This window comes from Nostoc sp. 'Peltigera membranacea cyanobiont' 232, from assembly GCF_002245985.1.
In the GTDB taxonomy this organism is placed as follows: domain Bacteria; phylum Cyanobacteriota; class Cyanobacteriia; order Cyanobacteriales; family Nostocaceae; genus Nostoc.
Window position 1 is genome coordinate 1 of sequence record NZ_NOLK01000051.1, and the last position, 52,280, is coordinate 52,280.

The window sequence follows — 52,280 nt, forward strand, 5'->3', positions numbered from 1 at the left end:
CATAAGTAGGCAGGCACAAATAAATATAACTATGTAACGAAAAGTAAAAGCGGTGAAAACCTTGTGATTGCTTCACTCCACTTCGTTGCGTTCGCAATGACATAGTTATAAATTTTCTCACCCACCTACTTAGTTTAACTATTAAATTTAGAAGAGTGGATTGATGAAGACACTGAACCAGAAGAACCAGCAGATTGAGAAACCGTCCTTAGAATATTATTTAAATCTTCAGTACCCTGTAACACTTTACCCCGAATCAGAGGGGGGATATGTAGCTCAAATTAAAGATTTACCTGGATGTCTTACCCAAGCTGAAACCCTTGAAGAGACAGTGGCAAATCTCAATGAAGCGCGAGAATTGTGGATTGAAACAGCTTATGAAGCTGGCGATGATATTCCTTTACCAAGTAGTAATGATAACTATAGTGGTAAACTACTACTACGGATGCCAAAATCTTTACATCGACGTTTAGCTGAGACTTCTGAACGGGAAGGCGTTAGTCTCAATCAGTATATTGTGTCTTTGTTGAGTGCGATTTCCCGATGATTTATAAATATTCAAAAAATACTTCAGGTACTAATTTGAATTCTCCTGATTTCAAGCGAGAGATATCTATCCATAGCGCTTTATGTTTATGAGTTTGTGATTCTGAAAAAACTAAACTTTCCAGTTGATAAAATTTTGAATCAACAAAGTCACATTGATAAAGCTGAATGATTTCATGACCTTGCCTACCATTAAATGTAAACAGGTTTTCTATACAACCGAGATATTTAATATTCGTTAAGTCTGCCTGAATTTCCTCTTGAAATTCCCGTTCTAGGGCGGCGTGGCTGGTTTCGCCAAAATCAACACCACCGCCTAAAGCCCGATAAAATGTTTCTTGCTTTACGGGATCGTAGCCTTCAGAAAGAAATATGCGTTCGCCATCCCGAATTAGCCCCAAGGCTATTACCCGAATTTCCCCTACTTTATTCATTTTTATAACTAATTATCGTAAATAGACTGAGGACGGCTTTCGCTATCCTCAACAGGCCAATCTGGATTTTCGCCACCCATATATAATTCTTCAATGGTCACATATTCCTGACTTAGCTGGGTGAGAGCGTTAATTAAAATATCTAATGCGATCGCATCACTGGTTCCTAAGTCAAACCAACAACGCCCCCACTGTCCCTCATATTCAAACTCACCGATGTTGTGCATCAGTGCTAACAAGCTTTTGTCATACCCTTGTTCATCATAATTCATGTAGCTGATATCGAGTCCAGTGTCCTGCACCTGGAGGTTCTCTGCATTAAATGCACCTAATTTACCCAGATAAAACCAGGAATTGAAAACTTCTTCTACATACTGCTTTTCACGCGCAGAAGGATTTGTGCTGAATTTCAGCCAAATCCACATATCAAAAGGATTAATTTCGCGGAACTGAATCTCCATTTTGGTCTAATATCTCTAGTATTCTTCTGGAAATAAGCATATCAAAGCTGAAAATAGGAGAAAAAATTCTTCTCCTCTTACCCTAATGCCCAATTACCCAGCATTACTTAGGCTAACAGCATTTTTGCGTTCACTCTCAATTTGTTTGACTAAATCACCTGGGAGTTGAGATTTTTTAGTCAATGCTTTGTCAAAATTAGCGATCGCTTCCTGAATCATCTGCTGGCTTTTTTCTTTTTGTCCCAGATTTTTCAGGATTTGGGCTTTGAGATAATAAATTTCTGGATTATCTGATGTGCTTTTAATCGCTCGGTTAACATACTCCAGTGCCTGCGGATACCGTTTTAAATCTCGGTAAGCAAGAGCAATACCCCGATCTACAAGATACCCAGGAGCAGCATTTTTTTCTAAGCGTCCAATTGCCTGATCTGGACTAGCAAAAGGCAAATTAACCGCCAAAAGTAAATCCATATAACCCTTAATTAAATTCAGTTCTGGATCGTTGGCAGAAATTGCTTCGGCTTTGTCTAAATATTCATAAACTTGTCGCAACCGACCAAAAGCTTGCGGCACACCATTAACTGTACCCTCGCGGGTGAGAATTAATGCTCCCTCTAAAAAATGACCAACAGCAGTGTATAAATTACCACGCAATGGATCGTTGGGAATCAGTTTTTGTCCGCTTTCTAGAGTTTTCTGACTGTAGGTATCTAGTTTAGCCCAATCTTTATTTCCGTATGCCAAAGATGCTTTCATCGCGTAAGCTAGAGGTTCATTTGGCTCTTTAGATATTGCCTGTTGTAGATAACGCTCTGCTGCTGGATAGTTGCCCTGTTGGAAAATCGCCTTAAAACCTGCTTCTGTTTGGTCGCCAATTTGATGAGGTTCGCTGTTGCGAAAGGGATCGCCAGCTAGTGAGGGATTCACCCACAGATTAAGTGCGATTGCCCAAGGGGCAACGCCAAAGGCGAACGCAGCACCAAAAGCAGTCTGAGCAAGGGTAGTGAGTCTCGTAGGCACTACTAGTTGAGGCGGATAAAACCTTTTAGTCATTTTAACCCTCAGAATAATTGCGGTTGAAATAGTTGTATGTGTTACTTAGAATGCAAAAAATGATTAATTCTAATTTGCCTCTGCCTCAACCCAAATTTTCTTATATAAAGGTTGACTTTGGTAATTTTTCCATGTTTCCAGGCTCGTGATAGCCAAGGTTTTTCGGGTGAGTCTGCCACAATGGAGGAAAATTGGATGATTCTTGCTGCTAGATTAAGGTGTTAATTCAGGTAATACGCTATAAATTTTTCTAGAATTTTCTAGATCCTCTCAGTGTAGCTAATCAGTAATTTGCTGACTTTTTGGTAATCTTAACAAATGCTCTATCTCCGAAATGTAAATTATCACCCCACGGCGTGTCCAACAGCGATTCTTAAATCGATCAACTTGGAATTAGCACCCCAGCAACTAGGTCTGATTATTGGCCCCAGTGGTTCGGGAAAAAGTACCTTACTAGAAATTTTGTCGGGACTAGCCGAACCCACTACTGGCGCACTCTTCTGGCGAGAACAGGAACTTATAGCCGAACAGCTACAACAATTAGCTGGGTTGGTATTTCAATTTCCAGAACGCCACTTTTGTGGTAGTTCAATTTTAGAAGAATTGCGTTTAGGACATCCTGAGTTAGGGTCAGAACGAGTTAGACAGGCCCTAACTGAGGTGGGATTAGAGCATTTATCGCTTTCTGCTGCTCCCCATGCTTTGAGTGGCGGTCAACAGAGGCGTTTAGCTTTGGCGGTGCAATTGATTCGCCAGCCAAATTTACTATTATTGGATGAACCGACTGCTGGGTTAGATTGGTCAATGCGTCGGCAACTGGTAAATTTATTAGCAAAGCTGAAACAAGATTGGACACTATTGATAGTTACACACGATGCTGGGGATCTGTTAGCGATCGCAGATCGTTGCTGGACACTCAACCACGGCGAACTACAATCAGTAGACCCAAAGACACTGGAATCCAAAGTTAAAGAACCTCTGCCATCGGCATAAAAGGGGACTGGGGACTGGGGACTGGAGAAAAAAGAAGAAATAATATCCAACACCCCATACCGAATGACAAATGACAAATGACAAATGACCAATGACAAACTTATTGCCTGAGATGGCAGAAATCTGGCAGCAAACTCTGAATTGGCAACCGACTGTCCAACAGCAAGCACAATTCCAAAGGCTTTATGAGTTAATCCTAGAAGGTAATCTTCAACTAAATTTAACTCGCATTACTGACCCCCAAGAGTTTTGGGAAAAACATCTCTGGGATTCTCTACGAGGAATTGTACCCCTGTTATCAGCAAATTTATCCTCTGCTCCCCCTACTCTTATCGATATTGGTACAGGTGCAGGTTTTCCGGGTGTTCCAGTGACAATTACAGTCCCTAATTGCACAATTACTCTTCTCGATTCAACTCGGAAAAAAATTACTTTTATCGACAATATATTAACTGAACTTGCCCTTACTAATGCCAAAACTCTTGTTGGTAGGGCTGAAGAAATCGGTCAGAACCCTCAGCATCGACTAGCTTACGATATTGCATTGATCCGTGCTGTAGGTGCAGCCTCTGTTTGTGCAGAATATACCCTACCATTGCTGAAACAGGGAGGTTTAGCTATAATTTATCGCGGTAATTGGGCAAAGGATGAAACCACAGTTTTGCAGAATGCGATGAAGCAGTTGGGTGGCGTTATTGAATCAATTGAACAATTTACAACACCCTTGAGTCACAGCATCCGGCACTGTGTGTATTTGCGTAAGGTAGCTACCACACCAATTCAGTTTCCCCGTGCTATTGGTGTACCTACTCAAAAGCCCCTTTGAATAATTCGTAATTCGTAATTCGTAATTCGTAATTCTTAACTAGAAAGAGTACAAGCTTCCACTGGTTGTAATTACGAATTATTTTGATAGGGGCGGAAGATCGACTTTTTATTTTTTCTATCTCTTCCTTTGTTCCAATGTCTAAGCTAATTTACTTGCAGTTGCAAACCGCTTGTTAATCTCATCCCAATTAACCACGTTCCACCAAGCATCTAAATAATCGGCGCGGCGATTCTGGTAATTCAGATAATATGCATGTTCCCATACGTCATTACCCAGAATGGGATATTTACCTACACTTAAGGGACTATCTTGGTTAGCTGTAGTTGTCACTTCCAACTTGCCACCTTTGTTACGGACTAGCCAAACCCAACCACTACCAAAACGACCGGCACCAGCTTCATTAAACTTTTGTTTGAAAGCTGCAAAACTACCAAAACTTTGATTAATCGCGGAGGCTATATTTCCTGTTGGTTCTCCCCCACCTTTTGGCTTCATAATTTCCCAGAACATTGAGTGATTTACATGACCACCGCCATTATTGCGTACTGTTTTGCGAATATCTTCTGGTACATTGTCAAGTTTCTGCAACAGTTCTTCAATAGTTTTGCCTTTCAGTTCTGGGTGTTTATCTAACGCTGCATTCAAGTTTTTTACATAAGTTGCATGGTGTTTATCATGGTGAAACTGCATCGTTTTAGCATCGATGTGTGGTTCCAGCGCTTCGTAGGCGTAAGCTAAAGGCGGTAGTTGGATAGCACCTGTTTTTTCTGATGTTTTGTTTGGTGTTGTTTCAGGTGTTGTTTCAGGAATTGCAGTGTTTCCTTTAGGAGATTTCTCTGCCAATGCACAAGCATCGAATACAAAAGCACCCGCACCTGCTGTGAGTAAAAACAAGAAATTGCGTCGATTAATAGTCATATAAGTTTTTGCAGCAAATCCATTAAGTCTCTATTGCAGTTTTTATTTTCTTAGATTTTGGCTACAAAAAATTGTAAATTTGCGATTATTTATGGCAGTTTAAGAAACTATTTATAAAATTCTGTCCCCAGTTTTGGGATCAAATACAAACAATTGATTTAAATCGAGTTGTAGAGAAAGGCGATCGCCTGGGCGCAGACGCACATCCCCGCCTACCTGAATATTCAACACCACCGCCGAACCAGGTAAGCCAGCACGAATCAAAGTTTCCCTTCCCAAAGGTTCTACCACCTTAACTTCCACAATCAGATGACTGTCATTTCCTTCTTGGCGACTTGGTGAACCAGCGCTGTAGGCGGGTTTCCCGCCGTAGGCGACTGTGAACCCGGAGGGCAGTTCGTTAATCAAAATATGCTCTGGGCGAATCCCCAAATCAAAACTGTGCCCCTGGCGCAACTTTAATTTTTCATTCACATCTGCTGGAATCGTTAATAACTGCCCACTCACATCAAAACCGTTATTTTGATAGATTGCACGGAAAATATTCATCGGTGGACTGCCTAAAAAACTTGCCACCATCTGATTAGCGGGACTTGCATAAATAGTTTGGGGATCGCCGATTTGTTGAATTCGCCCACGATTTAGCACGACAATTTTATCAGCTAAAGTCATGGCTTCAACTTGATCGTGGGTGACGTAAATTGTCGTAATGCCTAATTCTTGATGTAACTGTTTCAATTCTGCCCTTGTATCATCGCGCAATTGGGCATCTAAATTAGATAAAGGTTCATCAAGTAAAAAAACTTGGGGTTCACGAGCGATCGCTCTCCCTAATGCTACCCGTTGTTGTTGTCCCCCAGAAAGCTGTTTGGGTTTACGATCCAGCAAATGATCCAGAGAAAGCGATCGCGCCACATTCAGCACTCGTTCTTGAATGATTTTTCGGTCAACTTTCCGCATCTGTAAGCCAAAGCCGATGTTTTCTGCCACACTCATGTGAGGATAGAGGGCGTAGTTCTGGAACACCATCGCCACATCTCTTTGTCTGGCTGGGATATTATTCACCAAGCGATCGCCAATAAAGAGTTTGCCATATGTGGCAGTTTCTAAACCTGCGATCGTTCGCAAAATTGTAGACTTCCCACAACCCGATGGCCCAACTAAAACCCAAAACTCGCCATCAGGAATTTCAAAGGTAATGTCCTCGATAGCGGTGACGTTATTGAATCTACGCTTAATATCTTCTAGACGAACATTTGCCATTAATTTGATTAAAGTTAATAGTTAGGAGTTAGGAGTTAGGAATTTTAAGTTTTGAGTTTTGAGTTTTAAATTAAAAACCTCTTCAACTCATAACTAATAACTTCTAACTCATAACTGTGTCCAAGCTGGGTGAGAAAGTAAAGAAGCAAAAACTCGTACTCCCCGAAGTTGATTAGAAAGGGGTAAGTGACCTTTAGGCGCACTCAAATCCCAGGTAAACTCGTTAGGGTATCGCGTCCAGGTATTACCTTCTTTCCAGCCAATTTTCGGCCAGAAATTCTCCCAATTTTTACCCAAACTCAACCAGATTTCTCGTTGCACTGAAAAGCCAAATTTACCTTCAGAGTGGACTAACCAGAGGTTGTTAATGGTTTGTAAGTCAACAGCCGAGGTATTTTCTACCTCAGTAAAGTACAACCATTTGCGTTGTACAGCCGTTGGCCCTGATAGTTCACACATTTTTTCGATGGTGACGCGATCGGCTGCTTGGAAGTCTTGAGCAGCAAGTAGCTGTTGCAAAGAATTGTAGTTAATCCCGCACTCTGATTTTAGAGGTACAATTCCCTCAGGAAAACAAGAGCGCAAAAATTCTTTGGCTTGGGGTGCATCAGAGTTGTAAAGGACTTGGTAAGCTTTGCCATCAATCCAAGTTGCTGGGTTCTCACGTCGTTTCAGTAAAAATTCCATCAACACGTCTAATCCCTCGTTACCCAACTCAGCTAACTGTGGGATTATCTGTTGTTGGACTTTTTCAGACCCAGCAATTAACGGTCGTCGGAGGGAGTCGATGTCATTAGCAGGGCCTGATAAAATCATTGGGTCTGTCATGCCATTCTCGTTTTAGCGGTCAGTGAAAGAGCGGTAAGCTATCGAGGATTCTCCAAGGTGAAGTACTGATAGCGAAAAGTAGTTTACTATTTTTGATCGTACAAAATTGCGATCGCTTCACTGAAATCCCACACTTAATCCCCAAATAATGTACAAGGGGAATAGGGGGAAAATCTTTGCCTTCTGGCTTGGTGAACAAAAGACATAGCAAAATATACAAGCCTGCCACATAAGGATTTTTTGACTAGCAGCGTATCGATTAGGAGTGTGTGAACGATGTACGACAAGATTACCCCCCCAGCAGCCGGAGCAAAAATCACCTTCAAAGATGGTGAACCAATCGTACCAGACAATCCAATTATCCCTTTTATTCGCGGCGACGGCACAGGGATCGACATCTGGCCTGCTACCCAAAAAGTTCTCGATGCTGCTGTAGCTAAAGCATATAAGGGTCAGCGTCAAATTAGCTGGTTTAAGGTTTACGCTGGTGACGAAGCTTGTGATTTATACGGCACTTACCAGTATTTACCTCAAGATACTCTTACGGCAATTGAAGAATATGGTGTCGCTATTAAAGGGCCTTTGACTACTCCCATTGGGGGAGGAATTCGTTCTTTAAATGTGGCATTACGACAAATTTTTGACTTGTATGCTTGCGTGCGTCCTTGCCGTTACTATGCAGGTACGCCCTCACCGCACAAAAATCCCGAAAAGCTGGATGTAATTGTTTATCGAGAGAATACGGAAGATATTTATTTAGGCATTGAATGGCGACAAGGTAGCGAAATCGGCGATCGCTTAATTAAGATTCTTAACGAAGAACTAATCCCCGCCACCCCAGAACATGGGAAAAAACGCATTCCTCTTGATTCTGGTATTGGCATCAAACCCATCAGCAAAACTGGTTCCCAGCGCCTAGTTAGACGTGCGATCAAACATGCCTTGCTATTGCCTAAAAATAAGCAACAGGTGACTTTGGTGCATAAGGGAAACATCATGAAGTACACCGAAGGCGCTTTCCGCGATTGGGGGTATGAACTAGCAACCAGTGAATTTCGCCAAGAAACTGTTACAGAACAAGAATCTTGGATTTTGAGTAACAAGGAAAAAAATCCGAATATTTCCTTGGAAGAAAATGCCCGCCAGATTGAACCTGGGTTTGATAATCTCACTCCAGACAAGAAAGCGCAAGTTGTCAAGGAAGTTGAAACTGTTCTTAACACAATTTGGGCAACCCACGGCGATGGCAAATGGAAAGAGAAAGTTTTGGTGAATGACCGAATTGCTGACAGTATTTTTCAACAAATCCAAACCAGACCGGATGAGTATTCGATTTTGGCGACGATGAACTTGAACGGCGATTACTTGTCTGATGCTGCTGCTGCTATTGTTGGGGGATTGGGAATTGGCCCAGGGGCAAATATTGGCGATTCTAGTGCCATATTTGAAGCTACCCACGGCACTGCACCCAAACACGCCGGATTGGATCGGATTAATCCTGGTTCAGTGATTTTGTCTGGCGTGATGATGCTGGAATTTATGGGTTGGCAAGAAGCCGCAGACCTAATTAAGAAAGGTTTAAGCGATGCGATCGCAAATAGTCAAGTCACCTACGATTTAGCCCGGTTGCTAGAACCGCCTGTTGAACCCTTAAAATGTTCTGAATTTGCCGACGCAATTATTCAGCATTTTGGTTAATTCTATTAGGGTTAATTAGTCACAAGTCGAATTACCCCACCCTAACCCTCCCCTTTACAAGGCTACGGTGTACACACATCTCTGTAATGAACCCAAAATCGTTGGAGATCCCCCTAAATCCCCCTTAAAAAGGGGGACTTTAAGAGACTTTTGCCCCCCTTGTAAAGGCAGGGCTGATTAATTCCACAAGAGTAAGGAGTTTGTCAATGTCATGAGAGAGAAATCTTTGGGCAATTGTGATGGAAGCATAACCATTTCGACGGAGTATATTAAGAGCGATCGCTCGCATAATTGAGAGATTTGCAGNAGCCTTACCCATACGTATAGTTGAATTATCTTCATTCAAAACTACATCCTTAACCCAATGGAGGCGATTTTCGATACCCCAATGTCCGCGAATACCATGAGCAAATTCTTTCGCTGTGCCAACTATACTACTGATATAACAGACAACCTGACGATATGCTTTACCCGTGCGGGTTCCGACTCTTTCAACCCGGATTAAAGACTTAATACCCGTCCACTGGGAATTGATCGAGGTCAAATCATCAAAAACTTCGACGGTACGTGTTGTAAACCGATTTCTAGTTTTTTCAGTTTCGATATGACGAAACACTAATACCAACCACAGTGGATGTCTTCAACCATCGAGAGTTCTAAAATCTTCCACTTGCCGCAATTGCTCAATCAAATTCGCACCCATGATTTTTATCCCCTCAACACTTGCAATTTTACCTGTTTTAGGGAATGAAACAGCCCTGCTTTTTAAGGGGGGCTTAATATAAAGGCTTGCTCTAATTCCCTCCTTTTTAAGGAGGGTTAGGGAGGATCAAATCTTAAGCAAAGCAAGCGTATTATATTGATTTTGATTGTATATCTGGGCACTTTACATGAAAGGAGCTTACTGAAGAGTGATTTCTATGTCTACGACCCCAATTAGTGCAACATTGGGACAAACAGACAGAGATGCTGTGTTGCAAGCGATCGCTACCATTAAAGAAAAGCTACCATTTTTGGTTGATTTGAGTTCTGGCGATCGCAAGACTTTACCCAAGATGGGAGATAAGAGTCGGGCGTTTGTGAGTAAAGCATTAGAGGTGGCGGCGCAGAATCCAGAGTTTTTACCGCGATCGTTTGACTTAGAAGATATGCGGAAGGATGTGCAATTATTTGAAGCGTTGTATCCGGTGTTATTGTCGTTGACGCAGTTACAAGAGTTGGTAGATGATACATCTCTTGCAGTCGGTAGTGAAGCTTATGCAGCCGCGTTACAGGTGTATAACTACGCAAAAGCCAGTGGACAGGGAGCGGGTTTAGATGCAGTAGTTGTGGAAATGGGACAACGATTTGCTCGTAAACCTGGAAAATCCAAGTCTCAAAAAGCAGCATTGTAGAAAATAGCTCAGTACTTACACTTAAAAGATGCCACGTGTGAGCTTCAGAATTTGGATATTGGAGTTAAAAGCACGACATTCCGAGTTCTGAAGCTCTATTTTTTGAGTTCAAAGGCTCAACATTCGAGCAAAAAGGTGCAACTTCCGAGTTCAGAAGCTCAACATTCGAGCAAAAAGGTGCAACTTCCGAGTTCAGAGGCTCAACGTTCGAGTAAAAAGGTGCAACTTCCGAGTTCAAAGGCTCAACGTTCGAGCAAAAAGGTGCAACTTCCGAGTTCAGAGGCTCAACGTTCGAGCAAAAAGGTCGAAGTTCCGAGTTCAAAGGCTCAATGTTTGAGTAAAAAGGCACAACTTCCGAGTTCAGAGGTTCAATTTTGATGTTCTAATCATTAAAATTTGGGAATGTGTGGAGTCAATTGAATAGAATCATCCCAACACAGGATAATTTAGATGAAGTTGCAAGTGCATTTGTTGACTTTGCCGAGAAACAAAAGTTTTCTTTTTGGCGGGAGGGTTAGACAATGAGTGATTTACAAACCCAGTTACCCACAAATACATGGATTTACACTTCTTGGGAGGAATATGAGCAGATAGTCGCTAACTTGCTCAACGAGAAGGGAAAAAGCTACTACTACAAAGGACACATGAGGCTGGAGATGCCACCAGTTAGTTTTGATCGTGGCAAAGACCATGTGGTAATTATTTTTGCTGTAACTCTATTTGCGACCATTAAAGGGATTCTAGCCACAGGTTTAGACACCACTACCTTTCGTAAAACTGGTGTTCAGGATTGTCAGCCTGATGTAGCATATTACCTCAGAGAACGCGCCCAAGCTATCCCAGCAGGTACAGGAATCGTCAACCTCGATCGCTATCCTGCACCGGATTTAGTGATTGAGATTGCGAAAACATCTCTGTTGGATGACTTGGGTACAAAGCGATGTCTGACGACAAGCCGCTTCGCGTCTACGCTCTATGAAGAGTTAGGCGTTGCTGAATATTGGGTAGTAGATGTCCAAAACGCCCAAATTATTGCTTATGCGATCGCAGAGCAGGGTAGTAAACGTATTCAAGAATCACAGGTATTGCCTGGATTGGCAATGTCTATTTTAGAAGAAGCTTTACGCCAAAGCCGTGAAATGAGTCAATCTGAAGTTGGAGCTTGGTTATTGAGCCAGTTTCAGTAAAAAGTTTGGAGCATTAGCACAACTAAGCAATCTCAAAACGAATTCGCAAGCAACATCTACAAAAAGTTGTCAGTAGCAGATAAACGCAAATGCAACTAGCTCCCCTGTTCCCAATTGTCTATCGTATTCTCCAACCGAGTTTTCCCAATTGCCTTTGGCGTGGAAATTCCCATACTAAAGCGATCGCACTAACCTTTGATGATGGGCCACATCCTCAATTCACACCCCAAGTTTTGGCAGTGTTAGATCATTACCAGATTACAGCTAGTTTTTTTTGGTTGGGTGTTTGCGTCAATCGTTCACCAGCGATCGCCAAAGCTGTTAGCGATCGCGTCCACTGGATCGGATTGCATGGCTACGATCATCGCTCTTTTCCCCTACTTTCCCCAAATGACTTGAAGGACAGTTTAGAAAAAACCCAAGCTGCCATCTACAATGCTTGCAATCTGAAACCTGAACTAGTGAGAGATGTCCGTCCTCCAAATGGTTTTTTTACACCTGCTACTTTAAAATTATTTTTTCAATGGAATTATCGCCCAGTTATGTGGAGCGTTGTACCAGAAGACTGGGTGCAACCAGGTGTCAACACTGTAGTAGAGCGAGTTATGCAGCAGGTAAAAAATGGTTCGCTGATTGTCTTGCATGATGGTGTTTGCGGTGGAGAAGATGTTGCTGCCATAATTCAAATTCTCATTCCGCAATTGCTACAACAAGGCTATGAGTTTGTGACTGTTGATACTCTCTGGCATCAAGCTAAGACCAATTAAAGTGTTGAGATTTGTAGGTTATTAGTCTTAGCTAACAGCCGTTTCTACAAGACGCGATAAATCGCCGTTTCTACAAGACGCGATAAATCGCCGTCTCTACAAGTGTTTTTGTCTTATCTGAACTGTATTATGTTATGTTGGCGTATTGGGTTTAACTGCATTTGTCCAATATTGAAATGTTTCACCTCCAATGCGATCGCTATCTTCACGGTAGATTTGCCGTAAACATTCATAAAATGCTTGGGCTTCATTCTCTAATCCAAATATCATTAAGCACTTTAAGATTCGGGTGATGCGAAGATAATTGTGGTTAAATATACAGACCCATTCGCGTTTCCGATTTTGATAGTCTTCTGACTGGCTGACAACTATTTTTCCGTCATTACTTTCGTGGAGTTGCAACCCATAAAACTGAAGCATAACTGTCAAGGAGTGCAGCAAATTTTGACCGAGGTGGGGGTTATTTTGAAATACTTGAATTACTTCCTCATCAACGATGGGTGCATCAGGATTGAATGCACTTCGCTCAGGCAAAGGAAACAACCACTGAATATAATCATGGGTACACTCTAATTCTTCAAAATCCCAAGCCCACATCTCTTGAATCGTGCGACCTTGTGAATCTTTTTGTTCCCCTAAGTAGAAAGGAACAAGCATTGCACTAAGTTGTTTTTCATCCTTCATAAAGCAACATTAGTAGTTAATTTTGTAGTTTTTTACGCAATAAGTTAAAGGCTTAAAACCTCGCCCCTCATAGACTAAAAAATTTTGTATTACAGGGTAGCTTGAAACCTCGCTCCTTGTGGGCGACCTAGTTTTCCCTGTTCCTTTTAATATGAATTTTCTTAAATAATTTACACTTTTGACTTAACTGCTGGCTGTGATGTTTGTAAAGGCTGAGGTAAACTCCAGTCGGGACGCAAGCTAGCGGCGTTGCGTAAATAGATATGATGAATTGAGGCGGAGGCTGGCAGATAAGCGTGAATTAAAAACCGAATACAGCGCTGTAAGCTACCTTCAACGTGCATTTGTTGCACATCCAACATAGCCACATTATCCCAACCTGGTCGCGCTCTGGCGATCGCCGCCGGAAAAATCACATCCAAGTCGCGTGTCACTGAGAAAGTCACACTAATCATGTCAGCCGGCTGAAATTCATTGCGATTTTCTAGTTCATCCAGTAGTTCTGTCACTACGTCTCTGATTGCCTCAACAGTATTTTCTGAAGCAGTTGTTGCTCCACGAATAGCCCGCATTTGCCACTCCACGCCAAAATCCTCCTAAAAACATAAAAGTTAGGAGTTAGAAGTTAGGAGTTAGGAGTTAGGAGTTAAAACTCTCAACTTCTCACTCCTAACTCCTAACTCAAGCTAGGGACGATATAACCACAACGGTAAACCACTAGTAGACATTTCAAATTCAAGCCAATCAATACCAGATCGAATTCCTGATGAAAACTGACGACTCCCTGGTAGAAGACGGCTTAATAAGGGTTTACGTTCTTCTAGGGTATAGCAGAGAGTTTTTTCTGGATCGAGTCCAACCAATTCTGCTGTCCAGCGACGGGCATCTTCTTCTGTGCCCAGGCGGTCTACAACACCCAATTCTAGGGCTTGCTGTCCAGTAAAAATCCGACCATCAGCGAAACTTTTCACAGCTTCTACTGTTAAAGAACGGCCATCAGCTACTGTTTGGACAAACTGCTGATAACTTGTGTCAATCAACTCTTGCAGGATGTTTTCTTCTGGTTGAGTCAGCTGCCGATCGAAAGCCAAAATGTCTTTGTAAGGGCCAGACTTAATTACCTGGAAGGAAACACCGATTTTTTCGAGCAAGCGTTCCAAGTTATTTCCGCGCAAAATCACACCAATACTACCCGTAATTGTACCTGGGTTAGCAACGATGTATTCGGCTCCCACACCGATGTAGACACCTCCAGAAGCCGAAATATTGCCAAAGCTTGCGACGATTTTAATTTTTTCGCGCAGACGCTTCAGAGCGCTATAGATTTCTTGAGAATCTCCGACTGTACCGCCAGGGCTATCAATACGGAGCAATAATGCCGGAAATTTTTTTTCTTCTACAGTTTTCAGGGCTTCTAGGACGCGTTTCCGAGTAGCACTGGCGATCGCACCAGTAATTTCAATCCGCGCAATTTGTTTTCTAAACTTGGGCTTAAACGGCCAAACCATGAGCTGTAAACATACCTCGTAATAAACTTAATATAAGATCCCCAGAGGTCATAAGACCTTTTTTGCTCTGTTAAGAAACATGAGCAGGCATTGTGTTTATCAAGATTTTAAGGAAGTTTTTATATTTTGCAGTGAGTTTATTTGATATTCTCGGTGAATGCTAATAAATTCCTTAAAAATTGCAGCCAAGACACAATGCCAAACTCTAGTCTAGCGTCCAACGCGGTAGTTTAGCATAGACTATTTTAGCTGTTTTGCATAATTAAAAGTTTCAAAGACCTTACTATTATGGATTTTTGGCTGTTTTAAGGTTGCTTTACTAGGGTCGCGCACCTGGAATAATGATCAGTAAACGATCACTAATAACTAACAAGTATTTAATGAATAATTTCGAGAATAAATTTAATTAATAAAAATCCATTCAGCCACACTAATCCCTATTTAGGTTTATACAAGTAGTACTTTAACTTTGGGAAATCTCAATTTTTCCTCTGTTGTACAACTCATGAACCCTTAAAAAAGCTATTGATATTATCTAGGAATCTATCCGTAAAATTTGATATCGGTAGCAAACATACGTATCAAACAGTGCCCCGACAAAACTACAGGTTAAGCTAATGACAAATAATCCATGCAGGGGAGTTCCGCTGCCAAAGATGGCAAGAAAGTGCATAATCTGAGTAGCGATCGCTTCAGTCAATTCTTGTAAACCGGGAAAGGAACCGATAAGGGATAAAAGAAGCAGTACACCGCCCACAAAGAAGATGGGAGCGACAAAGCTAAAAATGATTGTAAGTAGTAAAGAGCGGAGAAAGTTAATGAAAATAGTCATTTAGGACAAACTCCGTGAGTAGACATGACAATAGCTAGATAGCGGTTTGTCATTTTCTACAATACGTGCGATCGCTCCTAAGCAGACAATCTGTCAAAAATCTTAAGTTTTCATTAAAAGAAACGGCTATTAGTTACAGCACGTGCTGGGGATATAAAAAATGACTTAAATCTCCAAAAGCCTTGTAAAATCAAGGTCAAAACTAAGTTAGCACCTATATTATTGGCTTGCGGTACGTTTAATAACAGCTTCATTTTCTGAGAGCATCTTTAATCTAAGTTAATAATCACCCCCATTGTGAGCAAGAGGGAGGAGGGAGAAATAATCAATCCCCAATCCCCAATCCCCATTCCCTATCCCAATGACTTCCGCTATTCTTAAGGCAGTTACCGAGTTAGCTACAGAACATTGAACCAGACTACATCCAAATCCAGTTTAGGAGAATGGAGTCAGCGATTGCTGGCGGCGATTTTTCTGGGTGGGCAAGTCCTAGTTCACCTATTGAGAGGCAAAATCCATCGGCGCAACACCTTGGAACAAATGGCAGCAGTTGGGCCCGATTCCCTATTTATTGCCCTATTGACGGCTATTTTCGTCGGCGCGGTGTTTACCATTCAGGTGGCGCGGGAATTTATCAACTTTGGCGCAGGAAACATTATCGGCGGAGTGCTTTCTGTAGCGTTGACACGAGAACTCTCTCCCGTGTTGACAGCAGTGGTTTTAGCGGGACGAGTCGGTTCTGCCTTTGCAGCCGAAATCGGTACCATGCGAGTCACAGAACAAATCGATGCCATGTTGATGTTAAAAACAGATCCAATCGATTACCTAGTTATTCCCCGCGTTCTTGCTTGCTGTTTAATGCTACCAATTTTAACCCTCCTATCTTTGGTAACAGGGATGTTCGGAGGATTCATAATTGCGACAAATGTCTACAACCTATCTGATACGGTATTTATAGACTCAGCCCGTAACTTTCTTGGCATCTGGGATATCTTGAGTGCGATGATTAAGGCGTGTTGCTTTGGAATTTTAATCGCCGTAATTGGTTGCAGTTGGGGGTTGACGACAACAGGAGGAGCCAAAGGTGTAGGACAGTCAACCACAACTGCTGTTGTGACTGCCTTACTAATTATATTTGTTAGCAACTTCTTTCTTTCTTGGTTAATGTTTCAAGGGCTTGGCAGTGCATTCTTGAAAGGCTTATAAGAGAGACGCGATTAATCGCGTCTGTGCAGGAGTTAAGAGTTATGAGTTAAAACTCCGAATTCCTCACTCTTAGTTCCTGACTCCTAAAATAGGAGATATGCCTACTAAATAAAGCAGGATTTAAGACTGTGACCAGTTCATTTGCTCCTAACTCCACATCAACTGTGGAACTAAAGCCTAGTTACAACATACCTATAGTGTTGGTAATTACTGCTATTCCACTACTGTTGGTACAACCGTGGGTAGGCTCCATTTTCACACTATTTGGTTTGTTTCTCATGTTTCAGGCGTTAACGCTGCGTTTGCAATTTACCGTCACCGACTTAGATATTTACAGAGGCGAAAAATTAATTCGGCGCTTTCCTTACCGGGAATGGCAAAACTGGCGGATTTTCTGGAATGGAGTCCCTATCCTGTTTTACTTTAAAGAAATTAAAAGTATTCACTTTTTGCCAATTTTGTTTGACCCTAACACCTTGAAAACTTGCTTAGAACAACGTTGTCCGCGTATTTAGTCGTATTTAGTGCTGATACTGATTAAATCTGAGGTTTATCCAGAACTTGGGGCAAAATCCCCAAATATTACCAAAGTTGATTTTATGCAGCTTCATAAAGAACTGGTATGAGTACCATCTGTACTGAGTCATTTCGATCTAAACTCATAACTCAGCACTCATTACTCACGATTTTTATAGCCGGTCAATTGTAATATTTCTGAAAGCTATTTATTCGCGTCATAGGAATTACACTATTGTTTATGAACCCAGAGGCATCTCAAACCCCAGAACCAATTGGTGAGCGGTTGGCAGAAACACAAGAACAAAACAATGCAGTTGAACATCCAGTCAATCCATCTGTTGAGTCAGTGGGAGAAACAGGAGGCGTTAGCTCATCAGAAGACTACGCAACTTTTGAGCCACTCATCTCCAATGCAGAAGTGGTAGATACTACAGTAGAGCTAACAGAAAATTCAAATGGCGAGTTTGTGGCGCAGTCGGAACCGGAAAATACCGCACTGGGGTCAGAAATAGGATCTTTATTATATGCAGAAGCAGAGCAGCGAGTGGCAGAGTTGCAGAGCGCTGAAGTAGCCCTCACGAAAGAAATAGCCAAGCTGCAAGCTTCTTACAAAAACCTTCAGGTACAAGTGAGTGAAACTCAAACTTCACTGGGACGACTCGTGCAAGAGTCGCTGGTGCAGTTAGAACAACGCAAACAAACCCTACAAATTTCTGTAGAACAACTAGAACGTCGTCAAGAACGTATCCGCAACGAGATGCGAACCACTTTTGCTGGTACATCCCAAGACTTAGCAATTCGGGTACAGGGTTTTAAAGACTATCTCACGGGTAGCTTACAGGATTTGGCCGTTGCAGCTGAACAGTTGCAATTAACACCAACTGTGGTGGAACGAGAAAAACCATCTGCCAAAGAGGCTAAACCAGTTGAACCCCAACCTGGAATACCGCAATTTGCCCAACAGCAGTTTCAAGATACTACAAAGCAAATTCGCCGCCTAATTGACCAATACCGCAATAAACCCGATTACTACGGCCCAGCGTGGCAACTACGCCGTACCTTTGAACCAATCCACGCAGAACGAGTTTCTAACTGGTTTTTTACCCAAGGGGGACGGGGTGGTTTGCGGACAATGGGCAGCCGCTTACAAAATATTCTGATTGCCTCATCTGCAATTTCGATATTACACAAGCTGTATGGCGATCGCATTCGTACTTTAGTCTTAGCTAATACACCGGAGCGATTAGGTGAATGGCGGCGCGGCTTGCAAGACTGTCTGGGAATCGGTCGCCCAGATTTCGGCCCAGACCGAGGCGTGGTATTATTTGAGGCATCTGATGCTCTGGCTCAGAAAGCAGACCGATTGACGAAAGCCAATCAACTGCCTTTAATTATCATTGACGACTCAGAGGAGCAAATCAGTTTGTCTCTACTACAATTTCCTTTGTGGTTAGCTTTTGCTCCCGATCCCAAAACTGTGAGAAACTATGATGATGATTTTTAAACGAGTCATTCATTGGTCATTGGTCAGACCAATTCTATGTGAGACTTGACTGTATTTACGTAGGGGCAATTCATGAATTGCCTCTATAGTATGTAGTTTTGTTTAATTGCTATAGGCGCATCTTCAAAAAGAAATGGTATTAAGAGGTATTCTCTAAACTTTTAAATTTTATTATGGCTATCTGGTTAACTCTGTGCGGCGTAATTGTACTTATAGCTTACCTTTTGGGTTCTTTTCCCACTGGGTACATTGCTGTGAAGCAGTTAAAGGGTATTGATATTCGGCAAATTGGTTCGGGTTCCACTGGCGCAACTAATGTGCTAAGAACCTTGGGGAAAGGGCCAGGAGCATTCGTTTTAGTACTTGATTCCTTAAAGGGAGTATTAGCGATCGCTCTAGTTTACTGGTTATTCAATTTTGCCTCTAGTCAAAATTTTATCCCTCCAACGGTAGATGTACAACTGTGGCAACCGTGTGTTTTAACCTTAGCTGGGTTAGCTGCCATCTTGGGACATAGTAAATCGATTTTTTTGGGCTTTACGGGTGGTAAATCTGTTGCTATCAGCTTGGGGATTTTGTTGGCTATGAGTTGGCAGGTAGGTTTAGCAACAGCAGGTGTGTTTGCCGTTGTTGTGGCGATATCGCGGATTGTCTCTTTGAGTTCAATTGCAGGTGCGATCGCAGTTTCCATTTTCATGGTATTTTTGCATCAGCCGTTACCCTATATTCTGTTTGGGATTGCCGGTGGATTGTATGTGATTTTGCGCCATCGCACTAATATTGAACGACTGTTTGCTGGTACTGAGCCAAAAATTGGGCAAAATGTAGCGATGGAACCAGAACAAACAGCTTAATTTACAACCTGCAAATATATTTTTTGTTCAGCCACGTTTAAGCTTAGGAATGAACCTTCCCTTTAATTAAACGGTGGACAAGGCGGCAAGGCCAGAAAAAAGCTCCACAAATACTTACTGAGGCGACGGCAGCCACAACTCGCCAACTTGAACTAGTGTCAGTGGGAGATTCTGAAGGGCGTTCTTGTGTACTTTTAGCTAGTTCTGGTACTGAACGAGATAGCTGACTGGCTGTAGTTACCCCTTCAATTGCTGCTCCAATGAGATAAGCTACTAGGGCAATTACTAGCCAGTGATTCATAATATTCAACTGTTTGAACTCTGAGCGTATGCTTGGCAGTGAGCAATCGATTTCTCGTGCTAATGATTGCCGCCTTGCCCGAAGGATAACCGACCTTCAGCCGTATCACGAATAAGAGGCAGTTTAGATTTTATATAAGTATTGAGGCTGCTATCTGCCTGGGAATCAATCACCTGCTTTGTTTTTAACTGCTGGAGGAGCAATTGTACTAAAGCTGCATCGTCAAAATGGAGCAGGGTGTTGACCTGGGTAGACTCGATTACAGCCCAAAGCTGTTGCATCATTTTCGCTGTTACCATGAGTCTGTAACCTCTTAAGCTTTTCTTTATATTTACACAGATTTGGAATCTGTGGTTATCTTTTGTCTGAAGATTTATAAAGATGGCGGCTGGGAACGGCTGATTAAGCCAATACAGTTAGATTCTAGCGTTTACCCTGCGCTTGTTATGGAGTGACTTCCGTCGCCCTGTGGGGTACTTTTACTAGAAGTTTATTGTGAAACTCTGACACAAGAGGCTTCTTTACCAGAAGGATCGGGAAAAACAGCTAAAGTGTGATATTCAGGGTTATCTGTTCCATACATCACTCGAAAAGTATACAACTTATTTTTCCCTTGCGCTTCAGTAACAACTGTTAAAAGTGTATTGCTAGTGGTTGGAAGCCCAGGAATATCCAGTTTTTTAATTCGTCTGAGTTGAATGACATTCGCTGCCGAGTTTTTACAATCTCCTGCACTGTTATCAGGTTTTGAACCAAACTGCATACATACTGGCCCATCAAAATCCATAGTTACCTGTGATGGATCGTTTAACCAAACTTTTTTAATTACTTCTCCAGCCGGAATAAAGCTTAAGTTTGTTCCTTGTTGATATGAAACATCAATTGTAGGTATTAGTCCGCCTAAGCCTTGCGCTTGGCAGGAAAAGATGGAACGCAGAACGGCGTTATTAGCTACAGCCCGACCTGCCAATAACAATATAGCAACCGAGAAAATTAAGGAAGCTATAGGTAGGAAATAAGAATTATTTAGCGTATTTCCTGACAAGTTAGTATTCTTTTTCATCGTTGCAAATGGGGGACATTGGTAGATAAAACAAGTGGAGACGATGGAGATAGAAAGAAAACTATTACCAATTACCATTACCCAATCAACAATCTAAAATTGGTATAAATCCTACCTCCTAAAACTGAGTCACTTGATTAACATATATTTCAATATTTGTACCGGCTGGCAAAAACCAAACATTTGTTTGTTGTGACATTTGAGCGATCGCTTGTTGATTGCGTTGGGCAATTTGGGGTACTACAGAGTTTAAACCACCTTCTACAACACCAGCTGCAAGGTTGCGTCTGTTGGTAGTCACAGTTGTAAGTTGGCTGCTACTGCTGGTAGTGCCATCGGCGTTGGTAACTGTTGAAATAAGTGGTTGGAGTTCGGTGTCACTGCGATTTACTAACTCTGCGGCTTTGCTAATACCTCCCAAAACGAATAATCCTGCATCCATTGATGCTATAGACGAACCTTGACTGGGAAATTTATTTGCGATTAAAGGTTTACCTTGAGTACCGCGAATAATAATTGCATTGGTGGGTAAGCTTCTTTCTGTAAGGTTGCCATTATTTTGCGAGACAACTTTGACTACATTCATCTGTAAAAAACCTTGTTCGGAAAGAGAACGAACTTCAGTTAAGAATTCGGTGTTTGCAGGTAGAGCGATCGCACCATCGGTAGATTTTAGCGGTTCTTTCAATCGGATCACAAAGACATTTTTTCCTTCACCTGCGTCATTCCCATTGGTTGACTTAGTAGTTTCTCCAAATATCGCGGTTGCCAAAACAGCTTTGGCGCTGGTTCCTACTGCTACAGATTTTTGTCCCTGCTGTTGCGCTTGACTAACCACAGGAGCAGGAGTTTCTCGTTGTGGAGTTTGTTCGGGATTGGGGTTTGGCGGCTGTCGTTGCACCTGGCTATCATTTGGAGGTGCATAAGTAGCTGCAACATTATTAGGTTGATCGGTGACATTTACTTGACCGTAGCTACCTAATTTTGCTAACCTTGCCCATTCTTCAAGTGGGCTTGGTGGCGGTGGTGGAGTTGTAATGACTACGGGTTGAGCGTCTGGCTTCACAACTGGTAGCTGGGCTATTGGCAAAGGTTGAGAAACAGGTACTTTAACGATGCGCTCGACTGTGACTGTCCGAGGCACGTAAGCTATTGGTGGGGATGTTGGGATCACTCTCTGTCTACCTCTGGAAGAAACTAACGGTTCTGGTTGTACGGCTACTGTAGGCGTTGATTTTGCCATTCTGAGATTTTGTTGGGCGGCTTTCACTAACTCCGCTTGTTCAGTTAGGGCCAATTTCGTTTTGAGAGTATCTACTTCGTTTGCTAGCTGTTGAGAGCTAGATTCATTAATTGGCTGCGATCGCGTTTGGGGAGAAACAATATTTTTTGGTTTTTGACTGCTAGTGTTCATCAACTGAGACAAAAACAAACCAGCCACCAAAACTACAGCTAAGGTACCAGCCCCCACCAAACCTAATTTTGCAAAGGGGTTAGATGAAAGAGGTTCCTTAGTCTGAACTTCTTGTGGTTGAGAAAGGGATTCTGGCGGCGTTGCAGAGTCTTCTGAAACTTCGGTATAGCCAGAAGAAGATTCTTCTTCAAAGCCCACCAACCTTGCCATCCGTGATTCCCAATCAAAAGATTCTACAGATTCTAGTTGGCGATCGTCGGTAGTTAGAGTAAATAGATTTTGTGGAGGAGTTTCTGCGGGAATTGAATATCTAGTCATGGTAGAGCTTGGTTGGGATTCCCAGAACAATTTTTATCTTGAATTTCACAGACATTATAAATTTCTAACCTAGCTTCACCGAGGCGGTAAGCTGCGAAGTGCAATGGTAGTGCTGCATTTGGTAGTGAAGTTGCTGGTTCATCTATAGCTCTAACTAGAATTTGTTTATTAAAGGAAACTGATTTTCCCAACTTATCATAACCGTTAAAAATTAATTGATTGGCGAGGATCTCCACTTTCCACTTTCCATCGCCTATTTTGGTAGGTTGTGAAACTTTTTGTATTACTAATACATTCTCGTTGCCTCTAGTAACGTTTTCAAATTGGCTATCTGGATTTAAATTAGTAATTTCTGACTTAAGCTTTTGTTTAAAATCATCAGCTACCAGTTGAGAACTAACTTCCCAAACCTCTGTTGGCGGCTGTTGCTGCGACCAAGTAAGCATTAAGCTCATAGTTTCACCCACAAAGCGCCGAATCGTCTCTGGTTGTCGCTCTAAATTTTGTTGTGGGTCTACTGTTATAACGCGACCATCAACAAGTTGTACTAAACTTTGAGGTGTAAGTTGCCGACCTAACTGTTGTAACATAGACCCGTTAAATATTAGTAATAGCAAGGTAAACAGATGTAAACCAAATGTTCCTACTGCTAAGACTGGTAAAGGGTTATTTTTCTTATTTTCTGGTTTAAGTAACTGCATTAAGAATTTATTTATTATATTAAGATTTAACTATTATCAATAAAATTACAAATTGATTATCTGATAAAGCCATCACTTCTACTTCTGCATTCTTTTAAGCTCTCTTCATTCAGATTATTGTAGTCATCTAGCAAGCATAAATTACGAATTTCATAAATTTCTAATTTATCAGATCGGGTACTATAAATAGCTTTTTGCAAAATAGTACTATTGCCGACTTGTGGGTTAGCGAAATAATCTGTTGCCCGAACAAGCAAATCTTTATTAAAAGGAGTTATTAGTTTTACATCACCAACTCGTTTTTTTTGAATTAAGTCAGCTACCATACCTACTCGCCACTTACCTGGGGCAATTTGTTTTGGTGGATAAACCCGCTTAATAACTAATTGTGATGTCATAATCAGGCTGGGGTTTTCAGAGAAAACTTCTTGCGGTGTCATTTCTGCAACTGTGCTTAAGAAACCTTTGCGAAAGTCTTCTGATAAGGCAAAACTAGCTATCCAACTGCTGGTAGTAATTTTTTGGCTACTGCCTTGGGGTGTTCTAATCGGAATTCCTAAATCTGCTTTTGGGTTGGCAACTTCTTCGATAGTTTGTGCTGGTAAAATTCCAGACCAGCTAAACATTGATATCATCGTTTTGCTGATGAATCGGCGAATTGCTTCTGGTTCTCTTTCTAAATCATCAATATTAGCTACTGGTTTACCATCTATTAATTGCACAAAGTTGGGAGGTTTTCTCAGACTGAGTTGGCGAATATTTATGCCTTGAAATATGAAGAAAAGTAAAACTAATATATGTAAACTGAAGGTAGCGATGGCAAAAACTGTCAAAACACTTCCTATTCTTTGCTTTTTTTCTAGTAAACGCACCATTTACTCATCTCCTCCTCCAAAAAAACTTCAGCTATTATATATAATAATTTGCATATATTCAGCAGTCAGGAGACTAGCCAATACTAGATTATTCTTTTGGGATTTTCCATTCCTTATATCCTTTCCTTGACTATAGAAGCCGTATTATTGATAGCACTGAAGACTGCAAAACCTCCAGCAGCAGCCACAAGTAACGATAAAATTGGTGCTAAAATTCCCAGAAAAATAATGAACCACATCAAGTCTGGATCAACATTAACATCTTGACCCGGCCCATTGACAATAACTGCGGCAGTCAACACAGCAATAATATTGAATGAAATCTTGGCGATTCCAATAGATAAAAATCCGGTTAGCCATGCAAAGATTGGTTTCCCCGCTACAGGTAGTAAAGACCCGCCTACAGCTATTGGCCCTAAAGCTGCTATTAGCAACATAGTTGCTTCTATCAAATTCTGAAAGGCATATTGTAAGGAAACCAAAAAGTTTTGGATACTCGTTTGAACTGTAGAACCTAACAAGGAATTAAATGACGTTTCTGATACCAGACCAGTGCCATATCTAATATTATCTACCTTATTTTGCAGTCTAATTATCCAGCTTTTATTTCCATAAGTATCTCTATATTTTTGCCAGAGAACATTGACTTTTTCAGCAGCTTTGACAAAGCATTGAGTTTGTTGTTCTCCTGTCAGTGATTGACAAGGACGCAGCAAAGAACCAGCTACTTCTTCGGCAATACTCATATTCAGTGCTTGCTGGTATATTTTATCTGCATCTGCCGATACTACTACTTGCTGATTCACAGTGTTTAAAAAATTCCGCACTCCCAATGTCAGATTAGAAAGTATACTTCCATTGCCTGAATTACTTAACAGAATCACTACTAGAAAAGGCCAAATTAAAGCTGATATTGGACGGCTATATTCGTAGGATATTAAATCTTTAAGAAATTGTAGCATAAAAAACAACAGGGTTCCTACTGCAAAAAAAATACCCAGATTTGTTAGCGCTCCATACAAGTTATTACTAGTATTATTTTGTAATAAATCCAGCCATTGTTTATCCCAACCTTGGGCAATACTTTGGGAGGTTGCGGCACCATTGTCGAGAACCTCATCAATGCCTACTTGGGCAAAAATTAGTTGAATAGCAAGTTGCATTTTTAGTTTATTAGCTGTTTTTTGAGATTTATTCGTGGCGTGGTAGAACTAAAATTATGCTTTATATTTATGGTTTATTAGAGCTAAATCTCTATTACAAACCTTGAGTTATTACACCATTTAAGCTTTACCACGCTACTATCAAACTGTTTTTTAGATTTATTTTGGGCTTGTCAGAAGTGCCAAAATTTTTAAAAGTAGCTCAAAGATTATAAATTTATCTCTTAAAATCTTACTTATTAATTTTTCTTCCAAATAAATCTAACTGAGAAGTAGCTCGTAAAAGTCGCGCCGCTTCCGTAGATGTTTCTACTCTCTGAGCGCGATTTGCCTCTTCTACTTGTTGAGAAATATTTGCCAAGTTTAAGTTGGAATATTGGAAAGCCTGTTCTAATTGCGTAGACTTGGCGTATGATTCTCCAACAATTTTTATCTGCTCTTTTTGGATTTTAAGTGTTTCTTGGTTAGTAGTTAGCAATGTTGCTAAACCCTGAGTAAGTAATGCTTCTGCGATGCTTATAGCAGTGTTCCCGGTACCACTGCCGCCAATAAGTGTGCTAGCTTTATTGGTATAGTTGGTGATATCGTTATCTAAATTAGTGTTTGTATTTGTAACAATCTCAAGAGCTTTTTGAATATTTTCTAACTTCGTTTTTGACCGAATTTGTCCCTTTTCACCAAGAATACCCGCCGCTATTCCACGGGTTATTACACGATTTAATTCATTACTAACTAAGTTTCCCCGCACTGCGGAATTATTCTCAAAACGGTCTGATTTCGAGTAGAGGATTAAATCATCACGAACCTTTTGTCCAGCCGCTACGGGGTTAGGTATGTTCAATTCTCCCCTAGAATTATTCAGAGCATTTTGACTCTGTACTTCTACAGGCTTTAAGTTATCGCTCAGATTATATTGAAGGTAATTTTGCAAATCTGTGGAATATGATTGAAAATCAGTCCAAATCTCACCTAATCCACTCGTTTGAACTTGTGCCATTGCTGGGATGATTGCCAGGGATAGTAATGTAAGAGTAAAAATAGTAGTTTTTCGCATACATCTGTACCTGAAAAAGGTAGACGAAATTAAGCAGTGAATCAGAAATTTAGCTTTTGAAATATGATTTATAACTTTTTAAATCACTCACTTTATATAACCCGATTAACTACTACGTAAGTTAGCCACTAACTGACGGGCAAATGCAGAAATAGCTTCATATTTATCTGTGTGAACTTGCATCATTTTGCTCCGCGCAGTTTGTTCAGATGGGTTATTCGCAACTGCTGCCAATTGTTCGTAACCTGGATAATAACGGCAGAATGTATAAATACCGTTATCATCTAACAGCCATTGGCTATAAACGCCTTCTTTGCGTGGGAAAAAGCTTTCTGAGGCATTACGAGAAATAATATTACGGGGATATTTTAAGATGTCTGCAAAACTATCCACTGCAACTGGCTGAATGCGTCCAATCAATCGTGTTGTCAAGTTTTGCAAAATTTTAGATGCAGCTTTAGATTTGGCAATGGTGTCAGGATCTTGTCCTGATAAGATAACTCTGATACCGGCTTTAGCGCCGTTAGCACAAATTCTACCAACTAAGTCGGAAATTTGCTCAAATTCAAATAAAATTGGTGCTTCGTCAATGAAGAATATAGAAGCTGGACTACTTAATGCGCGTCGTAATGCTGCTGAATAGGCACTCAGAGATAGTACGGCTGCATCTTCACTATCTGATAAGTTCCTGAGAGCAAAAACTAAAAGTTGTGCATCGGTAGGAAAGCTAGATGGTGCAGAAATAGCTTGTCCCACACGGCTAGAAAGCCAAAACCGCAAGCGTAGTTGAATTTGACTGAGAGCGTCTTCTACTCTGCCACTTAAAGACTCTAGCTGCAAGTGTTCTGGCGAACAGAAATAGAGAAAATCTTTTAAGGTAGGGGTTTTTTGCCAAGCAAGAGTGCCAAATCCTCCCGCCATCGCTTGCCGATATCGCTCTTTGATGCCCTCATCTGTAAAGAAGGCTTCTAGGGCCAAGTTGAGCAGCGATCGCACGGTTTGCGATAAAATTTGACTTTCAGTGGACGATCCTAAAACCATTGTCATTAACGCTGATTCTAGGAAGGCGGTATAATCGTTAAAGCGATCGCGTTGTTGTTCTGGATCTAGCGATCGTAAATCTGGCTGTTCAAATAAGTTATTCGACTGTTTGGAAATATCAAAATAGGCTCCATTCCCCTCCATGAACTCTGTATAGTCTGTGAAAGTTGATGTCCCATCAGGTTTAGGGAAATCTAACGCCACTACAGGAATGCCATGCGCCAAAGCCTGAGTTAAAATCCCTGATACCAACACCGATTTACCAGCACGAGTTGTAGCAAATAAAGCTAAATTTTTGTGTTGATTAAACAAATCTAAATGTACGGGTGTTCCACCTTCTTCTGCAATCAATTCAAAACCTTCTTTATCACCCTGTTTAGTTAAAACTAAAGGCATTAATCCGGGAACTTCACTTGTTAAATATAGCTGGCGACGGTTAAAGGGTGTAGCTAACAAACCTTCCCAAACTATTGGTAGAGTTTGTAGCCAAATTTTCCAAGCATACTCAGTTTCTCTAATTACCCTTGCTGGACGTTGAAAACAGTTTTCAATATACCTTGTTGCCTCATCTAATTTTTCGACAGTGGGACGATGTACCAAAATAGCAATACTCGTATAAATCGGAACTGCACCTTCAAATAATTGTTCTTGCGCCGCCACCGATTTTTTCAACTTCAATTGAGCGTTGACATCAATAGTTTTACTTTTTTCTTGAGCCATGATTGTCGTCATGTTTGACTGCTTCAGCACCCGTTGCAGAGTCGTTTTCACCATTGCCGGATTTGCAGCAGTCAACTCACAAAAAATTTCTGTATCTACTACTCTTTCTCTGGCCAACAGTTCCCATAAATAACGCAGTTGGGAAGATTTATTTGGCCAACCTCCCGGTTTTTCGAGAAATGATAGTGCGCCAATATAACGATTATTAACATTAACCCAGCGACGGTCGGCACAAGGTACGCTAGACTCCATCAGCAAAGTTGTGCCGTGGATATTGTCTATCAACAATTTAGTACTAGCTAAATCTGAATTAACTTGCTCGTGCAGTCCTTGTTCATCTAAAGTCATCAACTGGGGAATATCTATTGGCTCTGTATCATTAAACCTTCTCCACACCTCTTTCCAGAGTTCATTAGCTGTCAAAGGTTTGACATCCAACCCCATTTGGTTAGATAAAATTTGTTCCCAACGCAGAAAGCCCTGCTTGTAAGCATTTGTGATTAGGCTTTCGATACGCTGGTTTTCTACTTCTGAGAGTTCACCTTTGAATTTCAACCACCATGATTCAGCTTTGACTAAGAGCTTCTCTATCCAATCATCCGCATGTTGCGAGTTAGATTCAATGGTGTAAGTGACATAAATTCGCAAAAATTTAGGCTTCCGAACACCAGAAATAGTCAGTTCTTTGACTCTGGCTCTTTCGGCCATCAACAAATATTTAATATCTCGTGATGGTGCATTTCTGATTAGTAATGCTAATTCTTTTTGGCGCTCTTTATCGGAACTAAAAGATCCCAAATGCAGTGTCATTCTTTCACCGCTAGGGATATCTTTCAATCCAGCTTCAATGTTATTAAAAAGTGTATCGATTTGTTCGGGTCTTAAGGTAGTATGAATTCCCTTACAGTCAAAACCAAAAACAAAGCAAAATCGGTCTTTTTGAGTACCTTTTGTCAATAAATACGCGCCAATATCGCGTCCATTCATGGCGACACGTAGCATTGTTGCCAGGTGTAAGGCATCTTCAAATGGTGTTAATCTACTTTCACTTCCGGCGATGCCGACGCTTTGTTTTCCGATTTTTTGCTTCATGGTTAACTTCCAGTAAGCTTTGATAACGAGCAAAGCCTCTTGTCCAAGCGGGAACGCCAATAAATTTACTTAAAAAACTCCAACTCCTACCACCAGTTAAAATCCACCAAGTTCCTATTCCCCAACCAGTAATTAGTACTGTCCACAACCATTTTTGAAATTCTTCTTGGAAAAGACCTCCAAAAATTCCATTAATAATAAAATAGGAGGCTAGGGCAATTACCGTCCAAGGAAGAATTTGGTCGGCAGGAATTGGCCCTAACGAAGGTTGGCTTCCCAGAACCTGATTAACTGGACGAAATTCTTGTTCCCGCTCTTGAGACATTTGAAATATCTGAATTATTTACTGCTATCGCCAATTACAAAGCGTGTGAGTACATCTGCAATAGTAACAGCAACAACCACTAATAGGGGAGTCCTGGCGATGCTTTGCCAATCTTCATCTTTCCGCACTGCGTTAATCACGCCAACCAGGGAGATTGCAATATAGAGTAAGTAAATTGCCCGCAACACATTAAATATCAAACTTACTGCTGTGTTGCTACCACCACTATTTGTTGTAGAACCATCACTTAAGGTTTTTTTGAAAAACTTTTCAGCTTCTCCAAAAAACTGTGCTTGTGCAGGGGCTGCAAAACAGTCTAACCAATATAAACTCAGAACGATCGCTGCTGCTAAAATTTGTAATAATATTAGCGATCGCCTGGGTAAATTCAACTGCTGCCCAACTTGCTGGGTGATGACTGCAATTAAACTACCAACCAGTAAACAAAAAAGCAGGATAGGACTTTTTAGGCTAATAACGCTTACAAGTACAGCACAAGCAATCAAAAAAGGTACAGATTCAACCAAAATAATCAAGCTGGATTGCAATCCCAGCCTTAACTTATGAGATCCTTTGACAGCGCTACCAGTTAAAGCTTTGAAAAAGTTTCTCTTGTGAGAACTTTGTCTAGACATTTGCTAATTTTCCTATGGTGTACTTGAGTGTTGGTTGTCTAAAATTTTACAGTTATCATGATTTTACATGATTTAACACTTAATTTATCCTTAAATTATAAAGTTCAGCAAAGTTCTATACTATACATAAATTTGTATTAATTTAAGTTAACAAAACATTAATACTTATTTAATGCGGAGGATAAAAAACGAACCGCATACCCCTGCGGGGAAGCAAGCTACGCGCAGCGTCTCGTAAGAGTTGGACACATAGACGCGGAGCGGCTTCCCGCAGGGTAGGACATAAAGGAAGAGGATTTAAAAGGGTTTTTGTGTCAGTTCCGTATATTTTTGCCAAATTGGGATGCTCCCATTGGCTTTGCCTTCAGTAATACACATGGTGCGTTATGAACTCCGTTCTAACACACCCTACAATATCTAATTTTGTTCAAAAATCAAATAGTAATCCTATAAGACTCATATTTCATTTTTCAAAAAACTTATTACAATTCAAAGAACCTTCTTTTCTGTTGGCTCTTGCCTCTTGCCTATTTACGCAAATAATTATGGGTACGACATACTGGGCGAAGAGACATCAAATCACACTACTTAGTATATAAGTGAAACTTTCATATTTTCCTCTGGTTAAATTAATAAAAACTTTACGAAAACTACTTTCAAAACAGCTATAGATTCAATAAATTATTCTAATTATTTTTCTTAATCAATCCATAATGCAATCATGATTTGAGCTTTACCTTAAAGCTATACTGTTGATTTTGTTGGCAAAATTTAACAGCTATTAGCTATAGCAATGCTGAAAGATTTATGAAATACTAATTTTCTTTATTTCGTACCTTAGCGGTAGTTTGTCACAAACTGCTGTGCATATACATTAAAGAAAATAAATTTCGTGATTCGGATCAAAATGCCATCTTGAATGAAGTAAATTTGTAAAATAAAACATGACTTTATTAAGAGGAAATAAGAGATTAAGAATTGAACTTGAGGCATAATTCATAATCTCTATTAACTACTCCTTTATACTAAAGGCATTGAATATTTATTTATACAAACTTACTTTATAAGCGGAGAACATTTCAATAGCAAAAATTATGTAATGGGGTGTATTACCAATAGTTAAATACACTCAAGATATCTAATGTTTTGCTTTCTCTACACTCTTCAATTGTTTATGCAAGCTTTTGATTGATAAATAACCTTTTTAATGTAATTCTTTGCGATTACAGAAGGTTATTTATAATTACCAGTTTGACAATTGACTTAGATTTATTAGGGTTTAACATCCTAAAATTCACTTGAAGGAGCTTGACATGGTTTTCTATCGCGATCGTCAATTGACCTCTTTGGCAAGTTCAATTTCTGTACTTGCTATAACAATTGGTTTAGTAGCAGGTCAATCTGTTAGTGAGAAATCTCTAGCTCAGACCTCCACTACTCCTCCTCCAACTGGAGTAACCTCCATAAATGGTGCAGGTGCAAGCAGTGTAAATACTTTGTTTGTTGGTACAGGAACTACCTATCCTCTTGCCCCAAAAGGCTCATGGTTTAACGCTTACGGCGTTGGAAATCCTCCAACCCTAAACAATAATGTACCCCCAGCCATAGCCGGATTTCCCAACGGAACCTATGGCCCAGTCAATACGAGCGTCACATTTAGATATGCTTCGGTTGGTAGTGGTACAGGAGTAACATCTTTTCTGACTCAAACCCCACCACCTGCGACTGGTGCTACAATCAACGCCCCAGTTTCTTTTGCAGCTACTGACGCTCCCCTAACAGGCGCAGAAAGAGTTACTGGCAGTCCCAACGATGTTCCCACCCCCGCAGGTACGCCCCAAAACCCAGTTCCATACATTCAAATACCTGTGATAAGTGTCGGAATCGCGTTATCTTACAACCCCAGTGGTCTAAATGTACCAGCAGCTGGAATTAAGCTTTCACGAGCTACTTATCTGGGTATTCTTAACGGCACAATCACAAATTGGAACGATCCCAAAATTAAGGCGGATAACGGTGGCGCAATTATTTCAGTAAATAAGCCCATCGTTGTAATCTATCGTAGTGATAGTAGTGGTACAACTTTTGCTTTAAGCAGTCATCTGAAGGCAGCATTTGGTGCTACATGGAACAGAGGGGTTGGTGAAAAAAGTATTAGTTCCGCTACTATACCCAATCCACTACCAGCTAATACAGTTGTTTGGCCAGCTACTTTCCAATCTGCTTCAGGTGGTGGAGGTGTAGCTACCAAGATTAAAGCTACTGCTGGTGCAATTGGTTATGTGGATAGTGCTACGCGGTTAGCTAATAGTCTGCAAGCTGCTGTCTTACAGAACAAGTCACTTGCTTATACTGCCATCTCAACAACTACAATTTCCAATGCTTTTGTAGGTGCGACTGACCAAGATACAAATGCTCGGCGGATTAAACTCGTAGTCACCGATCCAACCAGCGCAACTGCTTATCCGATTGTTACCGCAAGCTACTTGCTATTTTATGATAAATACGCAAATGCTAGCATAGCAACTGGTATTAAAGGATTCATCAACTGGGCTTTAGGAGTACCACCTGTTCCAGCACCAGCAGATGTGACAACCAACCCAAACTCTATAGCTATAGCTCGTGGATATGCGCCTCTGCCTGATACCATTAAAAATCAGGCTCGAACCCTTGTAAACACTTACGTAGATACTACTTTTAACCCAGCTCCATAATTGCGTGAATACCGTTTTTGGTATTCATCTTCCTTGTCTCTCAAAAATGTTGACAAGGGCATGAAAGTTATGCCCCAAGATTATGTTTAGGATCTTGGGGTTTTATTTAGGCAATCTATATTAATAGCTTGTAATAATACCCTAATTTTTTTAAAAATATTACTGAAAAAATATGCGGATACAGGTGATATTTAAAAGATAAAGTTAAGTATTCTATCAACTTTTCTAATTCAAATCCAGATAGTATGTTGAATATTTTTAACCACCAAAAAAGGTGAACAAAGGAGTATTGGCATTGCCAATGGATGAATCTCACAACTACCATCGGCTTGTTCGTCTTTAGCATTTTTGCGTGGTAGCATCTGGGGTTGGGCACTGACTACAAGCTAAAATAAAGATTTGAGCGAACCAAAAGCAGTGCCCACCTTACTTTATAAGATGCTGCGATCGCACTAACTATTCATCCTCTGTATCTTTAATTATCTAAAAGTCAGAATGGAATACAACCTTACTGCTGTGGTAGCTTAACATCCATAGGGTCACACATAGTTGAAAAAGTTCAATCGTCAACTATGTTATAATGAAACAGTTGAGAAATATTTTCGGTCATGTAACTGACTATCTAGAGGCTTCTCCGAATCTAAATCTCTACAAACTTGGGTTCTGGAGGTGTTTTGTGTCAGTTTATATTGCAAATTTATCTTTTAAAGATGAGAGTCTTTAAATATTGCGAAAATTTAAATTTTTAGCGAACAGAAGTGTAGTGTAATACCTTGCGTGAAACTAATACCTCTCACTTTCAAAAAATGTGCTAAAAAGAACAGACAAGTTTAGTGTGTCACAAATCCAGACAACATACAGATAGTACTTGAACTTATGCCAACGGATATAATTACCCGTCCTGAGTCCCTCACAGAAGATTGTTTCTTTACTTATGCCCTTGGGACTGATTTGCACGATACTCAATCGACAGCCCAATATTTACGCAGGATCAGAAAAGAAGATAAACCCTATATCGACATAGCTGTTTCTCCCAGACCGGGTTATCGGTTTGAGGTTTGCCTTATTCCTGTTGAAGGGTTCGCAAAGGAAACAATATTGACAAAAGACGGATTCGCTAAAGCTTTAGCGATTATTTGTGCTGTATCTAATAAAGCTAGGAAACGATTCCCTTCAGGAAATGGACAAGAAATTGTCCGGTGTCAATTTAGCAACTTAGCTGATGCAGTCGCTGTAGCGAACAGATTGTCCGCATTGCCCTCTGATATGTACGAAACTCTTGCCAAGCTACCAAATGCTTTGTAAGATTGTGTTCGCTTGAAGATTTATGATTAAGACTGACGCAAAGACATTTTAATGGTAAGTAAGTAGACGGACAAGAGAATAAAAAACTCAATAGTTCATATTTCGTCTGTTACGAAAAGTTTTGTATAACAAGCTTTTTAAGCTTAATGTACAATTTTTGTGTTTTTGTACTGTTACCGATAATTCAAAGTGAGCCTTTTTTATGCCTATCAGCCCTTTGCGTGAAGAACCTCGTAACCAACGAGCGCCTGTAATTCGTACAAGTAATGAATTTATTCTTTTAGAATGGCTAAAGTCAACTGGTCGTCTAATCGAGCGCGAACATCAAGAATCTGAGTATCTAAATGAAGTAGAAGAAATTTCAGAAATGATCGACCTTGACGATATTCCTTACGATCATGATGATGACGATTCTGATATGGAAATAGAAGCATAATTCGTAATTCGTAATTACTGTACAGCAGGCGTTTAATTTTCGCTGAAATGCTAAGATTCCTGATTTTTTTAGAGAATTCGGGAATCTTAGTATTAAAATGCGAGTGGGCTTAATTCTTGGACTTGAGTAATAAATAAAATAATTGTCCATTGCTGACTGTGACACCAGCCCGATCGCCTGCTAATTTTCCAGTCCCTAAAAAATAATCTACCCTACCTGCACCTTTAATTGCACCTCCAGTATCTTGGTCAAGAACATAGCGGCTAACGATGCGCTCCTCCATTTTTCCGGTAGGATTAGGAAAGGGAATAGAAGCACGAATCAACGCTAAAGCACCAGGAGGCATGAGAGATTTATCTGTAGCGATAGAACGCTCTGCTGTTAGTGGTACGTTGATAGAACCTTGGGCTGGCTCACCGTGATTTTCTTGAAAAAAAACAAAACTGCGATCGCGCGGAATATAAATATTTAATTCTTGGGGATACTTTTGAAAATAATCGAGAATAATTGGCATCGTCATCCCTTCAAGCGGTAATTTGCCATCATTCGCTAATTCTCGACCCAGACTTTTGTAATTATAAGCGTTATTGCCAGCATAGCCGATCGCTGTCTGAGTTCCATCGGGAAGCTGAAGTCGCGCTGAACCTTCAATTTGAGCTAAATATGGTTCAAGGCGATCGCGAAACCAAAACAACTCTAATCCTCGCAATTTCCCTTTTACAGCTTGTAAACCATCTGCTCCTTCTAACTCTAGGCGGGTAGGATGTGGCTTAGTCCAGGAGTTTAAATCAGGAGGTAATCGATAAACAGGATAACGATATTCTGGTGTGGGGACGCGACTGGCTGCGTAAAGTGGTTCATAATAGGCGGTGAATAAAACAGAACCTTTAGTGTCTTTACCAATTGACTGGTAAAGAACAAATTCCCGCTCAATGGCTTGATGTAATTCTGTTGCAGAATTTGTTGTGAGTAGGAGTTCGCGGAATCTTTTCAAGCTTTTGAAGACGCGATCGCGCGTAATCCTCGCCACAGGATAGTTTTGATAAGCAGCCGCAGCATTAGCTGTTTGCAGGTATTGGAGACTGCGAGCGATCGCACTCATCAGTGCCTTTTTCTCTGATATTTCTCCATAGATTACTTCATCTAAACAAGAGCGATCGTTCTGACAACAAGTAACTGGTAGTCTCTCGATTAATGGTGCTTTTTGCTTTTGTGTAAAGGATACTGGTATATCCCACTTTTTCACGCGACATTCTGGCGGACTGAGTTCCCGATGCGCCAAAGATTCCATACGCACTAAGAAAATCGACAGAAGCATCGGTAGGCTGATGGCGATAAATTTGTTTAGCTTTCCTAACCCAGCAAGTGTCTTTTTCATCAAAATTCAAAATTTTTGATATTAACCCACCTCGCTCAAATTCTAAAATCAAAAACCAAAAATACAGTAGACCTCTTGCATAAATCAAACAATTTGAACCCCACACCGCCAACCCCACCCCTTACTCCCTTCCCCAAGAATAAGGGGCTATGGTGTACACACAACTTATAGGATTACCCAAAAGTCCTCCAAAACCTCACCCTGTCAAGAAAGGATATTCCTCTCCTTACTAAAGGAGGGACAGGTTTTGCGGTAGCAAAACCGGGGTGAGGTTTATCAGGGGCTATAAGACTAACTATATATAGGATAAAATAATATATTTTTATATACTTTCTAAAAAAAGACTAAAAAACCCATCACTTTTTTCAAGCGTGAGTACATCTGAACTAAATTGTCTCAATTTGGTAGTAAGCCCTGACTCCATCGAACTACCTACACCCAAGAGTTCTAAGCGCCTCCCCCAGCGCAAGGGAGAGGCAAAGAAGCACATAAAGTCCTATTTACTGTCCGTTCGTTTATTCTGTAACTAGTTGCTTACGTTTGCGAAGAGAGGTGATACCGAAAGCACCTAAGCCTAAGATACCGATGAGAGAAGTCGGTTCGGGAACAGCTTGGGTAACTACGTCAAATTTGAAATTGGGGCCAATTCTACCGTTACCGGGTGTTAGAGTTGAAGGAAAACTAAACCCTTGGGATGAACCATTTCTGGCGCTACGGGTGAGAGTAATTTCTGGAGCCGTATTTACAGATGCGGGAATATTATAAATATCAGTAAATGGACTAGTTATTGCTGCACCAATAACGTATGATATTCCAGCAAGAAGATTGACTGATGTAATATCCTGGTAACGAAAGCTTCCAGTTAGTGGACTGGTGGTTTGGACAGTTGTTGAAGCTAGTAAATTCCCGTCCGATGTCCACAAACCAACTAAGTGGGATTGTGATAGAGGATCGGCAGGAGTTCGATCGTAAAAACCTAATGCAGTAACTGAGAGGTTGTCATTAGCAGTAAATGACCAACCGATTGTTTGATTTGTACCATTAAAAGCTGGGAAGTTAGTTCCACCCGTCAAACTCTGTATCGCTTCATCTGCGTATACAGATGGTGCAGAAACTAAAACTGTTGCCAATATCAAAGGAGAAGCCATTGATAACTTTTTTAGTACATTTGCAATAGTCACGATCTTATTTCTCCAATAAACATTTAACATTCGACACTCAGCACAATTATTGTATTATTTTTATACCTGTAAAGCAAGCTTTTTCAGGAAATTCACATATACTTTAATTTAATAATTCAGAAGCGGAACTGGAGACGCTCCGCCTCCGGTCAGAATGCAAGACGCTCGCGGACTCGCTAACGCTTCGCTATCAGTGGGCGATTAGACCCCCACTGAATTGTTGCACCACCAAATTGAGAATTTGGTGGGGGTGCAAAAACGCCGTTTATTCATCATTCATTCATATTCCGGTAAGTGGCGACTGCGGAAGGCGATATCCGATTCAAATATCGGAATATCCAATATTTGAAAATGGTATCTAAAATCACTGGAAATGTAGCAATAAATAAGAAGATAAAATCTCGATTCGCTGGTAATCCCCAATGACGTGATACACCTTCTAACAGTACTTCCCAGCCATGAGGAGAGTGGAAACCTACAAATATATCAGTAAACAAAATGATGATAAATGCCTTAGCACTATCACTAAGCCCATAGACGATATTATCAAAGAAATCTTTGACTACAGCAATAGAAGACTTGCTGACAAGCAAAAGCCAGATAAAAGCGCCTACCGAGAACATATCTGCAAAAACATTTTTGATAGCATTCGAGCTTTCGTGACGAAATTCTTCAGCAAGCTCTCCAGCCTTATTTGCCATTTCAGTTTCCATCTGTTCAGACGACAGTGGAGGAGCATTTCTAATGAGATTTTCAAACTTGAGCTTTTCTTCAAATCTTTCTAATTCTTCAAGGGCTTCCTCTTCCATTTCGGAATTGAGGAATATCTGCATTTGTTCGCTACTTCTAAAATGCTCAACAGATGGCCCTACTACGAAAGCTTTTGCTATCTGATGCGTCAAAAGTGGTACGATAATCAATAGTAAAATAAACCTGATAGATATTATTGTTCTTCTTTGAGTCTGACGAAAATTCTGAATTACTTCTTTTTCAGCATTAGGGTCTAATTCAACTTGCAGACGAGTGATAGTACTTAAAATCGAACGAGGTAAAACGCCTGTTGTATCAACTTTACCCTTTGGTTTTGGCTTTTTCTCCGAGTCTTGAGTTGGTATCTTTGGTGGTAACGTTGGAGCATTAACGATCGGCGATTTTTCGTCAGATATCACATTAACTGGTAGATTTGGAGGTTTAACTACTAAAGCGTTAGAAGTTATTTGCTCAGAATTTATTGTGTATTTAGATATAACTCGATCGATAAAGTTTAGCTTTTCCAAAACTAAAGAAGGACTGGGATGCTCTATACCTGCTTTCTCAGCAGCTTTTTGATTCTCTTCATTTAGAAACCAACGGCTTCCTCTAAACTCTGTCAGCCGCATTTTGGCAATTTTTAATAGCTTGTTGAGGTCTGACTCAAAATAATCCATCACGCTCTTACTGTACGTGGCTGAGTCAATGTCTATTTTATTACCATTGAAATGCTTATCTTCTATTTCCTTAATCTTTAATGCTGCATCGTAAGCTTCATGTAAAGAACGTTCAGGAGTCTGTAAGTACCATCGATAAGCAGCAAGCAAGAAAGAATAGATTTTTTGGCTAAAAACAGAATTTTTCATTGCAGATAATCATCCAGCATTATTTGGTGATTCTTAACCTTAAGTTAACGCACGAGGTATACTAGCAAATCTACAAGGAGAAAGTTTGTGGTTTCTCATTCGGTTTGGATTGTTGGCACTAGTTGCAGTGGTAAAACGGCTCGATTGGTAGAGCAATTTTGTAGTTGGGTACAGCCAGAAAAGCAGCATAATGAATCATTTTATACTAAAAAGCAGGGACGTAAAAAAGGCGATGGCTTCTCTACGAGAGGCTTCTCTTTCAGAGACGCGAACGCCAACGCCAACGCCAATGCCAAGGGCGATCGCATTCCCGAATTTTTATATCTTAAACAAACAGAGCCAGGAGTTTTAGTCTTAGCTGCCAACGATGATAATCGCCGAGAATTGGGAGATATAATTGTTACATCTACCTTGGGAAAATATCCGGTGCGTGCCAAGACACCGCTAGGTTTTTTCCAGGATGAAGTTATTTTATTTTGGCCGTTGCTAATTAACTCCTTGAACCTGAAAGCACAGTTTCCGGTAAGATTGCGACCAGAAACAGAACAAGAATTAGCAACCAAACTTTGGCGTTCCCAATTAGACGAAGAAATTTTACGAATTGCGGGAGTGAATGAGTCTCGCTTGGTGCGTCGCATTTTAGACTTGTTGCAATTAGCTGCTTACAGTGGTGTACATTGTGAAGATATTGCCCAGATTTTGGCAAAGGGTCTGGGGGAAAACACTACAACTTTAGAGCCGGAATTTTTGGCATCTTTACTCATTGATTGGCGTAACTGGTGCTTAGAGAGGGGGTTACTTACTTATGGCATTATTACCGAACTCTATAGTCAATATTTGTTGAGCGATCGCAACTACCAACAGCACCTAACTAAACGCTATCAGGCGGTATTGGCGGATGATGTTGACGATTATCCTAGCGTAGCGCGTCTTTTGTTTGAATTGCTATTAGATCGAGGCGCAGTTGGCGCGTTTAGCTACAATCCCGATGGTGCAGTGCGATTGGGATTGGGAGCAGACCCCAATTATCTAGAAGGGTTAGCAAAGCGTTGTCGGGTAGAAATCTTGACTGGCCCGCCTCCAGAATCCTTGGGTAAGCAAGCTAAACAGATGGTGGAATTAGTCACAGAACCGATGGTGCTGGTTACTTTACCTGAGATTGTCCATTCCATTCAAACCACCTCCCGCGCTCAACTATTGCGACAAACAGCAGAGGTAATTGCGAATGCGATCCAATCGCAGCAAGTACAAGTAGAAGAAGTAGCGATTATTGCACCAGGTTTAGATGCGATCGCTCGTTATACTCTAGTAGAAATCCTCGTTAAGCAAAACATCCCAGTAGAATCGCTCAATGACCAACGTCCCCTAATTAGTTCACCCGTCATTCGCGCCTTACTCACCATGCTGGCGCTAGTCTATCCCGGCTTGGGTCGCCTCGTAGATCGGGATGCTGTGGCTGAAATGCTAGTTGTATTGAGTAGAAAGCAAGAAGTACCAGAAAACTCCTCACTTTTAACAGACGCGATTAATCGCGTCTCTACAAATATTGATCCGGTACGTGCTGGTTTGATTGCAGATTACTGCTTTTTACCCCATCCCGATCGCCCCAACTTGCTCCCAGTGTCTGCCTTCGAGCGCTGGGATAGAATCGGCTATGCGGCTACTACAGCCTATAATGAGATATTGCAGTGGTTAGAGCAGCAGCGATCGCAACAAGAACTGCGTTTAATTCCCAGTCCCATTTCCCTTTTAGATAGGGCAATTCAACGTTTTTTGTGGAATGGTAGTAATCTCCCCTACGAACAACTAGCAGCACTGCGCGAATTATTAGAAACCGCCCAACACTACTGGGAAATTGACACCAGATTACGACAAATCGCCCCAGTTGAGACAACGCCGCACACAACTATCATCGAATTTATTCAATTACTGCGACGTGGTACGATTACCGCCAACCCTTACCCCGTGCGTCCTATCGGTGGCGCGAGAAAAGCTGTCACCTTAGCAACTATATTTCAATATCGGTCTAGTAGGCGATCGCACCGTTGGCATTTTTGGCTAGATGCTGGTTCACCTCTGTGGGCTAAAGGTGGCGCGGCAACGTTATTCGGTGCGCCGTTTTTCCTGCAAAATAGATTAGGCGAACCTTGGACAGCAGAGGATGAGAAATTAGCAGAAGAACAACGACTCCAAAGAATTTTGACAGATTTACTGTCTCGTGTATCTGAGAGAGTTTATTTGTGTCACAGTGATTTAGCAGTGAATGGACAAGAACAATTAGGGCCGCTATTACCTTTGGTAAATGCTTGTGTAACAGTTATTTCTGAGGCTACTGTTAAGTAATGTTCAGATCCCCGACTTCTTTAAGAAGTCGGGGATCTTGTTGTAAAAGATTTGTTTGTATATGTATAGAGTAATAATTGTCCCCTTTTTAACATACAAGTTTGGGGTTGAACTTTGCAAATTTCGGGACTGTGGTTGAATTGGAGAAGGAGAGCGAAGAAAAACTTTATCGCGCCTTAAGAGCAAAGGAATGCTGAGAAGTCCCAAAATAATTACTACTCCGGTCATTATCCAAACCATTAACCTATTTGGTCTATAATCTGCTCGTTCAATTTGCCAGAAAACTTGGTTGTATCGCCACGCAGCTAACACAACAACCAAAATTCCAAAAATTACCAAAGCAAGACCCAAATTTTCCGAGTTGGATAATGGATTAACCGGAGGTTCTTGTTGGGTAATCGCAAGATTCAACTGACGCAGAAATATCCCAAATCGCGCGATCGCAAAGCCAAAGCTAATCAATGCAATAGAAGTGCGTAGCCAAGCTAGAAAAGTACGTTCGTTCGCTTGATGCTCCCTTTGACGATCGATTTTTGGTATTTTATCCATGAACACTTTTGACGAGGATTTACTCTTGAATTGATGAATAGCATGAACTAGCGCCACAAGGCTAAGATAGTGCAGCCAGGAATCTGAGAAAACCCCAAGCGATCGCCAGAATCTTTACAATAGTAAATAAGGTAAAGATATATATCAGAGTCAAAATCAATGGCACTATTCGGATTTGGCAAAAAGTCAGTTCTGCCCACACCTGAAGAAGCTTTGTCAGGAAGGGCACAGTCTATGTCAGTACCTGCTGCTCATTATGTCAACAAGAACCCTTTAAAAGCTCCTTTTCCCGATGGATTAGAGAAAGCAATCTTTGGTTTGGGCTGTTTTTGGGGTGCAGAACGCAAATTCTGGCAACTTAAAGGAGTTTACACCACCGCAGTCGGTTATGCTGCTGGATTCACACCCAACCCGACTTATGAAGAGGTCTGTAGTGGCCGAACCGGTCACAATGAAGTTGTGTTGGTTGTGTTTGATCCCAAAGTGATTAGTTATTCCGAACTGCTCAAAGTCTTTTGGGAAAGCCACAATCCTACCCAAGGGATGCGCCAAGGTAATGATTCTGGCACTCAATACCGTTCGGGAATTTATGTCTATTCTGAAAGCCAAAAGCAGCAAGCAGAAGTATCGCGGGAAGCTTATCAGCAAGCCCTTAACGGTGCAGGTTATGGCCAGATTACTACAGAAATTTTGGATGCGCCGGAATTCTACTATGCCGAAGCTTACCATCAGCAATACCTGGCGAAAAATCCCAATGGGTATTGTGGTTTAGGAGGGACAAATGTTTCTTGTCCCGTGGGTGTAGTTGAATCACAAGTTAGTAGTTAGAAGGAAGCAGGGAAGTATAGGAGTAGGGGGACAAGGACAATAATTCTTCACTCCTAACTCCTAACTCCTTACAGCGCAGCTTTCAGCAAAGCGATCGCAGTAACCCACAAGACAATACTAATAGGCCCTCCAATTAGAATACCAGCGATCGCCCAGCCTCTTTGATGGGCTTTGAATTGCTCAATACTGCTCCACCGTCTACTTTTCCAAGCCCATTCATTGCCTTTAGCACCAAGTGCGATCGCCATCAACCCCGAAATTTGCGGTATAAAACAGAATAGCCCACACCACACTTGATTCGGCCACATCCAGAACCAAGGCATTAGAAATGCGCCCCAGTTCCAACCGAGAATTTCCTCTGGGACTGTTTCATTCTGATTATTTATCCCGCATCCAGAATTATTGATGATTTCTCTTTGCGGTAAAAGCTGATTCTTGTTTGCAGATTTTATAGCCAGACCAGATTTAAGAACATTCAGCGCTTGGCGGGCATCAGGAAAACGTTGTTCGGGAGCGGGTTCTATCAACTTTTGTAGCCAACTGGCAAAACTGGGACTGAGATTAACTCGGTCGGTAAATTGCAGTCGCAAATCCTGCTGGGGTAAATCAGAGGGGGAAGTCCCAGTCAGCAAATGAATCAGAGTCGCACCCAGTGCATAGAGGTCTGAAGCTGGAACCGCTCGACCACCAAATTGTTCCATTGGGGCATAACCATAAGTACCCACAACGGTAAAAGTAACGCCTTCTCTGGCCGCTTTATCCTGAACTGCGCCAAAATCAACTAAATAAATCCGATTATCTTCGCCCCAGATTAAATTACTCGGTTTAATATCTCTATGTAATACTCCTGGGTTTAACTCATGTAGATACATGAGAATATTTAAAATCTCACCAGCGATTTTTCTGGCTCGCTTTTCAGTAAACCTTTCGCCAAGAACAAGTTTTTCTTTAAGCGACTCACCAGGAATATATTGTTGGATTAAGCCAAACCACAGTGTGCGATCGTCGATACAAAAATAATCTATATATCGAGGAATGCGGGGATGATTTAGCTGTTTAAGAATTTGCGCTTCCCTCTCAAAAAGTTTTAAATCATCCCACTGTACAGTACCGCCAAAGGCTAAAAGTTTGACCACAACGGTTGAATTTTCGCCATCAGAGGCTTGTAAATCCAATGCTTGCCAAGTTTGACGAATCCCATTGTTACCAAGTTGGCGTTGGATTTGATAACGATCTTGTAATATCTGTTCTGGTTGCAGCATCTTACACCTGCTGGCAGTTTACGCCGATCTGATTCCCTTATATTCAAGGATAGTCATTATCTAGAGAAATTGTGGGAGCCAGTTGAAAGCACTGGGATATTGTCTCACACCGCAAAAAATTATCCCTCCAGTCTCAGAGTGAATCACAATAGTAATTACCACTCACTTTGTGACACTATTGCGTGGGGAATTTAAGTTATAGATAATTTTTGCGATAGTAAGCTTGATATTCCGCAGACAGCAGAGGTTCCCACCAATCACGATGATTGAGATACCATTCAACAGTTAAACGTAAACCCTCAGCAATTGTTACTGAAGGTGTCCAACCAAGTTGAGTTTTAATCTTATTTGCATTAATTGCATATCTGCGATCGTGTCCCTGTCTATCCTTGACAAAAGTAATCAACTCCTTTGCTGGATGTACTGGTAAATCAGGTGCTAATTCATCCATCATCTGACACAAAAGTTGCACCAGGTTGAGATTTTCCACCTCATTGTTGCCACCAATATTGTACATTTCCCCTGGTTGACCGTGATTGATTACCACATCTAAAGCACGACAATGATCGCCTACATAAAGCCAATCGCGCACATTTTTACCATCGCCATAAACAGGTAATGGTTTACCTCTCAATGTGTTGATACACATTAGAGGAATTAGCTTTTCGGGAAACTGATAAGGGCCGTAATTATTAGAGCAATTTGTGATAATGGTTGGAAGCTTATAAGTATGATAATAAGCACGCGCTAAATGGTCGCTACCAGCTTTTGAGGCTGAATAGGGACTATTGGGAGCGTAAGATGTAGTTTCACAAAAAGCTGCATCATCTGCGCCCAAACTACCGTAGACTTCATCAGTAGAAACGTGTAGAAAACGATAATCAGATGGCTGTGCTTTAGCCTCCCAATGTTGGCGAAAAGCTTCCAGCAGGGTGAAAGTTCCCACAACGTTGGTTTGCACAAAAGCCGCCGGCCCAAGAATGGAACGATCGACATGAGATTCAGCAGCAAAATGGGCAATGGTATCTATCTTTTCGGTTGATAATAGCTCGTCTACAATGGTGCGATCGCAAATATCCCCCTGCACAAACCGAAAATTCTCTCCTCCCTCAACCATCGCCAAATTCAGACGATTCCCCGCGTAGGTAAGCGCATCCAACACCACCACCCGATCGTCTGGATAAACCTGACACCAGTGATGGACAAAATTCGCCCCAATAAACCCCGCACCCCCAGTAACTAATAACCGCCGACTCATTCAATTTCCTCTCTTCTCTCTGCGATCTGTACGCCTCTGCGGTTCGTTTATATTACTTGAAATATTTCTTCTTCAACTTTCCGTATATCTTCTGAGCAAGTAATTTTGCCATACGGACTTTTGTCAAACTCTTAATATTAGATGGCTGCTGAATCTTGTGATCAAAAAACTCATTTAACTCATCCAAAATTACTTGGAAACGCTTAATAATATTTTCAGCCCGATATTCAGCAAAAAACTCTTCAGACAAACTCATTGCTACTGAATAATCAATTACCTTTAGAATCCGTTGTACATCATATTCTTGAGAATATCCAGCAATTTTAGAGCAATTAAATCCTGGATCTAAATAATCTGCCAATCCCCCGTTTACACTAGAAAATACTTGACAACCACAGGCAAGAGCTTCCATTGGTTGTAGACCAAATCCTTCACTAACACCCTGTTGTGCCCAGTAATCAGCCGAATCATAGAGGTAAACCTTAGCTCGGTTAAATAGTCCAGGTAAATCTTCTATATAAGAGTCAACAACCAATACTTTACAACGTTTTTGTAACGCTGGGATTAATTCTTTAATTAAATACTCAGAAGATTTTCGAGCCTGAACTAAAACATCAATATCCCGTTCTCGACCTAAATTTTGAAACTCATTAGAAATTTGATTGGGCAAATAATAAATTAGGGAATTTGGTGATTTTTCTCCCCAATAGCCCATTGTATAACGGCTAACTGTAACAATCGGAATACTCGCAGGCAACCTAAATGGATAACCTGCACTATGTGCATGGTAAACGACATTGTATTGCTGAAGTTTCGCCACGAGTTGAGCTATATCAAATCCCCAACTTATGACAAAAATCACATCACTTAAATTTTTCTCTTTTAGTAAATCATCAAGAAAAAGCTTATCCTTTTCTCGTTGACGGTAAGTTACAACATCAGCACTACAGAAATTTTGAGCCAGATTAAGTGCTTTTAACTCCGCCCAAAGACCACCACAGGCAAATTTGCCATCTGTACCGGGAAGCAAGAAGTAAAGTTTTCTCATAATTTTATTTAGGGCATTGGGAATTGGGAATTGGGCATTGGTTATTATTCTTCTTCCTCATCTTTCCCTGCTCCCTTCTCCCTGTTCCCCCTCATTCTTGCCAACCTACTTTAACAAAATGTGCTTCACGCCCCCAAACGTCGTGTGTACGGGTAATATTTTCAATTGCTAGGTTAAAAGGAATGGCTGTTGTTAGGTAACGCTGGGCCATAGAACCTAAATCAGGTGCGAGTTCGGCTGCTGTCGTCGCTGCTAACCCCAAACCGATAAGTTGCTCAATTGGTCGAAATGGTAGTAACAGATGTACACCGATAGCTAGTCCGGCTGTTAACAACATTGCTACTGATAAATTTGTACCGCAACGGGGATGTACAGCTAAATCCCATTCCCCACTAGTAAGGCGATGTCGAGCAAGTGCGATCGCACGCCGCAAATCACTAATATTCACCTCGCCATAAAGGTAAAATCCATGCTCAGTAGACAAACCGCTTAATTGTTCGTTATCTAGCTGAACGTTAGGAGGTTCTCCTTTAGTAGGATAGGCACTGTTTGATTCGCTAAGAACCCAAACAGTCGCATGTTCTAAGGCGTGAACCTGCCGGATCGTTAGAATTTCTTTCAACCCTGGAATAAATGATAGCTGCCTAAGTAAGTCGGCATCTTGTGTGGGTTGCGGAAAGTCTGAAAATTGGCCTTCAATAGTCGGAACTTTCTCAGATACAGGTATCGTAAAACCAAAGTTGAAAAATTCAAAGGGAGACGAGCTACCCTGAAAAGAGGCGGAAGTATTCATTGCAACACTGCTCCCAAAGCCGATGGGACAACATAGATTTCTTTCAAATGTAACGCTTGCACCACTGAATTGTTGCTAATTTCTGTGGATGATTGTTGAGTTTGGGCATTGGGCATTGAAAAGGCAGGGTGCAGAGGGAAAACTCTTCTCCCTTGCTCCCTTGCTTCTTCCCCAATCCCCAGTCCTACATCTGTTCTGCTGAATTTGAAAAGGAATTCTTTGTTATAGTTTCCGAGTCCGAGGGTCAGCTGGCTCCACTAACATAAACTCCGGCTGAGTGAAGGACTCGGAACTTTTGGTAGAGTGTTCACACTGAAAACTTAGGCGTGAGGAGGGAAACAATCAGTAAACCTCAAAATTGGCTTGCAATTACACCAGACCAAAGCAATTATGTTCTTACTAAATAAATTGCTCATTCGATCTGGTTAGGCAGAAGACAGCAATTGACATCATTCAAACAGACTTTGCCCCACTGTAAGGCCCAGCGAACAAGAGCTACTCGATTTTCTGTCTCGGTCTTGGTCAGGATATTACTGATATGGTTATCAACTGTACGCTTGCTAATCTCCAGTTTTCCTGCAATCTCTTGGTTAGTTAAGCCAGCGGCCACTAGGTCGATAATTTGCAGTTCTCTGTCTGACAGACTAACGGGGGTCTCAGACTTGCCACCAGCCATGACTATTTCTATGCTCCTTTGGTATATGTACTTAATCGCTCTTTCTAATTCTAGAAGATTCTTTTGTTGGTAGGGGTTTCAAGTGTTAGTAGTAATACTATTGTCAATATTTTCTTTGGATTTCAAGTTGGCAAGAATATAAATCACAATAATATATCAGTATTATATAACACTTATTCTTGGCTAGAAGTTAGTATAAACATTTAGATAATTTAGGCGATATTGAAAGCATATAGATGTTATGGAGTAGTAAAAATTGCTATTTAATTCTATGAAGGACTGGCGACAGATTAGCAAAAATTGTTGTAGGTTTTATACTGTAAATTCCTAATCCAAAATCGAAATCTAAAATTTAAAATGAAATGAGCAATTCCCGTGTTTTGTGCCTCGGTGAAATTTTGTTTGATTGTTTAGCCGATCAATTAGGGTTAAAACTGGAAGAAGTTAAATCTTGGACTCCCTACCCAGGAGGGGCACCAGCTAACGTAGCCTGTGCTTTAGTTAAGTTGGGGATACCGGCAGGATTTATCGGAGCTGTTGGTGAAGATGAACCAGGAAATGCACTAGTCAAGCTATTACAAGATGTAGGTGTAGATACAACAGGGATACAACGCCACCCTACAGCACCAACACGGCAAGTTTATGTTACACGGGATCTGACTGGCGATCGCACCTTCGCCGGATTTGGTCAGTATGACACCGCAGAATTTGCCGATACTCGCCTGCAAGCCAAACGATTGCCAGATTCGCTATTTAAAGAGGCAGATTTTCTGGTTTTGGGTACTTTGGAATTAGCCTATCCTGAAAGCGAACAGGCAATTTACCGCGCCCTAGAGTTAGCAGAACATTACGATTTGAAGATTGTGCTAGATGTCAACTGGCGACCTGTATTTTGGGACGAGCCAAACATTGCTCATCAAAAAATTCCAGAATTATTTAAGCGAGTGGATTTCCTCAAACTCTCCAAAGAAGAAGCGGAATGGCTATTTGAAACGGCAGATCCCGGAGCCATAACTTACCGTTTGGCTTCAATTGAAGGAGTACTAGTAACAGATGGGGAAAACGGTTGCACCTACTGTCTGGGTGAGAATGAAGGCAAATTATCTTCCTTTTCAATCCCTGTAGTTGATACAACTGGTGCAGGGGATAGCTTTTTGGCAGGATTCATCCACCAACTGAGTCAGAATGGCATCCACAGCTTGCGGGATGCAGAAACCGCAAAACGCATCGTCACTTATGCCAGTGCTGTTGGGGCACTAACGACCATTAAACCAGGTGCGATCGCTTCTCAACCAACAAATGCTGAAGTTGAAGCTTTTTTAACCACACACCAACTTTAAAAACTAGCACAACAAGCCAAGAATATAAGCCAGCAAAAGCTGATATTCTTGGCTAGAAAATGGAATAACGCTCTTCTATTACTCTCGTTAAATAAAAATTCAGAACCCTTGATTTTTAAGGCTTTGATAAATTTACGAGTAGGTTGGGTTGAGGGACGAAACCCAACACGAAAAATCCTTGGTTTTGTTGGGTTTCACTTTGTTCAACCCAACCTATATTTTTTTCTTTAATCAGAGTCATAAAAGAGCGATAATTGCCGATCTATTCTTTTTGATGATGCAACCGAATTCCTAAAAAGATGTCATAAACAAACTCAAAAAAGTCCTTTTTCTGCAACAATCCTGAAGTTTGATAACATCCTTTTTCATCTAAGAGTGGCTTCATCACATAGTATGCAGGTTGGTAATTATACCAAGGAATAGAAGGCCACAAATGGTGAATTAAGTGGTAATTTTGTCCCATAATCAGGATATTGAGGACTGGGCTCGGGTAGACACGAGCGTTTTTCCAGCGATCGCGCTCCGCAAAAGGACGATGGGGCAAATAGTCAAAAAATAACCCTAGTGCTATCCCTACCACAAAAGCGGGTATAAACCAAAAATTCAGAATGTACCCTAAAAAGTTGTACTGCACTGAGATATAAACAATTACACCAACAATCAAGCGGCTAATGAACCATTCTAGTAGCTCATATTTTCGCCACAGTCGCCGTTGAAAGAAAAACACCTCATGGTACAAAAATCGCACTGCAATCAGCCATAGCGGGCCACCCGTGGAGACATAATGATCTGGATCGTCTTTGGGATGGTTGACATGGCCATGATGCTGTAAATGTACCCTTGTAAATACTGGAAAAGCAAAAGCTAGCATCAATGCACTGCCATGCCCTAACATCGCATTCACTACCCGGTTGCGATGGGCTGATTGGTGACATGCGTCGTGAATTACCGTCCCAGCACAATGCAAGGCAAGAGTGTTAACGCTAAAGCACAGCCAGTGCGGCCATTCCCAAAGCCAGTAACCAAAGTGAGATAACACCAGCATTGCTACAGCTACCAAAAACAGCAGTAGCGTGGGATTAAAATCACCAGGAGGCGCTAAAAATTCCTTTGGCGGGATTGTCAGTGGCTTTTGTGCCTCCGATGCGATCGTTTCTAACATTGACTCCTTCTTAATCAAACATTACGAATATACGATAAATATTAGGGAAGAATAAATTTTTGTAAACTTTTGTATAGCAATATTTATCCACAGCTTTGCATATCAGTAGATGAATAACGCTATGATTCCAGACAAGAACTAATCTTTACTGATAAGTGGGGTATGACAATTGGCAAAAAGTTGATGGGATAAACTCTTTCGTTGGGAGGATGGATACAAGATTGATGTACTATATCTAGTCTATCCCACAGCCCCTACTCTCCCATAAACTCTCTCTAACTGCTTATATCTATTGATATAGCAGTAACCGAAAAGGAGATGCCACTTAAGTTACGATGACTTCCCAGATAGCTCCCTAACTTCAGCCCCTATGCAATTAAGAGATTCTCTGCGCCGGACAAAAATTGTCGCTACTATTGGCCCCGCTACTAGCAGTCCTGAAATGCTTAAGGCGATTATTGAAGCGGGAGCCACGACGCTGCGGCTAAACTTCTCCCACGGAACTCATGCCGACCATCAGCGTAGTATTCGCTTAATTCGGCAAACCGCTTTTGAATTAAATCAGCCAGTGGCTATTCTCCAAGACTTGCAGGGCCCAAAAATTCGCTTGGGGAAGTTTGACAACGGGTCAATAGTTTTGGCAAAAGGCGATCGCTTTACCTTGACAAATCGTCCAGTTATAGGGACACAGGAAATTAGCTGTGTCACCTACGATTATTTAGCCGAAGAAGTCCCGGTTGGCGCAAAAATCCTCCTTGATGATGGACGAGTAGAAATGGTTGTAGAGGAGATTAACCGAGACAAAGGTGACTTGCATTGTCGCATCACCGTACCAGGTAAACTTTCTAACAATAAAGGCGTAAACTTTCCTGGCGTTTACCTGTCAATTAAGGCAATGACCGACAAAGACCGAGAGGATCTGATGTTTGGTCTAGATCAAGGTGTAGATTGGGTGGCACTTTCCTTTGTCCGCAATCCCCAGGACATGATCGAAATTAAGGAACTAATTTCCAGTACAGGCAAACAAGTACCAGTGGTTGCCAAAATTGAAAAACATGAAGCCATTGAACAAATGGAGGCAGTTCTGGCTTTGTGTGATGGCGTGATGGTTGCCAGAGGCGATTTAGGCGTGGAACTGCCAGCAGAAGATGTTCCAGTACTCCAAAAGCGGCTAATTGCGACAGCAAATCGTTTGGGGATTCCGATCATCACCGCCACCCAAATGTTAGACAGCATGGTGAGCAATCCTCGTCCCACTCGCGCGGAAGTGTCGGATGTGGCAAATGCAATTTTGGATGGCACAGACGCGGTGATGCTCTCCAATGAAACTGCTGTGGGTAGTTTCCCTGTAGAAGCAGTGGCAACGATGGCGCGGATTGCCGAGCGGATGGAGCAAGAAGAAGTCCAACACTTAAACTTGCGTTCTGTAAAAGATGCTCGGCGCTCGATTCCCAATGCGATTAGTCAAGCGGTAGGTCAAATTGCCGAACAACTTGGCGCAGCAGCAATCATGACCTTAACGCAAACTGGGGCAACTGCTCGCAATGTCTCTAAATTCCGTCCTCAGACACCGATTTTGGCAGTGACACCCCATGTGAATGTAGCGCGGCAGCTACAAATGGTGTGGGGAGTAAAACCGCTATTGGTGCTAGGATTGCCTTCCACTGGTCAAACATTTCAAGCTGCGATCAACGTAGCTCAGGAGTTGAAGTTACTGTCTGAGGGTGATTTAGTAGTGATGACTGCTGGCACACTCCAGGGAATTTCTGGCTCTACAGATTTAATTAAGGTAGAAGTGGTAACGGCGGTACTAGGTCACGGCATTGGACTCGGACAAGGTTTAGTGAGTGGTCGTGCACGGGTAGCTAATACTGGGATGGATGTGAGTAACTTTAATCCCGGAGATATATTGGTTGCACCCCGCACTAGTGCCGATTTTGTTGAGGCAATTCGGAAAGCTGCCGGGATTATTACTGAAGAAGAAAGTCTCACAAGTCACGCGGCAGTAATTGGCTTACGTCTTGGTGTGCCAGTGATTGTTGGCGTGAAGCAAGCAACGCAGGTGATTCGAGATGGAGCGATTATAACGCTGGATCTACAACGGGGTTTGATTTACTCTGGGGCAGTGAGAACGCCTTGAGGATGGGGACTGGGGAATGAGGAATGGGGAATGAGGGAAGATGATGGGAAACAGGGGACAAGGTGACAAGG

49 protein-coding genes and 1 pseudogene are annotated in these 52,280 nt (G+C 41.4%); 18 read left to right on the forward strand and 32 right to left on the reverse strand.

Annotation, left to right across the window (positions count from 1 at the left end; genetic code table 11):
• The first annotated feature begins 163 nt into the window (after nucleotides 1-163).
• Nucleotides 164-547 carry a type II toxin-antitoxin system HicB family antitoxin gene (locus tag CDG79_RS18255; protein WP_094343393.1) on the forward strand — a complete coding sequence of 128 codons (384 nt, stop codon included), beginning with the start codon at nucleotides 164-166 and terminating at the stop codon, nucleotides 545-547.
• A 1-nt stretch (nucleotide 548) separates the two neighbouring features.
• Here the strand turns inward: CDG79_RS18255 and CDG79_RS18260 are convergent, their stop codons facing one another.
• The 3 genes from CDG79_RS18260 to CDG79_RS18270 all read right to left on the reverse strand — a co-directional run bounded on the left by CDG79_RS18260 (nucleotide 549) and on the right by CDG79_RS18270 (nucleotide 2,494).
• Nucleotides 549-980, reverse strand: coding sequence for an NUDIX hydrolase (locus CDG79_RS18260; protein WP_094343394.1), 432 nt, complete (start codon nucleotides 978-980; stop codon nucleotides 549-551).
• Between the two features lie 8 nt (nucleotides 981-988).
• Nucleotides 989-1,441, reverse strand: a complete 453-nt coding sequence (locus CDG79_RS18265) for a DUF3531 family protein (protein ID WP_094343395.1) — start codon at nucleotides 1,439-1,441, stop codon at nucleotides 989-991.
• A gap of 93 nt (nucleotides 1,442-1,534) precedes the next feature.
• Nucleotides 1,535-2,494: a Sll0314/Alr1548 family TPR repeat-containing protein gene (locus tag CDG79_RS18270; protein ID WP_094343396.1), complete on the reverse strand. Its 960-nt coding sequence runs from the start codon at nucleotides 2,492-2,494 to the stop codon at nucleotides 1,535-1,537.
• A gap of 318 nt (nucleotides 2,495-2,812) precedes the next feature.
• On the opposite strand from CDG79_RS18270, the gene CDG79_RS18275 reads away from it, so the two are divergent.
• Nucleotides 2,813-3,487, forward strand: coding sequence for an ABC transporter ATP-binding protein (locus CDG79_RS18275; RefSeq protein ID WP_094343397.1), 675 nt, complete (start codon nucleotides 2,813-2,815; stop codon nucleotides 3,485-3,487).
• A gap of 91 nt (nucleotides 3,488-3,578) precedes the next feature.
• Nucleotides 3,579-4,313: a 16S rRNA (guanine(527)-N(7))-methyltransferase RsmG gene (gene rsmG, locus CDG79_RS18280; protein WP_094343398.1), complete on the forward strand. Its 735-nt coding sequence runs from the start codon at nucleotides 3,579-3,581 to the stop codon at nucleotides 4,311-4,313.
• A 141-nt stretch (nucleotides 4,314-4,454) separates the two neighbouring features.
• Here the strand turns inward: rsmG and CDG79_RS18285 are convergent, their stop codons facing one another.
• The 3 genes from CDG79_RS18285 to CDG79_RS18295 all read right to left on the reverse strand — a co-directional run bounded on the left by CDG79_RS18285 (nucleotide 4,455) and on the right by CDG79_RS18295 (nucleotide 7,325).
• On the reverse strand, nucleotides 4,455-5,234 hold the full coding sequence (locus CDG79_RS18285) for a superoxide dismutase (RefSeq protein WP_094343399.1): 780 nt from the start codon (nucleotides 5,232-5,234) through the stop codon (nucleotides 4,455-4,457).
• A gap of 111 nt (nucleotides 5,235-5,345) precedes the next feature.
• Nucleotides 5,346-6,497, reverse strand: coding sequence for an ABC transporter ATP-binding protein (locus tag CDG79_RS18290; RefSeq protein ID WP_094343400.1), 1,152 nt, complete (start codon nucleotides 6,495-6,497; stop codon nucleotides 5,346-5,348).
• 108 nt (nucleotides 6,498-6,605) lie between these two features.
• A complete protein-coding gene (locus CDG79_RS18295; protein ID WP_094343401.1) occupies nucleotides 6,606-7,325 on the reverse strand; it encodes a GUN4 domain-containing protein in 720 nt (239 codons plus the stop codon).
• 276 nt (nucleotides 7,326-7,601) lie between these two features.
• On the opposite strand from CDG79_RS18295, the gene CDG79_RS18300 reads away from it, so the two are divergent.
• Entirely contained in the window at nucleotides 7,602-9,023 is a 1,422-nt protein-coding gene (locus CDG79_RS18300; RefSeq protein ID WP_094343402.1) for an NADP-dependent isocitrate dehydrogenase, read from the forward strand.
• 139 nt (nucleotides 9,024-9,162) lie between these two features.
• On the opposite strand, the gene CDG79_RS18305 is transcribed toward CDG79_RS18300, so the two are convergent.
• Nucleotides 9,163-9,639, reverse strand: coding sequence for an ISAs1 family transposase (locus CDG79_RS18305; RefSeq protein WP_189525036.1), 477 nt, complete (start codon nucleotides 9,637-9,639; stop codon nucleotides 9,163-9,165).
• Nucleotides 9,640-9,943: 304 nt separating this feature from the next.
• Here CDG79_RS18305 and CDG79_RS18310 point away from each other — a divergent pair, with 304 nt between their 5' ends.
• The 3 genes from CDG79_RS18310 (at nucleotide 9,944) to CDG79_RS18325 (ending at nucleotide 12,371) form a co-directional block, all read left to right on the forward strand.
• Nucleotides 9,944-10,417 (forward strand): hypothetical protein, encoded by a 474-nt coding sequence (locus tag CDG79_RS18310; protein ID WP_094343404.1) that lies wholly within the window; start codon nucleotides 9,944-9,946, stop codon nucleotides 10,415-10,417.
• 521 nt (nucleotides 10,418-10,938) lie between these two features.
• Nucleotides 10,939-11,604 (forward strand): Uma2 family endonuclease, encoded by a 666-nt coding sequence (locus tag CDG79_RS18320; RefSeq protein WP_094343406.1) that lies wholly within the window; start codon nucleotides 10,939-10,941, stop codon nucleotides 11,602-11,604.
• 89 nt (nucleotides 11,605-11,693) lie between these two features.
• The gene (locus tag CDG79_RS18325) at nucleotides 11,694-12,371 is read left to right on the forward strand and encodes a polysaccharide deacetylase family protein (protein WP_094343407.1); all 678 of its coding nucleotides are present in this window, start codon (nucleotides 11,694-11,696) and stop codon (nucleotides 12,369-12,371) included.
• Nucleotides 12,372-12,503: 132 nt separating this feature from the next.
• Here CDG79_RS18325 and CDG79_RS18330 read toward each other — a convergent pair whose 3' ends face one another.
• The 4 genes from CDG79_RS18330 to CDG79_RS18345 all read right to left on the reverse strand — a co-directional run bounded on the left by CDG79_RS18330 (nucleotide 12,504) and on the right by CDG79_RS18345 (nucleotide 15,395).
• Complete coding sequence (locus tag CDG79_RS18330) at nucleotides 12,504-13,055, reverse strand: opioid growth factor receptor-related protein (protein WP_189525037.1); 552 nt, start codon at nucleotides 13,053-13,055, stop codon at nucleotides 12,504-12,506.
• 170 nt (nucleotides 13,056-13,225) lie between these two features.
• The gene (aroH, locus tag CDG79_RS18335; RefSeq protein ID WP_442937465.1) at nucleotides 13,226-13,627 is read right to left on the reverse strand and encodes a chorismate mutase; all 402 of its coding nucleotides are present in this window, start codon (nucleotides 13,625-13,627) and stop codon (nucleotides 13,226-13,228) included.
• 114 nt (nucleotides 13,628-13,741) lie between these two features.
• The gene (gene sppA, locus CDG79_RS18340; RefSeq protein ID WP_094343409.1) at nucleotides 13,742-14,563 is read right to left on the reverse strand and encodes a signal peptide peptidase SppA; all 822 of its coding nucleotides are present in this window, start codon (nucleotides 14,561-14,563) and stop codon (nucleotides 13,742-13,744) included.
• Between the two features lie 535 nt (nucleotides 14,564-15,098).
• Nucleotides 15,099-15,395, reverse strand: a complete 297-nt coding sequence (locus tag CDG79_RS18345; protein WP_094343410.1) for a hypothetical protein — start codon at nucleotides 15,393-15,395, stop codon at nucleotides 15,099-15,101.
• A 408-nt stretch (nucleotides 15,396-15,803) separates the two neighbouring features.
• Here CDG79_RS18345 and CDG79_RS18350 point away from each other — a divergent pair, with 408 nt between their 5' ends.
• The 4 genes from CDG79_RS18350 (at nucleotide 15,804) to plsY (ending at nucleotide 19,478) form a co-directional block, all read left to right on the forward strand.
• Complete coding sequence (locus CDG79_RS18350) at nucleotides 15,804-16,601, forward strand: MlaE family lipid ABC transporter permease subunit (protein WP_094343411.1); 798 nt, start codon at nucleotides 15,804-15,806, stop codon at nucleotides 16,599-16,601.
• 128 nt (nucleotides 16,602-16,729) lie between these two features.
• Nucleotides 16,730-17,116, forward strand: coding sequence for a DUF3119 family protein (locus tag CDG79_RS18355; protein WP_181154312.1), 387 nt, complete (start codon nucleotides 16,730-16,732; stop codon nucleotides 17,114-17,116).
• Between the two features lie 242 nt (nucleotides 17,117-17,358).
• Nucleotides 17,359-18,624: a DUF3086 domain-containing protein gene (locus CDG79_RS18360; RefSeq protein WP_094343412.1), complete on the forward strand. Its 1,266-nt coding sequence runs from the start codon at nucleotides 17,359-17,361 to the stop codon at nucleotides 18,622-18,624.
• Between the two features lie 173 nt (nucleotides 18,625-18,797).
• The gene (gene plsY / locus CDG79_RS18365) at nucleotides 18,798-19,478 is read left to right on the forward strand and encodes a glycerol-3-phosphate 1-O-acyltransferase PlsY (RefSeq protein ID WP_094343413.1); all 681 of its coding nucleotides are present in this window, start codon (nucleotides 18,798-18,800) and stop codon (nucleotides 19,476-19,478) included.
• A gap of 43 nt (nucleotides 19,479-19,521) precedes the next feature.
• Here plsY and CDG79_RS18370 read toward each other — a convergent pair whose 3' ends face one another.
• From CDG79_RS18370 to CDG79_RS18420, 11 genes are all read right to left on the reverse strand, one after another.
• Nucleotides 19,522-19,779, reverse strand: coding sequence for a hypothetical protein (locus CDG79_RS18370; protein WP_094343414.1), 258 nt, complete (start codon nucleotides 19,777-19,779; stop codon nucleotides 19,522-19,524).
• A gap of 59 nt (nucleotides 19,780-19,838) precedes the next feature.
• Complete coding sequence (locus CDG79_RS18375; RefSeq protein WP_094343415.1) at nucleotides 19,839-20,078, reverse strand: hypothetical protein; 240 nt, start codon at nucleotides 20,076-20,078, stop codon at nucleotides 19,839-19,841.
• A gap of 191 nt (nucleotides 20,079-20,269) precedes the next feature.
• The gene (locus CDG79_RS18380; RefSeq protein ID WP_094330018.1) at nucleotides 20,270-20,842 is read right to left on the reverse strand and encodes a hypothetical protein; all 573 of its coding nucleotides are present in this window, start codon (nucleotides 20,840-20,842) and stop codon (nucleotides 20,270-20,272) included.
• A 118-nt stretch (nucleotides 20,843-20,960) separates the two neighbouring features.
• A complete protein-coding gene (locus CDG79_RS18385) occupies nucleotides 20,961-22,574 on the reverse strand; it encodes a TrbI/VirB10 family protein (protein WP_094343416.1) in 1,614 nt (537 codons plus the stop codon).
• The gene (locus CDG79_RS18390) at nucleotides 22,571-23,275 is read right to left on the reverse strand and encodes a hypothetical protein (RefSeq protein ID WP_094343417.1); all 705 of its coding nucleotides are present in this window, start codon (nucleotides 23,273-23,275) and stop codon (nucleotides 22,571-22,573) included. The genes CDG79_RS18385 and CDG79_RS18390 overlap by 4 nt, the downstream gene beginning before the upstream one ends.
• A 56-nt stretch (nucleotides 23,276-23,331) precedes the next feature.
• Nucleotides 23,332-24,150, reverse strand: coding sequence for a hypothetical protein (locus tag CDG79_RS18395; RefSeq protein WP_094343418.1), 819 nt, complete (start codon nucleotides 24,148-24,150; stop codon nucleotides 23,332-23,334).
• Nucleotides 24,151-24,263: 113 nt separating this feature from the next.
• On the reverse strand, nucleotides 24,264-25,313 hold the full coding sequence (locus CDG79_RS18400; RefSeq protein ID WP_094343419.1) for a hypothetical protein: 1,050 nt from the start codon (nucleotides 25,311-25,313) through the stop codon (nucleotides 24,264-24,266).
• A gap of 232 nt (nucleotides 25,314-25,545) precedes the next feature.
• A complete protein-coding gene (locus CDG79_RS18405; RefSeq protein WP_094343420.1) occupies nucleotides 25,546-26,367 on the reverse strand; it encodes a hypothetical protein in 822 nt (273 codons plus the stop codon).
• 105 nt (nucleotides 26,368-26,472) lie between these two features.
• Nucleotides 26,473-29,220 (reverse strand): hypothetical protein, encoded by a 2,748-nt coding sequence (locus tag CDG79_RS18410; protein WP_094343421.1) that lies wholly within the window; start codon nucleotides 29,218-29,220, stop codon nucleotides 26,473-26,475.
• Nucleotides 29,174-29,545 carry a hypothetical protein gene (locus tag CDG79_RS18415; protein ID WP_094330011.1) on the reverse strand — a complete coding sequence of 124 codons (372 nt, stop codon included), beginning with the start codon at nucleotides 29,543-29,545 and terminating at the stop codon, nucleotides 29,174-29,176. The genes CDG79_RS18410 and CDG79_RS18415 overlap by 47 nt, the downstream gene beginning before the upstream one ends.
• Before the next feature lie 14 nt (nucleotides 29,546-29,559).
• Entirely contained in the window at nucleotides 29,560-30,180 is a 621-nt protein-coding gene (locus CDG79_RS18420; RefSeq protein WP_094343422.1) for a hypothetical protein, read from the reverse strand.
• 1,313 nt (nucleotides 30,181-31,493) lie between these two features.
• Here CDG79_RS18420 and CDG79_RS18425 point away from each other — a divergent pair.
• The 3 genes from CDG79_RS18425 to CDG79_RS18435 all read left to right on the forward strand — a co-directional run bounded on the left by CDG79_RS18425 (nucleotide 31,494) and on the right by CDG79_RS18435 (nucleotide 34,635).
• Complete coding sequence (locus CDG79_RS18425) at nucleotides 31,494-32,894, forward strand: substrate-binding domain-containing protein (RefSeq protein ID WP_094343423.1); 1,401 nt, start codon at nucleotides 31,494-31,496, stop codon at nucleotides 32,892-32,894.
• Nucleotides 32,895-33,770: 876 nt separating this feature from the next.
• The gene (locus CDG79_RS18430) at nucleotides 33,771-34,199 is read left to right on the forward strand and encodes a hypothetical protein (RefSeq protein ID WP_094330008.1); all 429 of its coding nucleotides are present in this window, start codon (nucleotides 33,771-33,773) and stop codon (nucleotides 34,197-34,199) included.
• 202 nt (nucleotides 34,200-34,401) lie between these two features.
• The gene (locus CDG79_RS18435; RefSeq protein ID WP_094330007.1) at nucleotides 34,402-34,635 is read left to right on the forward strand and encodes a DUF3134 domain-containing protein; all 234 of its coding nucleotides are present in this window, start codon (nucleotides 34,402-34,404) and stop codon (nucleotides 34,633-34,635) included.
• Nucleotides 34,636-34,744: 109 nt separating this feature from the next.
• Here CDG79_RS18435 and mltA read toward each other — a convergent pair whose 3' ends face one another.
• The 3 genes from mltA to CDG79_RS18450 all read right to left on the reverse strand — a co-directional run bounded on the left by mltA (nucleotide 34,745) and on the right by CDG79_RS18450 (nucleotide 38,810).
• Nucleotides 34,745-36,013 (reverse strand): murein transglycosylase A, encoded by a 1,269-nt coding sequence (gene mltA, locus CDG79_RS18440; protein ID WP_189525038.1) that lies wholly within the window; start codon nucleotides 36,011-36,013, stop codon nucleotides 34,745-34,747.
• A gap of 515 nt (nucleotides 36,014-36,528) precedes the next feature.
• A complete protein-coding gene (locus CDG79_RS18445; RefSeq protein ID WP_189525039.1) occupies nucleotides 36,529-37,194 on the reverse strand; it encodes a DUF4082 domain-containing protein in 666 nt (221 codons plus the stop codon).
• A gap of 272 nt (nucleotides 37,195-37,466) precedes the next feature.
• The gene (locus CDG79_RS18450) at nucleotides 37,467-38,810 is read right to left on the reverse strand and encodes a proton extrusion protein PcxA (protein ID WP_094343424.1); all 1,344 of its coding nucleotides are present in this window, start codon (nucleotides 38,808-38,810) and stop codon (nucleotides 37,467-37,469) included.
• Between the two features lie 87 nt (nucleotides 38,811-38,897).
• Between CDG79_RS18450 and CDG79_RS18455 the strand changes: the two genes are divergently transcribed.
• The gene (locus CDG79_RS18455; RefSeq protein ID WP_094343425.1) at nucleotides 38,898-41,153 is read left to right on the forward strand and encodes a hypothetical protein; all 2,256 of its coding nucleotides are present in this window, start codon (nucleotides 38,898-38,900) and stop codon (nucleotides 41,151-41,153) included.
• A gap of 114 nt (nucleotides 41,154-41,267) precedes the next feature.
• Here the strand turns inward: CDG79_RS18455 and CDG79_RS18460 are convergent.
• Nucleotides 41,268-41,702, reverse strand: a pseudogene (locus CDG79_RS18460) (YidH family protein); the annotation flags it as partial.
• Nucleotides 41,703-41,861: 159 nt separating this feature from the next.
• On the opposite strand from CDG79_RS18460, the gene msrA reads away from it, so the two are divergent.
• The gene (gene msrA / locus CDG79_RS18465) at nucleotides 41,862-42,530 is read left to right on the forward strand and encodes a peptide-methionine (S)-S-oxide reductase MsrA (RefSeq protein ID WP_094343427.1); all 669 of its coding nucleotides are present in this window, start codon (nucleotides 41,862-41,864) and stop codon (nucleotides 42,528-42,530) included.
• A 68-nt stretch (nucleotides 42,531-42,598) separates the two neighbouring features.
• On the opposite strand, the gene CDG79_RS18470 is transcribed toward msrA, so the two are convergent.
• The 5 genes from CDG79_RS18470 to CDG79_RS18490 all read right to left on the reverse strand — a co-directional run bounded on the left by CDG79_RS18470 (nucleotide 42,599) and on the right by CDG79_RS18490 (nucleotide 47,567).
• A complete protein-coding gene (locus tag CDG79_RS18470) occupies nucleotides 42,599-43,792 on the reverse strand; it encodes a serine/threonine protein kinase (RefSeq protein WP_094343428.1) in 1,194 nt (397 codons plus the stop codon).
• Nucleotides 43,793-43,988: 196 nt separating this feature from the next.
• Complete coding sequence (gene rfbB, locus CDG79_RS18475) at nucleotides 43,989-45,050, reverse strand: dTDP-glucose 4,6-dehydratase (protein WP_094343429.1); 1,062 nt, start codon at nucleotides 45,048-45,050, stop codon at nucleotides 43,989-43,991.
• A 52-nt stretch (nucleotides 45,051-45,102) separates the two neighbouring features.
• Nucleotides 45,103-46,098 carry a glycosyltransferase gene (locus CDG79_RS18480; RefSeq protein WP_094343430.1) on the reverse strand — a complete coding sequence of 332 codons (996 nt, stop codon included), beginning with the start codon at nucleotides 46,096-46,098 and terminating at the stop codon, nucleotides 45,103-45,105.
• A gap of 91 nt (nucleotides 46,099-46,189) precedes the next feature.
• Entirely contained in the window at nucleotides 46,190-46,891 is a 702-nt protein-coding gene (locus CDG79_RS18485) for a DUF6391 domain-containing protein (RefSeq protein ID WP_094343431.1), read from the reverse strand.
• A 412-nt stretch (nucleotides 46,892-47,303) separates the two neighbouring features.
• Entirely contained in the window at nucleotides 47,304-47,567 is a 264-nt protein-coding gene (locus CDG79_RS18490; protein ID WP_012410583.1) for a helix-turn-helix domain-containing protein, read from the reverse strand.
• 362 nt (nucleotides 47,568-47,929) lie between these two features.
• Between CDG79_RS18490 and CDG79_RS18495 the strand changes: the two genes are divergently transcribed.
• Nucleotides 47,930-48,907, forward strand: coding sequence for a carbohydrate kinase family protein (locus CDG79_RS18495; RefSeq protein ID WP_094343432.1), 978 nt, complete (start codon nucleotides 47,930-47,932; stop codon nucleotides 48,905-48,907).
• Between the two features lie 262 nt (nucleotides 48,908-49,169).
• Here CDG79_RS18495 and crtR read toward each other — a convergent pair whose 3' ends face one another.
• A complete protein-coding gene (gene crtR, locus CDG79_RS18500; RefSeq protein ID WP_094343433.1) occupies nucleotides 49,170-50,069 on the reverse strand; it encodes a beta-carotene hydroxylase in 900 nt (299 codons plus the stop codon).
• 370 nt (nucleotides 50,070-50,439) lie between these two features.
• On the opposite strand from crtR, the gene pyk reads away from it, so the two are divergent.
• Nucleotides 50,440-52,209, forward strand: a complete 1,770-nt coding sequence (gene pyk / locus CDG79_RS18505) for a pyruvate kinase (RefSeq protein WP_094343434.1) — start codon at nucleotides 50,440-50,442, stop codon at nucleotides 52,207-52,209.
• Nucleotides 52,210-52,280 lie beyond the last annotated feature (71 nt).

Excerpts from the sequence above, each read along its gene's own strand:
- mltA (WP_189525038.1), bottom strand. The coding sequence starts at position 36,013 with ATGAAAAAGACACTTGCTGGGTTAGGAAAGCTAAACAAATTTATCGCC.
- msrA (WP_094343427.1), top strand. The coding sequence starts at position 41,862 with ATGGCACTATTCGGATTTGGCAAAAAGTCAGTTCTGCCCACACCTGAA.
- pyk (WP_094343434.1), top strand. The coding sequence starts at position 50,440 with ATGCAATTAAGAGATTCTCTGCGCCGGACAAAAATTGTCGCTACTATT.
- CDG79_RS18325 (WP_094343407.1), top strand. The coding sequence starts at position 11,694 with ATGCAACTAGCTCCCCTGTTCCCAATTGTCTATCGTATTCTCCAACCG.
- CDG79_RS18265 (WP_094343395.1), bottom strand. The coding sequence starts at position 1,441 with ATGGAGATTCAGTTCCGCGAAATTAATCCTTTTGATATGTGGATTTGG.
- CDG79_RS18320 (WP_094343406.1), top strand. The coding sequence starts at position 10,939 with ATGAGTGATTTACAAACCCAGTTACCCACAAATACATGGATTTACACT.
- CDG79_RS18370 (WP_094343414.1), bottom strand. The coding sequence starts at position 19,779 with ATGAATCACTGGCTAGTAATTGCCCTAGTAGCTTATCTCATTGGAGCA.
- crtR (WP_094343433.1), bottom strand. The coding sequence starts at position 50,069 with ATGTTAGAAACGATCGCATCGGAGGCACAAAAGCCACTGACAATCCCG.
- CDG79_RS18470 (WP_094343428.1), bottom strand. The coding sequence starts at position 43,792 with ATGCTGCAACCAGAACAGATATTACAAGATCGTTATCAAATCCAACGC.
- rfbB (WP_094343429.1), bottom strand. The coding sequence starts at position 45,050 with ATGAGTCGGCGGTTATTAGTTACTGGGGGTGCGGGGTTTATTGGGGCG.
- CDG79_RS18410 (WP_094343421.1), bottom strand. The coding sequence starts at position 29,220 with ATGAAGCAAAAAATCGGAAAACAAAGCGTCGGCATCGCCGGAAGTGAA.
- CDG79_RS18420 (WP_094343422.1), bottom strand. The coding sequence starts at position 30,180 with ATGTCTAGACAAAGTTCTCACAAGAGAAACTTTTTCAAAGCTTTAACT.
- CDG79_RS18300 (WP_094343402.1), top strand. The coding sequence starts at position 7,602 with ATGTACGACAAGATTACCCCCCCAGCAGCCGGAGCAAAAATCACCTTC.
- CDG79_RS18390 (WP_094343417.1), bottom strand. The coding sequence starts at position 23,275 with ATGCAGTTACTTAAACCAGAAAATAAGAAAAATAACCCTTTACCAGTC.
- CDG79_RS18345 (WP_094343410.1), bottom strand. The coding sequence starts at position 15,395 with ATGACTATTTTCATTAACTTTCTCCGCTCTTTACTACTTACAATCATT.
- CDG79_RS18255 (WP_094343393.1), top strand. The coding sequence starts at position 164 with ATGAAGACACTGAACCAGAAGAACCAGCAGATTGAGAAACCGTCCTTA.
- aroH (WP_442937465.1), bottom strand. The coding sequence starts at position 13,627 with ATGCGGGCTATTCGTGGAGCAACAACTGCTTCAGAAAATACTGTTGAG.
- CDG79_RS18270 (WP_094343396.1), bottom strand. The coding sequence starts at position 2,494 with ATGACTAAAAGGTTTTATCCGCCTCAACTAGTAGTGCCTACGAGACTC.
- CDG79_RS18360 (WP_094343412.1), top strand. The coding sequence starts at position 17,359 with ATGAACCCAGAGGCATCTCAAACCCCAGAACCAATTGGTGAGCGGTTG.
- CDG79_RS18395 (WP_094343418.1), bottom strand. The coding sequence starts at position 24,150 with ATGGTGCGTTTACTAGAAAAAAAGCAAAGAATAGGAAGTGTTTTGACA.
- CDG79_RS18275 (WP_094343397.1), top strand. The coding sequence starts at position 2,813 with ATGCTCTATCTCCGAAATGTAAATTATCACCCCACGGCGTGTCCAACA.
- CDG79_RS18495 (WP_094343432.1), top strand. The coding sequence starts at position 47,930 with ATGAGCAATTCCCGTGTTTTGTGCCTCGGTGAAATTTTGTTTGATTGT.
- rsmG (WP_094343398.1), top strand. The coding sequence starts at position 3,579 with ATGACAAACTTATTGCCTGAGATGGCAGAAATCTGGCAGCAAACTCTG.
- CDG79_RS18285 (WP_094343399.1), bottom strand. The coding sequence starts at position 5,234 with ATGACTATTAATCGACGCAATTTCTTGTTTTTACTCACAGCAGGTGCG.
- CDG79_RS18490 (WP_012410583.1), bottom strand. The coding sequence starts at position 47,567 with ATGGCTGGTGGCAAGTCTGAGACCCCCGTTAGTCTGTCAGACAGAGAA.
- CDG79_RS18385 (WP_094343416.1), bottom strand. The coding sequence starts at position 22,574 with ATGACTAGATATTCAATTCCCGCAGAAACTCCTCCACAAAATCTATTT.
- CDG79_RS18435 (WP_094330007.1), top strand. The coding sequence starts at position 34,402 with ATGCCTATCAGCCCTTTGCGTGAAGAACCTCGTAACCAACGAGCGCCT.
- CDG79_RS18415 (WP_094330011.1), bottom strand. The coding sequence starts at position 29,545 with ATGTCTCAAGAGCGGGAACAAGAATTTCGTCCAGTTAATCAGGTTCTG.
- CDG79_RS18330 (WP_189525037.1), bottom strand. The coding sequence starts at position 13,055 with ATGAAGGATGAAAAACAACTTAGTGCAATGCTTGTTCCTTTCTACTTA.
- CDG79_RS18310 (WP_094343404.1), top strand. The coding sequence starts at position 9,944 with ATGTCTACGACCCCAATTAGTGCAACATTGGGACAAACAGACAGAGAT.
- plsY (WP_094343413.1), top strand. The coding sequence starts at position 18,798 with ATGGCTATCTGGTTAACTCTGTGCGGCGTAATTGTACTTATAGCTTAC.
- CDG79_RS18450 (WP_094343424.1), bottom strand. The coding sequence starts at position 38,810 with ATGAAAAATTCTGTTTTTAGCCAAAAAATCTATTCTTTCTTGCTTGCT.
- CDG79_RS18485 (WP_094343431.1), bottom strand. The coding sequence starts at position 46,891 with ATGAATACTTCCGCCTCTTTTCAGGGTAGCTCGTCTCCCTTTGAATTT.
- CDG79_RS18380 (WP_094330018.1), bottom strand. The coding sequence starts at position 20,842 with ATGAAAAAGAATACTAACTTGTCAGGAAATACGCTAAATAATTCTTAT.
- CDG79_RS18425 (WP_094343423.1), top strand. The coding sequence starts at position 31,494 with ATGGTTTTCTATCGCGATCGTCAATTGACCTCTTTGGCAAGTTCAATT.
- CDG79_RS18405 (WP_094343420.1), bottom strand. The coding sequence starts at position 26,367 with ATGCGAAAAACTACTATTTTTACTCTTACATTACTATCCCTGGCAATC.
- CDG79_RS18400 (WP_094343419.1), bottom strand. The coding sequence starts at position 25,313 with ATGCAACTTGCTATTCAACTAATTTTTGCCCAAGTAGGCATTGATGAG.
- CDG79_RS18295 (WP_094343401.1), bottom strand. The coding sequence starts at position 7,325 with ATGACAGACCCAATGATTTTATCAGGCCCTGCTAATGACATCGACTCC.
- sppA (WP_094343409.1), bottom strand. The coding sequence starts at position 14,563 with ATGGTTTGGCCGTTTAAGCCCAAGTTTAGAAAACAAATTGCGCGGATT.
- CDG79_RS18480 (WP_094343430.1), bottom strand. The coding sequence starts at position 46,098 with ATGAGAAAACTTTACTTCTTGCTTCCCGGTACAGATGGCAAATTTGCC.
- CDG79_RS18430 (WP_094330008.1), top strand. The coding sequence starts at position 33,771 with ATGCCAACGGATATAATTACCCGTCCTGAGTCCCTCACAGAAGATTGT.
- CDG79_RS18375 (WP_094343415.1), bottom strand. The coding sequence starts at position 20,078 with ATGGTAACAGCGAAAATGATGCAACAGCTTTGGGCTGTAATCGAGTCT.
- CDG79_RS18260 (WP_094343394.1), bottom strand. The coding sequence starts at position 980 with ATGAATAAAGTAGGGGAAATTCGGGTAATAGCCTTGGGGCTAATTCGG.
- CDG79_RS18290 (WP_094343400.1), bottom strand. The coding sequence starts at position 6,497 with ATGGCAAATGTTCGTCTAGAAGATATTAAGCGTAGATTCAATAACGTC.